We start from the raw sequence: 57,671 nt of genomic DNA on the forward strand, positions 1-57,671 counted from the left end.
AAGCGACGACTGAGAATATATCAACTCATTTTCTAATTTTGCGTAAGTCCTAAAATATTTTTTTTCATAAAAAATTGTAAAGAAACGCGATTTATGGTATACTGGCTATCGGTTAATGGTTCTCGGTTAATGGGCAAGCGACCTTGTGGAATTCAAGTACTACGCAACTGCCCCAACCAATAACCAACAACCAGTAATCAACAACCATTAGCAAAGGAAAAATATGACAGGAAACAATACAGACATACCCCGCCCAGAGTATCCCCGTCCTGACTTTCAACGTGGCACATCAGAAGGTATTGACTGGATATGCCTCAACGGCACGTGGGAGTTCGCTTTTGATCCAGATGATACGGGCGAGCAAAATAGATGGTTTACCCTCGAATGTACTGCCGATTCACCGTGGACATTACAAATACAGGTTCCGTATCCCTGGGAAAGCCTCGCAGCATGGGGAGAAGAAGCGCAAGCGGATAACGAAAATTACCTGAGCAAAAATGCCTATCTCACACCTGAAGAGGTCACCTGCGGCGGCATCGAGCGGAGCGGCAATTACCGCGAAGCACCTCGACACACCATTGGATGGTACCGCAAAACCGTATCTGTTCCAGAAACATGGAACGGAAAACGGACGATTCTGACTTTCGGCGCAGTAGACTGGCACGCAAAAGTTTGGGTAAACGGTGAATACATCGGCGAACATGAGAATGGATACCTTCCCTTTGAACTTGACATCACAGATGCACTCACACCCGGCGCATCTACAGTCATCGTCGTTCGTGCTTATGACGCGCAGGACCACAGTGAACAGCTCGCTGGAAAACAGATAGGTTGGTACGAACGCACGAGTGGCATCTGGCAGACGGTTTACCTTGAACCCAGAAATGCAACGCACATCAAGCAGTGCCATATCACCCCTGCTATCGACAACAGCACTGCCACGCTTGACATCACTATTGACGGAGAAGTCAGCACCGGAACCACGCTTAACTATCAGTGCGTTTCTCCTATGGGAGAAATAGCGGGCAGCGGGCAGCGGGCAGCAGTCGGTGGAACGGAAACCGACCAAGTTGTGAAAGGCACAAGGGCGGAAACTACACTTACAATTCCTATTAATATTCCCCGAGAACACCTGCATCTCTGGGATGTGGATACACCCCACCTCTATAACCTCACACTGACGTTGACCGCAGGGGAATCTGTGATTGACAGAGTTTTCACCTACTTTGGGATGCGGAAAGTCTCGATTGCAAAAGCCCCGGGTGGGGACTATCAGTATATCTACCTCAATAACCGTCCTATTTACCTGCTCGGTGCTCTCAATCAGTCTTTCAATCCAGAAGGCGTATACACCTTCCTCACAGACGAAGCGATCCGACGGGACATCGAACGCGCAAAGGAATTCGGGTTCAACTTCCTGCGTTTGCATATTAAAGTAGACGAGCCGCGCCTTTACTACTGGGCTGATAAATTAGGTATGCTCTTTATGTGTGATATTCCTAACTTCGGGAGTTACACGGAGGAAGCACAAGCCCGGTTTGTAGAAACGCTTCGTGGGAACATAGCGCGCGATTACAATCATCCGTCAATCATCTCATGGTGCAATTTCAACGAAACGTGGGGACTCGGTGGCAGAGAGTATAAAGAGATGCCTGAACGCCAGGAATGGGTGCGTGAGATGTATCACCTCGCTAAATCCTTAGATGAGACGCGTTTGATAGAGGACAACTCGCCATGTCTATATGACCACGTGGAAACCGACATCAATTCGTGGCACTTCTACATTAATGATTATGAACAAGCGAAGGAACACATCGCGAACGTTGTCCAAGAGACGTACCCGGGTTCAGCGTTTAACTACGTTGGTGGTAACGTACAGACAGATGCGCCGTTGATTAATAGTGAATACGGCGGTATCTCAGCGGGTGCAGGAGATAAGGATGTCTCTTGGTGTTTCAAATACCTTACCAACGAACTCCGCCTCCATCCGAAAATCTGCGGCTACATCTACACAGAGTTGCAGGACATCGAGTGGGAGCACAACGGTTTCATGAACTACGACCGATCGATAAAGGCATTCGGATATGACTATCTCGATATCAATACACTTGACTTTATCGCTATCGACTATCCGCCGGGTAAAACGGTTGCGCCGGGTGAACGGATAAAAGCCGACATCTACGCGAGCCACTTCTCACATAAAACCATTACAGAGACAACCCTTCACTGGCAACTGGACACAATGTCAGCAACTGGACACGTTACACGCGGATGTGTCTCAGGAAAAGTTGAGATTCCATTCCCACAATATCAGGTGGAGCAGGTGCATGAACTCGAACTTGTCGTACCAGACATCCATCCGGCAGTCGGCACATTGCATATCTGGGTAACAGATGGCACAGGTACTATTGTCGCTCGTAACTTCATCAACTTCGAGCACTTCGTAGAGGCGGTCGCCCCAATCGAATCAAGTGGTTCAAAACAAATTACGCTCAACTACGTCCCTGACAACATATCCGCATCCTCTTGGGAGGAATCAACAAAGCGTGAACAACTTTTCTCTGGAGTTGGGAGCGGTTATGTCGAATATGAGATCTCATTGCCAGAGGGACTTAATCCAGCAGAGGTTGCAGAAATGGAACTCATTTTTGAAGCCTCCAGCGCGTATAGTGGTGCCCGTCAAACGGAGCCAGAGCAACATCCATCGGATGTAACGATCTCTGTCAATGGCGTTGAAATAGACACGATCCGCATTCCCGATTGTCCAGCCGATGCCCGCGGTGTCCTCTCTTACATCCACGGAGAACCAGGCATTTACGGCTATCTTTACAATATCAAGTTTGAGGCATCAGATGTCTTGAACGGTGCATCAGACACGCTAACAGTCCTTTATGAAGCGAAAGATGGATTCGCACTCTACGGTGCGCGCATGGGCAGATACCCCACTGGACCGCATCTGCGTATTGGCTATCAGCAGTCGGAAACCATTAGCGATCAGTAGAGCGTGTAGTTTTTGTAAATGTTTTGTCCACCACAAGCGAGTTACTGACCCCAAATGGTTGACGACCATTAAAAAAAGGAAAAATTTATGGCAAGCCCTGAATTTGTATTCACGCGTTATTCTAACTTAGAGATTTCTTGGCCCTTTGTACACGAACAGATGGTGCGCCGGTTAGAAGAACTCGGCGTAACACTTGTTCTCAACACCGACAGCCGAGATCCTATCCATGAACAGATCGATTTAAGTGAAACCATTGGAATATCTCATTTCGGTGGAAACCTGACTGAAGCCTGTATCGCAGCAGCCCCAAAACTCAAAGTGCTTGGCGCGATGACAGATAATTCTGGACACGGTATCCCGTATCAGGCACTTCAGGCACGCGGGATCCCAGTTATTGAATCGACGCGAGCATGGTCGCAATCCGTGGCAGAATGTGCTTTCGGTCTCGCTTTGTCTTCGCTGCGCCGCACAGCACAGTGGCACCTGCGGATGGCAAATCGTGAAAAATTGTGGGATTGGGAAAACCCGATGTGGGGTTCACTCAACGCACGGGAAAGCGGGGGCCCACTCGATAAACTCCCTGCTGCACACCAGTTCTGTGACGATCCTGATTTTGTTAACGGCGACCTCGGCACGAAAAACATCGGGGTTATTGGACTCGGGCAAATTGGTGGAAAAATCGCGAAATGGTGTCGGGTTTTCGGGGCAACGGTGAGGGGTTTTGATCCGTACGTCCCGGACGAACTCCTTCAAGAGTGGGATGTGCAACGTACGGATATGGACACGCTTGCGGATACCTCAGATATCGTGTTTGTGGCGGTCCCACCGACCCCGTCAGCGCGACATCTGTTGAATCGAGAACGTATCAATCATCTGCGGAAAGGCAGTCTGGTTGTTGTGATTACGCGGGCACACGCTGTGGACATGGAAGCGTTGCGGGAACGGATTGTAAAAGACGAACTCGCTGGTGCCTTCGACGTTTACGACATCGAACCCGTCCCTATCGATGACGAATTGCGCAATAGGGATAACGTCGTCCACACACCGCATATCGCTGGTAGAACGGAAGATTCCAACCTACGCGTGGCAGATATGACGGTAGACGATTTTGTGCGCGTGCTAAACGGTGAAACGCCACTCGGCGCGTTGACACCGAAAGCCGTTGAGGTCCGAACCTCACCCAACCCGAATCAATAGCAAGTAGTTGTCGGTTGTCAGTCGTTAGTTAAGAGGCAACATGTAACAATCCACCTTAACTTGGGCGTTTCAACAAGGGTAGATTGTTACCAAAGTCTTCTTAACCAACAACCGATAATCAACAACCATTAACACAAAAATGCTCTCCAAAATCGTATATAAAAACCTCATTCGCACAGACATTGCAGACATGGCACCCTATACGCCGATTGTTCCGTTTGATGTCCTGAGTAAACGCCTCGGTATTACTCCTGAAAACATCATTAAACTTGATGCGAACGAAAACCCTTATGGACCCTCACGGCGTGTACATCAAGCGTTGGCAAGCGAAACGTATTATCACATATACCCAGACCCGGACAGCACATCGCTCCGTCAGGCACTCGGTCAATACACAGGTATTGATGAAAGCCATATCGTTGTTGGGCATGGCGCGGACGAACTCATTGATCTCATCATTAGGTTATTCATCGCTCCTGGGGATGCAGTCATTAACTGCCCACCAACGTTCGGAATGTATCGCTTTGACACAGAACTTAACGGTGGCAGCACAATCGATGTTGCGCGAAAAGCGGATTTTTCGTTAGACCTTGAATCAATAGTCACGCTGGCTAACAACGACAGTACCCTCAAAATCATCTTTATTACCAGTCCAAACAATCCTGACGGCGGGACGCTTGACGATGCGTGTTTTCGGCGGCTCTTGGAGCTGCCATTAATCGTTGTCCTAGATGAAGCCTATATTGAATTCGCTGGCGGGAGTCGCGCGGATTGGGTTTTAGCATACGAAAACCTGATTGTGCTTCGGACATTCAGCAAGTGGGCAGGATTGGCAGGATTAAGGGTCGGATATGGGGTCTTTCCGCAATGGATCCTTTCACATTTGCTGAAGATTAAGCAGCCCTACAATGTAAACGTTGCTGGCGCGACAGCGGCACTGGTTTCCTTGTCGGATGTGGATTACTTGCGGGAGAATGTGAAAAAAATTGTAGAAGAACGCGGAAGGCTTTACCGAGCATTACAGGAATTCGACTTTTTGGAGCCGTATCCGAGCGAGGCGAATTTCATCTTATCGCGAGTCATCGGCAGAGATGCAGCGGAATTGAAAGCAGCGTTAGCCGAGCAGGGCATTCTCATCCGATATTTTAACACGCCACGCCTGCAAGACCACGTCCGAATCAGCGTCGGTACACCCTCACAAACATCAGTATTACTGAAAACGCTATCAGCACTATAGAGATTTGGAACTCTACCCTTAAAGCGTGCTATACGGTTCCAAAACCTCTTCAACAGGACGCGTGTTTGGAAACCACCCGACAACTTTCTGCAGCACCTCATCAAGTAGGACATCCGGACAAGAAGCACCGGCGGTCAGGACAACATCAATAGGCGTTTCTAACGCTGGTACCTCGACCGTCTCAAAAAGCCAACCTTTTGTAATCTGCACCGTTTTTGTTTCTAAGTCAAGATGGCGGATCTGTTTGGGACTGAGCAGTTCGTCTGCATTTCGGACAAAATAGGTAGGGAGATGCTGTTGGCAGAGCTCCACAAGATGGCTGGTATTAGAAGAGTTGTATCCACCGACAACAACTGCGACATCACCACCATCAGCAATGAGAGCGAGTGTAGCATCCTGATTTTCTTTTGTCGCATAACAGAGGGTGTCTTTCGTATCAGCAAAATGCGTAGATACTTCGGCATCGCTATACGTTTTTCCGACAGCCTCTCGTAGCAAATCCGCAATCGCTTCTGTTTCGGTGGCAAGCATAGTCGTTTGATTGACAACACCAATGCGTTTGAGATGAACGGTCGGATCGAATCCCGGAGAGAAACGATCGGCGAATTTCTCAAAGAAGAAGTCAGTGCCTTCTTCACCCGATATGACGCTTGCTAACGCCCGTGCTTCCTCAAGATCGCGAACCACGACAACAGGCGCGCTTGCTTGGGCATGGGAAAACGTTGCGCGCGTTTCCTCATGGTACCGTTTTCCGTGAATAACAACGGTATAATCCTGTTTGCCAATCTCTTCACTCCGCCGCCAAACCTTCTCAACAAACGGACAAGTCGTATTATAAGCCGTGAGGGTAACGCCTCGCTCTTTAAGAGACTGCTCGACTTCAAGCGTAGTTCCGAATGCGGGAACAATAACGACATCATCGGGCATCAAAATGTCGAAAGGGAGCAGCGACGCGCCAGCAGTATCCATCAGGAACCGGACCCCTCGCTCCCTTAAATTTTCGTTCACGTGGGGATTGTGAATAATTTCAGACAACAAGAAGATGCGTTTATCGGGGTTTTCTGCCAATGCTCGGTAGGCGATTTCAATGGCATTTTCGACCCCGTAACAGAAACCGAAGTGGCGCGCGATCTTAAAGCGGACAGGTCCAAAGTCCAATAACGTAGGGGAAAGGTCCCGCTTTCGGGCATCAATTTCTCGGCGGGCGTGTTTTACAACGGATATGATCGGACTGTGGTAGAAATGAGGTAGTTCAAATGTTCGGGGCATTTGCGTTTTCTTCCAGTCAGTTCAGCTAACTTAGGCACTCAGGACCTTCCGCCCCTTCGCGCGGCGGCGCGAGATCGTTTGTCTTCCATACCGCGTAGACATGCGCTTACGGAACCCAAATTTATTTTTCCGTTTACGACGATGCGGTTGATATGTGCGTTTCATGAGCAGCTCCTTTCCTCTGTCTTGATGCCAAGCGAATGCGGAATTACGTCCTTTTTTTCTGCGTCGTGCATTTAGTGTCAGTTCGCCAGAAAGCATTATATTTTGTTTTAAAATGATACGCCATTTTTGAGTGATTGTCAAATTTTTTCCTACTTTTTTTATAACAAACCGTCAAAAAAATAGATTGACAAAATTTCGATTTCGGTCCAAAATGTTTTATCAACGGTACTTATGCTACGGATTTGCCAGGATAAAATTTTTTGACATTTTTGCAAAAAAGTGGTATGATATTTTTTAGTATTAATTCTTATAATAGCAAGCCTGAGTGGACGTTAAATTTACATGTATTCCAAACAAAGCGTCCAAAAAAGAGACAACCTGAAAGCATTTGCTCACAAGTAAAGTAGGCAGTGTATGGCTTGCAAATAGTAATGGAAGGTACACGTAGAATTTAGGACTTACCTCATGCGGCAGACCCCAAACGAAATTTGGTTAGAAATACTCGAAAAACTCAGCGATGCGGCGCGACAGGATGTCTATCTTCATCAAGTAGTCCCTCTCTCAATTACAGCAGAAGCCCTGAATATAGCTGTTCCGTCTGCGTATACGCGTGCCAGGATTGAGGAGCGGTTTCGCGCCGATATCCAACGGGTGTTAGCCACATTAATCGGTGCCCAATGTGCCCTTATCCTCACAGTAGATGAATCAACTTCCGATGATGACGAAGATCTGAGTGAGATACAATCCGAAAGACCGACCAGCCGAAATAATACTTCACTTGATGACCCACCGGCACCACTCCGACAAGTTCAGACAGGACTTAATCCAAATTATAGATTTGACCGGTTCATTGTCGGTTCCAGCAATCGTGTATGCCACGCAACTGCTTTGGCTGTCTCGGAAAATCCTGGACGCGACTACAACCCGCTTTTTATATACGGTGAAGTGGGATTAGGCAAAACGCATTTGTTGCATGCCATTGGCAACCGGCTTTCAGTGAATCAGCGAGAAAAGAAAGTGTTGTACGTTACGTCAGAAACCTTCATGAACGAGTACGTAGAATCTATCGTCAATCGTACATCGGCACAGGGCTTCCGCACAAAATACCGAACTGCCGACATGCTCCTTATAGACGATATACAGTTCTTGCAGCGGAAAGAGGGAACACAAGAGGAATTTTTTAATACTTTTAACGACCTTCACATGAACTCAAACCAGATAGTCATGACCAGTGACCGTCCCCCCGGTAATCTCGAAAACTTAGAGGAACGCCTCCGCTCGCGCTTTGAATGGGGGATGGTCGCTGAGATCGACCGACCACAATATGAGATGCGCATCGCAATCCTTCAGCAAAAATGTCAAGACCAAGGCATGGAGCATCTCCCGAATGAAGTGTTGAGTTACATCGCCGAGGTGGTCACGACGAATATCCGAGAACTTGAAGGTACACTTGTGCGTCTTATGGCACAGGCATCTATACTTAAGGAGGAACTGAGTATAGACTTTGCGCGGCAGGTCCTCGGAGATGTCGGTTCCGTCTCTCCGTTGCGTCAACGGAAATCTGCAACGGCAAAAGGGATACAAACAGCCGTCGCCGACTACTTTGATATTGAAGCAGCTGACCTTGTGTCTCAAAAACGAACCAGAGGATTGGCATACCCCCGGCAAGTCGCGATGTATCTGTGCAGAGAATTAACGCAAATGTCATACGCAAATATCGCACAAGCGTTTAACAGAGAAAACCATACGACTGTTATTCACGCATGCAAACAGATAGAAAAAATAATGGACGATAGCGACGATGATCGGAAAGCAATTACTACGCTCATCAATCAATTCCGCTAACGAACACCAATTTCAGCGTTTCCTATCAATCTACTCTCTGTACCTCAATTTATATGGCACACTTTTTTGCAGAACTCAGGTGCTGTATTGCCTCTAATCCTGTTAACAACTTGTGCATAACTCTATTAAAATTGTGGATAACTTGTGCATAACTCTATTGAAATTGTGGATAACTTGTGCATAATCGAGTTTTAAAATTGTGGATAACTTGTGGATAACTTGTGCATAACTCTATTGAAATTGTGGATAACTTGTGCATAATTCAGACATTATTTCTTTTTGTGGATAACCTGTGGATAACTCGAAAAGTTATCCACAATCTATCAACAGGGTAGTTACCAGTGACAGCAAGGGTTTAAGGGAGTTATCCACTTATCAACAGCCCCTACTACTACTACTAATTTAAGATCTTGTATATATATCGTAATTAGTACTAATAGGAGGGGTTGTGGATAAGTTAACAAGGCAAAGAAAAAGAAAAAATTCTAAGGTAGTATTTCTTATCACACACAATCGTGTTTTACGCATGAATCCATAAGCAAATCAAAACATTTTTTATCTACCACAAACCAATGCTTTTAAATAACATCATTCTGCGTAATTTTCGTAACTATGTCGACTGCGAAGTGAGTTTTTCCAAGCCAGTTAACCTGATCATCGGCGGGAATGCCCAGGGAAAAACAAGTCTGCTTGAAGCAATCTACTTCCTTTGCACCGCTGAATCTCACCGCGCCACGCGAGATGCCGAACTCATCCGACACAACGAACCCGGTTTTTACCTGAAAGGCGTGTTGACAAATAGCAGCAATGATGTCATATCTCTTGAGGCATCGAAGCGTGCCCGTGGGCAATTCAAGCTGATAAAGAACGGCGTTCTTCATACGAAACGTTCTGAATGGATTGGACAGTTCACCGCCGTATTTTTCGCGCCGGAATCTCTAATATTAGTGAAAGGCGCGCCCGCAGAACGGCGACGCTTTCTGGATCTGCTGATTGCACAGATTGATAGCAGTTATCTACAGCATTTACAGAAATATCAGCTAGTTCTCAAACAACGGAACGAATTGCTAAAACAAATTCGTACAACTTTTGTGGACGCGGCTCAGTTAGACGCTTGGGATAAACTTTTGCTCACGCACGGCACTGCTATTACGCTAAAACGTTTACAAGTGTTCGACCAGTTGAAAGACTATGCTATGCACAACCATCAAAAACTTACCGGTGGTCAAGAAAACTTGGCGTTGACCTATCGTTCCGCATCAGTGCGGGACGATAGGACAGACAACAATTCGGAACCCGAATCTGCAGACCCAAATTTGTTGGCTGAATCTGAAGTTGAATCGGTTCCAATTACGAGCGAAAGCGAGATTACAGTGCAATTTCGTGAGACATTAAAGTCTTCACGCGCCGCAGATCTACAGAGAGGGACAACGTTAGTCGGACCGCACCGCGACGATTTCCTCATCGAATTGGAGAATCCATCATCTACGGTCCTAAGCGAGAACGAATCGCAAATTTCGGACAATGATGAAGAGAAAGTGATAAGCGAATACGACCTTCTAACAGAAAAAAATGGGACATGTCGCGAAGTCGCGCGCGCTTACGGGTCGCAAGGGCAACAGCGGACTATCGCGTTGGCACTCAAACTGGCGGAATTAGAATTAATTCATGCCACAACCGGGCGAAACCCGATAGTACTTCTGGATGATGTTACCTCGGAGTTGGACTATAAACGCATAGGCTACCTGTTAGGCGTTCTCCAAAATCTGAGTGCCCAGACTTTCATCACAGCAACGCACGCTGAACCGCTTGTACATTATCTCCATGAAGCCAATGTTCTCACCGTTAAAAACGCCCGAATTAGCCAATCAGCCCACTCTGAAAAGTAAGCGTGAAAAAACGAGGTCACAGATGCAAAAAACAGAAAATGTAGGTGATATCCTCACAGAAATTATCCGGCGAAATGATCTTGAACCTAAGATGGTTGAACAGAAAGTCTTCGACCTCTGGCGGAAGCGCCTCGGTGTCCCGTTCGGTACGAAAACACTACCCGTATCACTTTCAGATGGAGTCCTGAAAATCTATACTGAATATCCGCCTTATAGGAGAGAACTCTTACTTCACAAACCGAAAATCATAGCCGACTTGAATGCAGAATTGGGGCAACCCATTCTCACAGATATCCGGATAGAATTGCGTCCAGTTCGGACAGCACCGCCTCACGACACAAATGCAAACCAGTCCAAATCCCCCCGCGAACCATCACAGCCAGCCAGCACCGACACTCCTCGTCGGACAACCCCCGAAGAATTAGAACGAATTGAACAGACACTTGCCAATGTAACAGATACAAAATTAAAAAAATCGCTTCGACAATTATTCACTACACAGAGTGAAGATAACCCTTGACAAAGGCGGAAAAATAAGGTATTCTATTTATTAAGGCACCAAGCGGTGTCCAGCAGAACAAAGGATGTTCTACCCACAATACTGAAACCATTTCACTCTTTATTACGTCATACTTAATATATATTTTTTTAAGATCCGGTCGCTCTAATCCATAGGACATGTCCACCCAACCCAAACCGATGGTTAATTCCATTCGGTCAACCCATAGCGAGGTACCACACGAAATATGCCAAAACAAGAACGAACATATACAGCCAGTGACATACAAATTCTTGAAGGTCTTGAAGCCGTCAGGAAACGTCCAAGCATGTACATTGGTAGCACAGGTCCAGCGGGACTGCACCATCTCGTCACGGAATTAGTGGATAACTGTATAGACGAACTCGGTGCCGGCTATGGTACGCAAATTGAAGTTACAATCCACAGTGATGGTAGTGTCACCGTCGCTGACGATGGTCGCGGTATCCCCGTTGATACGCATTCGGCAACAGGTCTTTCCGCGCTTGAAGTTGTCATGACCACCTTACACGCTGGCGGTAAGTTCGATGGTCGTGAACAGGTAGGTTACCAAACTGCCGGGGGGTTACACGGTGTCGGTGCTTCCTGTGTCAACGCCCTTTCTGAATGGCTTCACGTCCAGGTCCAACAAAATGGAGGCATCTACGAACAACGATATGCACGCGGCATCCCAAAGACCAAGGTAAAAAAGACCGGTTCGAGTAAAAAAACCGGGACTCGGACGACATTCATGCCGGATGCCGAAATATTTGATACGCTCGATTTTTCTTATGAGATTCTCCGCGATAGATTAAGAGAACTCGCATTTCTCAACAAAGGGGTCCGCATCCAATTTTTGGATGAGCGTGCCGCAGAGACTTCGGAACCGGTTACTTTTCAATATGAGGGTGGCATCGCTTCTTTTGTCACCTACCAAAACCAGAATAAAGAGGTACTGCATCCGAAGCCTATTTACATAGAAGGTATTCAAGAAGAAACCAAAGTCGAAATCGCTTTTCAGTTCAATAACACGTACACGGAAAATATTAGTTCCTACGCCAATAACATCCGAACTTCGGAAGGCGGTTTTCACGAAAGCGGTTTTAAGAGTGCTATCACCCGTGCCTTCAAAACTTATGCGACTGACAACGACCTCCTCCGAAACGTTAAGATAAATCTCACCGGTGAAGACATCCGTGAGGGGATGACCGCGATCGTCAGTGTGAAAGTGCCGGAACCACAATTTGAAGGGCAAACGAAATCCAAACTTGGAAACACAGAGGTTGAAGGCATCGTCCAAAGTTTTGTCAGAACCCAACTCAAAACGATTTTAGAAGAAAGTCCGCGCGTTTCCAAACTGATCGTCCAGAAAGCGATCCAAGCCGCACAAGCACGAGAAGCTGCACGCAGTGCACGCGAAGTTATCCGTCGTAAAAGTGTTCTCGACTCCGCATCAATGCCGGGTAAACTCGCTGATTGCTCTGAAAGCGATCCGACCCGAACCGAACTGTTCCTTGTAGAGGGAGATTCCGCCGGTGGAACTGCTAAACAGGGTCGTGACCGGCAAAATCAAGCGGTACTACCATTAAAAGGCAAAGGCATCAACGTTGACAAAGCAAGGCTTGATAAAATACTCAAGAACGCCCAAGTCATTGATATTGTAACTGCCTTGGGAACAGGAATTGGCACCGAAGAATTTACGCTTGAGAAACTTCGGTATTCCAAAGTTATTATCATGGCAGATGCCGATGTTGACGGTGCACACATCCGAACGCTACTTTTAACCTTTTTCTTTCGTCAAATGCCTGAAATCATCGCCTCTGGGCATCTGTACATCGCTCAACCGCCACTTTATCTGATAAAGAAGGGCAGGAGTGCCCAATATCTACAGGACGATGAAGCGATGGAAGACTATCTGTTGACTCTGGTTTTGGACACTGTCAAGATAACAAACGCCCGACGGGGGGTCCCTTACGCAGCGTCAGAATATAAAACAATCGCCGGTTCTATCCGCAAGGTTCAAACTATCCTTGAACAACTCGTCCAAAGCGGCATTGCGCCTGAAGAATTATCCATGTATCTGAAAACAGGTCAAGCCACCGAGACTACGGAGACAGGAGACCTTACAGATAATGTAGATCAACTCTTAACGATGCTTGAGTCTTCTCCGATGCGTAACGCCAGCATAGCGGATAACCTGCAAGTTTCTGACACAATACAATCAATCGGTGCACCGCCTGTAGATGATACGCAAATCACATTTCTGGATGCAGAGGGAGAGGCACAAAGCCAGCAAGATACTAAGGCAACAACCGAGCAACACGAAGCGCACACCACAAAGCCGATGGTTGCCCGTCGGACCTTGTATCACGAGCTACAGCGCGAATTAGAAAATCTCGCTGCGTTTGACATCAAAGACACGGATTTCCTGCCAGAAAAAGAGACGGATGAAGCCAAAAGCAAGAAACTGTTCAGCATTCAGTCTGAAGACAGCGACATTTATCATGCTGGGGATGTTTTTTCATTGATGCAATATCTTTTTGAGATAGAGCATCGCGGATTGACGATTACACGCTTCAAAGGATTGGCGGAAATGAACGCCGAGCAGTTGCGTGAAACCACTATGAGCCAAGATGAACGCGTGCTTTTAAGAGTCACACTTGACGATGCTGTTGAAGCTGACCGCGTCTTCACACTTCTGATGGGTGATACCGTTGAACCGAGGCGTGCATTCATAGAACGCTTCGGCACCCATGTGAGTCTCGATCTGTACGGTGCTTAGGTTTGCTAATAAAGGAGTAATTGACTGTAGAAAAACAATATGGAAAACATCCAAGAACGCAACATAGAGAATGAACTGACAACATCGTATCTCACCTATGCGATGAGTGTCAATACGAACCGTGCAATACCCGATGTCCGTGACGGTCTGAAACCGAGTACACGTCGCATTATCTATGCTATGGGTGAGATAAATCTCACCTCAAATCGTCCGTACGACAAATGTGCTGCTGTCGTCGGTGAGGTAATGAAAAATTTTCATCCACACGGTGATGGTCCCATTTATGGCACACTTGTCGGGTTAGCACAACCCTTTAGTATACGCTATCCGCTCATAGACGGACAAGGGAACTTCGGTAGTATTGATGACGATCCACCCGGAGCGATGCGGTATACGGAATGTCGACTCGCCCCTATTGCTTCGGAGATGCTTACTGACATCGAGAAGCAGGTGGTCGATTTCCAACCCAACTACAAGGAGTCCCTTGAAGAACCGACAGTCCTCCCAGGGCTTCTTCCGAACTTACTTGTTAATGGAACAACAGGTATTGGCGTGGGTTATTTAACGCGCATACCGCCGCATAACCTTGGTGAAGTTGTCGACGCGCTTCTCTGCAAACTTGCCGATCCAGACGCTGACGCTGAAACACTCATGGAGCATATCATCGGTCCCGACTTTCCAACTGCTGGAACCATTGTCGGCACAAGTGGGATCAAACAGATGTACACAACTGGCAGAGGCAGCGTCACTGTTCGGGCTAAAGCGTTCATAGAAAGAATTTCTACATCGGGTAAAGGGACCGGCCGAGAACAGATCGTCATAACCGAAATTCCGTATCAAGTAAAGAAAAATCAGCTGCTCGAGCGGATGTACAATTTAGTGGTCAGTAAAACAATTACTGGCATCTCTGATATTCGGGACGAATCGGACAAAGAAATCCGCATCGTTATCCCACTCAAGCGCGGGGAAATCGCACAGGTTATCCTTAATCAGTTGTATAAGCACACGCAGATGCAGACAAACTTCAGTGCTAACTTGCTCTGCCTTGTTGAGGGACTTCCGAAGGTCTTGACGCTCGAAGAGATTCTCAACTATTATCTTGAGCATCGGCGCGAGGTGGTTCGCCGCCGCACACAATTTGACCTTGCGCGTGCCGAGCGTAGAAGCCACATTCTTGAAGGGTACCTGCTTGCGCTACAAAATCTTGAAGATATTATAGAACTCGTTCAGACGGCAGCGTCGCCGCAAGCAGCCGAGCAGGAATTGCGGGATACCTATCAACTCAGTGAGCAGCAGGCACGAGAAATTCTCACCATGACGCTCCGACAGTTGACAGGACTTGAACGTCAGCGGATTCACGATGAATATACTGAATTGCTCGACCGCATCGCGGAACTTCGGGCGATCCTTGCCAGTGAAACACTCGTAACGGATATTATCCGAACGGAACTCGAAACCCTTAAAGAAAAATACGGCGATGAGCGACGCACTGAAATTACGGGTGAGGTTAAAGAATTTGAAGTTGAAGACCTCATTGCTGATGAAGAGATGGTCGTTACACTGTCGCATGCCGGTTACATGAAACGGCTGCCTATGGATACCTACCGGAAGCAACACCGGGGTGGCGTTGGGATTAAGGGGGCTACAACCAAAGATGGAGATTTTCTCGAGCATATTTTCGTTGCGACTGCGCACCAGAATATCCTCTTTTTCACAGATTTGGGTAAGTGTTATACGCTAAAAGTTCACCAAATTCCCGAAGCGCGCAGACAGTCAGCCGGTCGTGCAGTCGTTAACCTACTGCGCTTAGCACAAGGTGAAAACATCACCGCATACGTCCCAGTTCCACCTAAAGCTAAAGTTGCTGATACGAATGGAGACGGGACCACGGAGGACACTTTTGTCTTTATGGCGACGCACCGAGGTATCGTCAAAAAGACGGCACTCGCCAGTTTTGAGAACACTTTGTCAAGCGGCATCATCGCCGTTAAACTTGATGACGGGGACAAACTTATTGGTGCGCAAGTGACGGACGGTACGTCCGATATTGTCCTTGTTACGCATAAAGGTGTCGCTATTCGATTCAGTGAGGAAGACGTTAGACCGCTTGGACGCAACACACGCGGTGTCCGCGGCATAGAACTCGGGGACGATGATTTCACCGCGCAAATGGTTATTGTTAAGAGTGAGCCTCCTGAAGAGGCGCGACCGAAACGAAGCCGTGCTCTCAAAGAGGACTTGCTGATTGTTACTGAAAATGGATACGGCAAACGCACGGCTGTTGCTGCTTACCGTGTCCAAAAACGGGGTGGTAAAGGCATCATTGCCATTGGAAAATCAACCCGAAATGGAGCGGTTGTTGCTGCAATGCGCGTCGCTAAGACCGATGAGCTCGTCCTCATTAGTTCAAACGGGTACGTGACCCGAACGGCAGTTTCAGATATTCGACGCATCGGGCGGAATACGCAAGGGGTCCGTATTATGGCACTACAAAACGAGGAAACACTTGTTGATGCCGCCAAAATTGAACTCTCCTCCTCTCTACTTAACGGAGGATCTAATTCGGAGGAATAGTTATCAGTTTTTCAGTTACCAGACACTGGAAACTGAAAAACCGACAACCCTAAAAAAATGAGATACCTCAACATGCTCATAATCCTTGTTCTGATGACGTGTTTCATCTTCGGACACAACTTACAAGCCCAGAACAAGGAAGTTTCACCATCATCAATAGATAGCATCGTGTTGAATTCTGAGATGGTAGGTGTGTTTGAAACACCTGAGTTAGTGGCACCCACCGATGCCAATACAGAATTAAATACTGAAATGAGGGACGCTGCTAACTTCTACGCCACTGTGATGTGGGCAATCTACAATGGAACCAGTGAACGAAACGTTCGTGAAAGCAAAGCCGCTTATGATGTCCTCATAGAAGAGTTTGGGCTTGACGGTGAATCTCCGGCTGCTTCAGTTGAATTTGTGTCTTCGCACGACCTGAGCTTTATTTACACAGAACGTGCTACACTCCAATTTAATATACTGCAAAACATCCCAGGAGCAGAGGACGATGTCAGAAAAGCTATTGCGCTTAACCCCGAGAGTGTGCCAGCAACATGGCTCCTCGCCCAAATACTAACACGTAGAGTCTTTGCATCTATCCAAGAAAATCGGCGCGACACCCGGACCCAAGCGTTACAAGAGGAGATGCTCGCGGTTTTAAAACAGGTCATTGAACTGGACCCAGACCACCACAGGGCACATTACTATCTCGGCACCATGGCACGTGATCTCGGTGAAATCGAAACCGCAATCACATCCTTCAAGGCACTGACCCGAATTATGCCGTTCGACGATCAATTTCACACCGAACTCGGTGAACTCTATGAGATGCAAAACCGGCTTGAAGAGGCACTGCTCTCCTATGAAAGGGTCGTAACTATCCTTCCAGAACAGTTGAGTGCGCGGAACCGCCTTGGTCAGCTCTACCTTCAGACCGGTGACTATCCTGCGGCGATAAAAACGTTCCTCGCTATCCTGACCCGACTTGAAGCACAAACGGCTGAACCGCGAACCGCGAACCGCGAACCGCGAACCGCGAATACATCTGAGACTGAAATTGAGGCACACTACGGTATTGGCCTCGCCTATCAAGAACAGAACGACCTTGAGAAATCCGAATTCCATATTATGCACGCAATCAGTCTATTAGAAGCACGAGCGGCTTCGATGAGAGGCGGAACACGTCGTGTTAGAAGTGCTGACCGGGTTACGCTGACGATGCGGCTTCAAGAGATGCGTCACGCCCTTGGGCAGATCTATCTTAGATTCAACGTGCCGCGGAAGGCTATAAACATTTTCGCAAAGATTCTGGAAACCGATGCGAACTACGTGCCAGCCCTTTCCGGGATCGGAATGGCTTATCAGATGTTAGATGATCTGAAACGCGCAGAAGATTACCTTCGCAAGGCTATTGAATTGTCCTCGAAAAGCGAACTGCCAGATGCCTACAACGCGTTGGGCTACCTCTATGCTGAGCAAGGTATCAAATTAGACGAGGCTGCGGCACTCGTCCGTCGAGCACTCAAAAGCTCACCAACGTCTGGTGCGTATCTTGATAGTTTAGGGTTTATATACTTCAAACAGGGAAAATTGGACGCTGCGATAGAAAATCTGGAACTCGCAATTCGTTATCTTCCTGATACACCCGAAATTCTTTTGCATCTTGCTGATGCCTATCTGCAGAAGGGTTTAAAGGAAAAGGCATTGCAAACTTTGGAACAAGCCGTACGACTCGAACCAGACAATGCAGAACTCCGCCAAAAACTCGACGCTGTCAAAGCCAGCAGATAGCAGATTAGCAATTAGCAGTTAGGGCGTTCCGCTGCGCAAATTAAAAAAAATGAAAAATATAACCCTGCTTTTCATTGCTATGCTATTGCCTTTAGGCTTGCCGCTCGGAAGTTCGGCGTACGTTTGCGGTACACCGGAGTTAACTGCTGGATGGAAGACTGGAAGCGAAGAAGGATGGAACGAAGTTCCTTCCGCTCCTGAGCTGCCCGCTGCTCCGGCACTACCTGTCGGGACAGAACGGACCTTCTTCGCACCTGATTTCAGAAGTATGCAGCAATACAGGGTTTCTACGGTACTGCGCGGTGTAGGCAATTTCTGTTATGTTTTCGTTGAGGATACTGAATGGAATACACGCGTTACCGCCGCTACTGTTCAGGCGATAATTCGCGCTTTTGACGCAGCTGTACCGATGAATCCACAACGCGGAATTTACCTGACACTCACGGAAATCTTCGGTGCTCCGCCCGATATTGATAGAAATGGAAGGATTATCTTACTTCTGCTCAATATCCGAGATAAAGACAATGGCAATCAATATACAGCAGGTTTTTTCAATCCAGCAGATCAGAGCCGAGGTGTTCTTAGACACCCTGGATTTCGTGGCTTTCCGATTCGCAGTAACGAAGGTGAAATACTGTATATCGATACACACCCGCTGAATCCGAATAGCGAAACCGCTCATAATGTTGTCGCACATGAATTTCAGCATATTATCAATTGGACACACGATGCTAAAGAAGCGACTTGGGTTGATGAAGGTTGTGCAGAGTACGCCTCATTTCTCTGTGGATACTCGCTCCAAGAACATATAACTGCCTTCGAGAAAGCACCGACTATTTCGCTCGTCACATGGCCCGACGCAGGCGGTAATTTGCTGCCCCACTACGGTGCTGCTTTCTTGTGGATGCTCTATCTACATGAACAGTATGGCGGTATAGCAACGGTGACTGAAATCGTTCAGAATCGTGGAACATCCTTCACCGGTATCGCTGATGTCCTCGCATCGCAGGGTGTCCATCAAACGGTCTCCGACATCTTTATTTCATGGAAACTTGCTAATTACTTGTCTGATTATCGGGCAGTAAATCTCTCTTTATCACCCCGTCGCTGGCACCGTTCCTACCCGAGTGGCACACAAGATGGAGAATTGGGCAATTTTTCAGCGGATTACATTGGGTTTGAAAATGCTGGTGGATTAACAATAGGATTTTCCAGCGGTTCCGTGTCGAATACTGCTGTCCACGCTATTGAGTTCCACACCACCGGGGCTGTTGAGGTTCGGGAGATGGCATTATCTACGAGTAACACGGGTTCTCTCGTCCTACCAACCACCGTTACGGAGGCAGTCCTCGTTCCGAGCCTACAGAGGGATACGCCCAGCTTCCATTCAGAGAACAAAAAGTACCAATATAGTGGGACACGCGGTGCCCATATTGCATTTACCACGACGGCTCTCCCTAACGCCGTACATCCGCGCTACTGGGACATTATCGCTAAACCGAGTGAACCACTTGTTGGGTTAACGCCTATGGTGACCTTAATGCTCCACAACAATAAAGCGGAGCAGCTGTACCGTGAAGCACAAGCGATGTACCAAGTAACGCGAGACGCTCAGGACAACCACCTGTATCGATTCTCGTTTCTGCTTGAACCGGAAATAGAACCCGAATCTATCAGATACCAAATCTCGCTTGATTCAAGAATTGTTGACACAGGTACGCTAACGGAGTAATATTATAGCAGATAGCCGATAGCGAACCGCGAACTGCTAACAGCAATTCGTTAATGGTTCTTGGTTGATAGTCATTAGTTAAGAGTCTGTCCGTTAAAGGAAACCTTCTTAACCAACAACCAATAACCCGGGGAATGCCATACGGCATTCATACCGTTGATTACGACTAACAACTATATGCGAATAGCGAACCGCTATAAAAAAGGGGTAAAACATGCAATCTACACTTTATGCAGGAACTATTGGACAAAGTGTCTGGCGCAGCACCGACAACGGTGATACTTGGGGTCGAGTGAGTAACGGACTCTTTCCGGAAGCCGATATTCGTGCTTTAGCCGTTAGTCCCAGTAACCCAGACACGCTCTACGCCGGTACCGAAAACGGCATTTTCCAGACCAACAACGCTGCGGAGTCGTGGCACCATCTTCCAAGCCCCATGGATGGACGGGAAGTCTGGGCGATTGCCATTGATCTGAACGCACCTGACACGGTCTATGCTGGAACGTGCCCTTCTGCACTTTTCAAATCTACGGATGGAGGTGCTAACTGGAAGCAGCTCAACGTCGATTTGGCAGAAGAGTGCGAAGGTGTCCCGATTATTCCGCGTGTCACAACTTTCGTGATTGATCCCAACGATTCGCAAACACTCTACGCTGGGATCGAAATTGATGGAATGCGTCTCAGCACCGATGGCGGGGAAACATGGACTGAGCGCAGTGAGGGTCTCAGTAGCTTGGATATTCATGGGCTTTGTGTAGTCCCGGGTTCCCCGAAGACTATCGTCGCTGCAACGAATAACGATGTCTGTGTGACAACAGATATGGGACAGCAGTGGACACCACTGAATGTTAAAGCGCACTATCCATGGCCATACTGCCGTGCAGCTTTCTTTTTGAACGGTGATGCAGGTCGTGTATTTATCGGAGCAGGGAACGGACCTCCGGGCGATCAAGGCGGTATTTTTTCAACACGTGACGCTGGCAAATCGTGGACCCGAGCGGACATCGGTCGAACTGCCAACAGCACGATTTGGTGCTTCGCCCACAACCCGAATGCTAACGACCTTCTTATCGCTTGTAGCGTAAGCGGGCAGCTTTATCGGAGCACAGATGCGGGTGATTCTTGGACAAAACTCTCACATGAATTCGGAGAGGTCCGGGCATTAGCGATCGCCGCTTCCGGGTAGTCCATTTCCAGTAATGAATGATAACCTTGAATGGAATGTCGGATAAAAGTTGACGTATTTCTGTAATTTTGGTATGCTTTTAGCAAAATGTGAGGCAAAGACACGTTGTGCTTCAAGAGCACAATGGGGTTTCCAACGAATATCGGCGCGATTTAGCAATCGCGCCAACAAGTTGGACAGGGTCTATAGGCTCGCTCGTTGGGAACCCTAAATTTGTCTTAGCCCAAGACATCGGACGCTCCATCACGGGAGTAAAGGAAAGACTTTTAGAGCACACATTGTAAAGTTAAGTCAAGTTTTTGGCTCTGATTGGTAGAAAATTTGGCTTGAAAATTACACCGAAAATTATAGGAGGCACACTTCAGTGACACGTTTCTTTACAATTCTACTTATACCGCTTCTCTGCCTGGCAATGATGGGCTGTGGGCCAGACGAACCAAAGATCACAACGCCACCGCCAATCACCGATGCGAAGCGGATTGCTGTCACGCCGTTCTTCACTGAGGCGGAGGCGGAAGATATAAGCAAATTAGGGACGCGTATCAGCGTCAACCTTGCGACCCGTCTCGAACTCATCTTCAAGGAAGCAGAGTGGGTTTATGACCTCTCAAACAAAGTTAAACCGGTCGATGATAAACTCGGAGAATTGGGGTTGACCCTGAATCAGATTTACGCTGACCCAGCGTTGGCGGCGAAGCTTGGACAGTCACTTGATACTGATATGATTATCATTGGCATGGTTGAGTCACCGAAATTAACTCGGCAGGATTACGATCAGCACCTGATGAAGCAGGGGAGTCAGGGCGGAATTTCAGGGACATCCACTTATATCCGCACCCGTCTTACGGCTCTTGGGCGTGTTTGGGTCAAGGTTGTTGATTCTGGCTCTGGCGAACTTATCTTTAGCAATGGCATTCGTTCCTATCTCAAGTATTGGTACGCCTATCAGACTCAGCAGAGCGAACAGATAATCTTTAAGAGCGATGTAGATAGACTCGCCGATTTGGGAAAATATCTCCCACTCAGAATTGCTTATATGCTCCATCCAACTGGGTTAAAGTTGGAACAAGAACAGCAGATTCTGCTTAAACCGGATATTATCCTCAAGGGAACGGGCGGTATCGTTGAATTTAATTAGATAGTCCATCAATTCGTGGCGTGGTTTGCAACCTTTTGCTTCAAAAGTGGAGGGGACTCCGCAGTAAAGAGGGGAACCCCAGTTTGCAACCGCGCCTACTCTATGGATTGCAAATATATAAGCACAAACTAAGCACGCGAAGTTTTTAAAAAGAAACGCTCAATCTGGTTGGTATAGGCTTCCCCATACTTCAACAATTCCCAAGAGGCATCGTACAATTCAGATGGTGGGAGTTCTTGATACGGGTTGGCGATGCTTTCGTAGTAGTCCAAAGCCTTCATGAAAAAGTCCAGCGTTTCTCTATCAATGGTGCTGTTTTGATGTAAGGCGCGAAAACTGTGATGCTTTTGCAGTGGCGGCGTTTGTCCGCTAAATTCGATGATAACGTTGTTGATATCCACAGCACGTTGGATAATCATGAGGAAGCAACTTTTAACGTAGGAGTGTGTAATCCGGTCTCCCTCAACGTATTCTTCTCGGTTCGCAGGCAGCCCATGCCGTAATTGGTCGAAACATTCGCTTATGGATTCCAGTTTCGCTTTCACTGGGTTGAATCGACGCGACGCTAACTTTTTAGACCCTTTTTTTGTATTTCTTTTTTTCATCGTGTTTTCCTCCTTTCAGATGCATTCTAATTTTTTATCCTTTTTGTTTTTTAGACGTTGGTACGCCCAAAAGGTTGTAATCTTCTTTTTCCTACGCTTCCGTTTCTATACAAGTCCCGCCGCGCACCTACCAACCAGAGCCGCGACATATCCGTGCGCCGGTCCTACCTACACTTCGGAAACAGTTTTTTTTTGAAGAAAACCGATATGAAATAAGACAAATATGATGAATTGGAGAAAAAAGATGAAAGCAATTATCAGAACCGGCGATGGTGGACCAGAAGTCTTACAATTGGCTGAAGCACCATCACCCACACCAACAGCAACGCAACTTTTGGTGGATGTGCATGCGACTGCTTTGAATCGTGCCGACCTGATTCAACGTCGAGGCGGCTATCCCCCACCGCCTGGTGAATCCGAAATACTCGGTCTGGAGATTGCGGGTACCGTTTCAGAAGCAGGTGCTGCCGTAGAGAACGGGATTTCCAAAGGCGATCGAGTCTTCGGGCTTGTCGGAGGCGGTGGCTATGCAGAACAGGCTGTTATTGATTACCGCATGGCGATGCCTATACCTGATGAGTGGAGTTTTGAACAAGCCGCTGCAGTTCCCGAAGTCTTTTTTACGGCAAACGAAAATATCTTCACGTTGGGCAAATTATCAGCAGGTGAGACAATCCTAATTCATGCCGGTGGAAGCGGGGTCGGTAGTGCCGGAATTCAGATTTCACGGCATGCGGGTGCCACGGTCTTTGTCACTGCCGGAACATCGGAAAAAATCGATAAATGCCAGGCACTTGGCGCAACAGAGGGGATCAACTACAAAACAACTGACTTCGTTGCCGAAATCCAACGTTTAACCGATGGACAGGGCGTTGATGTCGTTTTAGACTTTATTGGTGCTCCGTACCTTGAGCGGAACCTCTCTATCCTCAAAACAAAGGGGAGACTCCTGCAAGTCGGATTGATCGCTGGGGCGACCGCGGAAATTAATCTTGGCGCGGTGATGTGCAACCGACTCCAGATTACCGGATCGGTTATGAGACCGCAATCCATTGACGAAAAGATTGCTATTACACAGCGTTTCGTTGAACGATGGTTGCCAGAATTGAAACATGGCGCGCTACAGCCGATTATTGATACCGTCTTTCCGCTCGCCGAGGCACGGCAGGCGCACGAGTATATGGAAGCGAATCGCAATTTTGGTAAAATTCTTTTGAAAGTAGGATAGCGGAATAGTTATCGGTTATCGGTTGTCAGTTATCAGTTAAAGAGGTTTTTAAATCAAGCAGATAATCTCTTAACCGACGACCGAAAGGAACTCTGTACAATAGATTTCCGTATCGATTCCTGACAGCCCACGGAAACGAACAAAATAAATGACGCAATTACTCTCACAACAAACAGAAGCGGCACACAAACCTATACGTACACAATTTCGGCTTGCGATCATACTGTCCCTTCTTTTTTTTCTATGTATAGGTAGCGCGACCGCACGGCTTACTCAAGTCACATCAGAGAGCGGAATTACCGTTCAATTCACCTTGCCGGAACTAACTATCTCTGAGGTAGTTCGAGACAGGGTCCGCTATCAAGAGGTCCATTACGACGACAGCCGCTTTACCAATGAACCCGGTAATCCCAAAGTTCCAGTCACACGGTTGATGTTAGGTATACCGGCGTCAGTTGAAATCGAAGCAATTGATATTTCTGCGGCTCCAGCTGAGACACGTACCGGTATTCGTCTCGTGCCGGTCTCTATTTTCGATGTGCAGGAACGCAACTCACAACACGCAGCGACACAACACTGGGTAGAAAGCGGTAGTGCCTATCAATCGACTGGAAACGCTTCCTATCCGGGATTCCCACTTGCCCGCGTCGTCCGGGAAGGTTACATTCGCAGCCAACGCGTCATTGCGGTGGCATTGTATCCTGTGCAGTATCTGCCGAGAACCCGTCAATTGCGCCTGTACTCACACCTTACGGTGAACATCCGGTTTTCCAGTAGCGGTCAGCAGTCAGCGGTCAGCAGTCGGTCAAGAGGAATTAGTGGCAGTGAAGTGGGACACAATCGCCCCACATTGATAGCCGAATCAGAAGCCTTTGAACGTGCCTTGTCCCATCAACTTCTCAATGCTGAGCAGGCGCGTAATTTCAGAGTGCCCCGTCCCGTGATGCCTGCAGCACCGGCACTCATTCCTGATGAGACTTCCGATAGTGTCCGCTTTAAATTATTCGTCGAAGAAACCGGGGTCTATACTGTAACAGCAGAAGCCCTACAGCAGGATTGGGGGATAGAGCTCGTTGGCGCAGATCCAAGGCAACTTCGACTCACGCACGAGAGTAGAAATATTCCTATCTACATTAGCGGCGCAGGCGACGGCCGTTTTGATCCAGAAGATGCCATCTTTTTCCTTGGACATAAACCGAAAAACCGCTATAGTCGTTGGAATATCTATTGGCTCACGCTTGACAATAGGCGGCGCACCTCTGCGCGGGTCCCACAGGTTACTGTCAGCCCCACAGATCCAACAGCGACACAAGTCCCTACCTTCCGCTCTAAACTAACCTTTGAAGAGAATTATCTCACGAATAACCTTGAATTTGTATACACAAACACCGTTTCTCCCGGTAATAAACATGGGTGGTTTGAAGCATTGGATTTCTGGTACTGGGATGGTATCAAAAATGGAAGCGATGTTGGCGAAATGCGCCTTGAGTTTCCGCTCTATGATGTTGCAAAAAGTTTCGACCCGCTGCACATTTCCGTCGATTTGCAAGGTGGCACACCGGTATCCCATGAAATCTTAGTCGCTATCAACGGGGTCCGAATAGAGTTTGCGAAATGGAAACAGCAGGACACGCTCACTGTCCAACGGACTTTACGGGCATGGGATACACTCAAAGATAATAGGAACGGCGAACAAAATGTCTTGTCCCTTGCCCGTGTTGATGATAACGTTGACGAAGACACAACCCGCTATCCGTATCATGTCTATCTCAACCGTTTTTCTGTTGAGTATACCCGCCTCTTCCGCGCAGTTTCTGATGAACTGTGGTTCACATCACCTACCCCAGATGAAACTTCACAGACGAAACCTACGGGTGGGCGCAAACTTCAGTATGAAATTAAGGCGTTTGGCGACCCGGGTGTACATATTTTTGAGACAGATGGCAATGTGCTCACTGCTCGGATGCAAGGGGTTACGGTGGAGACGGACATAGAAAACCCTAATTCCTATAACGCGCTTTTCCAGATGCTCGACACCCGAAACGCCGAGTTTGTTGCGGTTTCTGATACTGCGTTGCGTCAGCCAGAGCGTATTGAAATCATCGGACCTACGGATTTAGCCACTGCGAATCACGGTGCCGATTATTTGGTCGTGACACATTCAAAATTCCTATCTGCAGCGGAAAGATTAGCAGCGTGGCGCGCAACGCCTGGCGGTGGCGGATATCGTACGAGGGTCGTTACAACGGATGAGATCTACAATACATTTGGCGGTGGCGCGGTCAGCCCTAAGGCAATCAAGGCGTTTCTGACCCACGCTTATCAATCTTGGGCACCACCCGCGCTGTCTTACGTTGTCTTTTTTGGCGATGGAACGTTTGATTTTCGCGGTGTTGACACAGAAATTCACCTCGAACCCCCCGAACTCGATGGTTACATTCCAACACACTATATCCGAACGGATTCATTTGGTCGAACTGCCGCCGATCACTGGTACGCGACGGTTTCAGGACACGATGAATTCACCGATTTCTACATCGGGAGGCTCAGCGTTGAAACTGTCAGCCAATCGGAGACTGTTGTTGATAAAATATTGGCTTATGAACAGAGTCCACCCAGTGGAGATTGGCGTAGGAAGATTATCTCTGTCGCTGACGATGAAGTTAGTAACTCTGGGGATTTTATCTTCAAGAAGAGTCTCAACGAAATTGCGAAAGACCACACCCGTTTAGGCTATGAGACCATTGAAGTCTTTCTCGAAGATGTCATCGACGAAGTTGAGGCGCGTCCAGCCGATTATGCAAACATCTTGCCCCGCTATGTCGCGAGGGAGAGGATTATCAAGGCACTCGGAGAAGGAGCGGTCTTGGCGCAATACGCTGGCCATGGCGGTAGGACTGTCTGGACGCACGAGTCAATATTTGACAACGCAGACGTTGAGGAGGTTGAGGAGACGGCAAAGATCCCTTTCATGTTGGTGCTCAGCTGCTATAATGGCTATTTTGATAAACCGGGTGAACCCAGCATGGCGGAGAAGTTATTGCGAAAAGAGAGAGGCGGTATCATCGGTATGCTGAGTGCCACACGTCTCACTTATGGCAGTGGAAATGATGCCCTCAATCGGATTATCTTTGACATGCTTTTTAAACGGAACATCCGACAACTCGGTCCCTTGAGTTTTGATTCAAAAGTCGAACTTCTGATGACAGAGGGGACAGGGCAGATTGATGTCATGATGGAGTATACACTTTTCGGAGACCCCGCTTTACAAATTGCTATCGCTGATGGTGAGATTCTGCCTAATATTGAGACGAAAACAGTTGCGCCGGGTGACACACTCAGAGTCGCTCCCGGATACGTTCAGACTGCCACCTACGACGCATTGGGGCGGGTCAAACGCTTTGCAAGAAATACCACTTTTAATGGCACACTTACCGTAAAGGCATTATTCCCTGGAAAAACAGTCATCGCACAAGGCATCTCAGGTCCCGTTAATTACTATACCGGCGATGTAATTGTGACGAAAACCCTGAGCGTTAGCAACGGTGCCTATCCTGCGGTAACTTTCACTGTTCCACAAAACATTGCCAGCGGTGATGCGCACGTTGAGTACTACGCACAGAGTCCCACAACAATCGCTGTCGGTGGTGATGGATTTACTGTTAATATTCCAAAAATTCTTGATGTTCAGACGGAATTAGTCGGTGAGGACAAATTCCGTATCTCTGTTCAGGTTTCTGATGAAAAGGAAGCACTGACTTCAGTACTCTTGAGTTGGCGGAACCCCATAAGCCGACAGTGGGAGTATGTGACGCTTACGCCAGCACCAACACCTTTGTCAGCAGAGGGATGGTGGACAGTTCCCGAACCCCTTGATGCCCCAATAGATGGTTCCGTTATCCGATACGATATTCAAGTCACAGACGCAGATGGTAATACGGTTGAAAGTCAGGCGTTACGATATTATCCCTATGTCCATCCGAATCTTGCTGTTGTAGAGGTCGCCAGAACCGCTGTTATTCGGTACGGCTACAACACTGAAGCGCAGCAGTGGTCCCTCTCAGCAGACGTTCAGGTAGAGGGGGATGAGATACAAACGCCTGTTGAAGTCGCCTTCTTTTACGGCAATCCCGATGTTGACGACGATACGATTATTGATGATAGTGCCAATCTCCTTGGAACTGCTCGAATTCAACCCGGGGATTGGATACAACGTTCGCCGTTAGCGAATTCCGAAAATCCGCGTGGGGAAAAAGACGTTTATGAACCCGATCCGTTGAATACACTGCCAATCGCAACCGCCGCCCTTCCACTAACGGCGAACTTTCCATTTGCCGGTGGACAACACGAAAACGTTGATAGGCGCGGGCTACCTCTCGGTACACACGATATATTTGTTTATGTGGACCCAAACTTTGGTGAAACAGATCAATCCGGTAAGGTTCTCGAAAACGAGGAGGACGACAATATTGCCTACCGACAAATCTCTGTTGACATGGGTGTGATAGGCGGAACCTCTTCAAATCAGATTGCCAGTTTGGATCGGAACTGCGTTGTTACTGCGCCACCGGGTGTACTTCAAAATCCAACTGTGCTTAGGGTTGCTACGCTACCAGCAGGCAGTGGTCAGCAGTCAGCAAGACAACAGACTTCGCTGACCGATGATCGCTATTCTGTCAAGCCTGTCCCACTACCTGGGAACGCTTACGGTTATGAATTGGCTATCGGAAGTCAGCAGTCAGTCGTAAACGTTTTTAATTCCGCAGGTGAGTTACCAACAGCTGACAGCCAACAGCCGACAGCCATTTCTCTGACTTCTCCAATAGCGATTGACTTCAGTTTTGATCTTGGCGCACTCGGGACGCAGCTCGCTAAAGAATTGTTAGGAAGTGCGGAGGAGGTTACTGACGTATCGGATACAGCCGCCACAATTGGCACTGCAGTTGAGTCCCGGGCACGCGAGATAGGTATTTATCAGTGGAGTTCGACGCTCAGCAACTGGATCCGGCTTCCCTCTCAATTATTGACTGGCACTGCGGGAACGTTGCAGCGGCGGATACAGACTACCGACATAAGTGCAAAAAATATTGGCGAAGGTGAACTCCGGGACATTCGCATCCATCCAGACGGCGCGCCAACTGGAAAATACGTCCTGCTTTTCACAGGTCCGCAAACCTATCGACTCCTCCGCGCACCCTTCACAGAAGAAGCGCAGACGCTTGAAGAATTAGAAGTTGTTGCACCGAGAGAACAACTTGCAGGCTTTAGTACAGACTTCCCCAATTTTAGACATGGATTTGATGTTAATGTTGAAATTGATCCCGAAGAACCTTTCAGGTTCGGCGATGTTTGGACATTTAACATCACTGCTCTTGAACAACCCTTTGATACTGACCCGGACACCTCTCCACAACAAGAGCTGCGTTGGTATGCATCGGGATTCGGAGATGTCAACCGAGGCACCGGAATTGTTAGTTCCATTGAACTCCCACCGGATACCGCTATGCCAGAAGATCGGTGGATTATCCTTTTCCTCACTGACACAGAATTTCAAATTGAGGGAGAGAAAACGGGTATCCTACGGTCTCAATCCGGTGAAAATGCCCCACGCCGCGGGACAGTCGGGCAGCCGTTTTTCTACGCGCCTTACGGTTTACATTTCCAGATTACACAAAGCACGCGTTCTTTCAAACCGGGGGACAGGTTTCGGTTTGAAACCCGACCTGTAGGGACCATTAGAGCCACGACGGATCGGCTCGGAAGTGTCACACTTTTATACACTGACGATGCTGTACCACCGGACATACAGTTGACTATTGGGAATCAGCAACATTTTGTGCCAGGAGATGCGACGGACGCTGAACCGCTCATCGGAGCGACCCTAACGGATCCAAGTGGCATCGACTATCTCACCCGTTCATTTTTGTTGGAGCTTGGCAGCGGGCTCTCGTATGAACCGATCAATCCCGAAGCCTATCAGTTAACCTACCATCCCGGCTCGAATCAGCTTGTTTTAACATATCTGTCTCCTGAACTCGAACCGCGGGAGTATGAGATTCGACTCACAGCCAGCGATGTACACGGAAACACTGACACAGAGAGCATTACATTCCGAGTTCACGATACTTTGCAGTTGCTATCGTTTCTGAACTATCCGAATCCGTTCCCGCGTAAAACGACGCTTACCTGCGAACTAACAGCACCTGCTGACTCGTTTGTTGTGAAAATCTACACACTGAGCGGACGACTTATCCGTGAACTTTCGATACCGGCGACCCCTGGGTTCCTTATGGTGGAGTGGGATGGTAGGGATGCTGATGGTATTGAGGTAGCGAACGGCGTTTACTACGCAAAACTCCAAATTAAGCGAGAGGGTGAAAAAGACATCACCGAAATACTTAAAATGATGAAACTTCGTTGAGAATAGTTGTCAGTTAAGAGTCTATATGAAACATTGTAAGAAAAGTATCTTCTACTATATTACGTCTGTAATTATGTTCTGCATCGGACTTGCATCCGCAGACGCGAAATACACGGCTGACTTCTTGACGCTGGGTGTCGGTGCCCGAGTTCTTGGAATGGGGGGTGCAGGCACTGCACTGAGTGCTGACGCTTACGCCCCGTACTGGAATTCTGCTGGACTTGGACAACTTACCCGATACGAGGTCAGTTTCATGCATTCCACACTCAACGGGGAAGATGCCTACGATTTCGTCAGTTACATACACCCTCTTAAAAACCGAGGCGCAATCGGTGTGAGCTGGCTGCGCGTCGGTGTTGACGACATTCTGATCACTGGTTTGCCAGTTGCCAGCCGTCCTATCGGAGCGACGAACCGACCTGAAGTTATAGGCACTTTCAACAATACGGATAACGCTTTCCTTTTTGCCTCGGGATGGCGACTTCCGTCTCTCTACGGTATGAATCTTCGGGTCGGCGGCACGCTCAAACTGCTCTACATGAGCGGCTATCGGAGCACGAACGCCATTGGTGGTGGTGCGGACATCGGTTTCATTGCGACGACAAACCCAGAAAAGCCGCATCAACTGACGCTTGGTCTACAAGCGAGCGATGCCTTTCAGACGAAGCTTTATTGGAACACACCGCCGCCGTCAGCAGATCAGACCTCCCATACTGAAACGATACCGCCCCATCTCAAAATTGGCATTGCAACAACACATAGGCTTAGCGTTTTCCGAAGTGTGCTGATTCTTGCCTTAGATACCTACATCAAAGACGGTGTTGAACTGCACGCAGGTGCGGAATGGACGCTATTTGACCTGCTCGCCTTACGGATTGGGCTTGCGGAACGAAGTGGCAGCCTTGAGAGTGTCCGCCAATTGACAGCAGGTGCAGGATTGAACCTCCGATTCGTCACAGGTGCAGGGGCAGGATTGGACTATGCGTTTGCGAACCATCCCGCATTAGGCGGTAGCCATCGTATGTCTCTTCGGATACGGTTTTAGGTGAGGCGAAGGAAAAAGTTATGTTTAAGTATTTTCTATCTACTTTCGTTTTGAGTGTTGTAATGATCTGTAATGTTTATGCACATGGCGGTGGACTTGACGCCGAGGGTTGACATAACGACAACATTAATGGCGGTCGCCATTGCCATAAAAACGTCAATCCTGATCTGGTTGAAGATAATCTGGTTGACGATAATCCGGTTGAAGATAATCCCGTTGAAAATAATCCCGCTGAAGATAATCCCGTTGAAGATAATCCCGTTGAAAATAATCCCGTTGAAAATAATCCCGCTGAAGATAATCCCGTTGAAGATAATCCCGTTGAAAATAATCCCGCTGAAGATAATTCACAACCTGTAGTTCCTCAATTAGATCTACGCTCATATTTATGTCACAAGGTTAAAGTTATTGATGTTTATGATGGAGATACAATCACCATAGATATAAACAAAAGACATGTTAGAATTAGACTGGCAGGAATAGATGCTCCCGAATTAAACGCCAAAATGGAAAGAGAAAGAAACGCGGCGATAGAAGGCCGGGATCATTTAGAAAGGCTTATATTGGACAAAGAGGTTATCGTGTTGTTTGAAGAAAGTGATACGACACTTGATGGTATACATCGCGGTAATTTTGGGCGGCCAATCGCTTACATATTTATATTGGACAATGAAGCACTGCCAAAGGTGAAAACTTTTGTTAATCGAAATATGATAGATAACGGCAAAGCGATAAGGTCTAAATACAAGATAGATTTTCCTGTGCTATTTACCAAAGATTTTGATTTGTCCGATATACCCGTAAGTGTTTGGCTGAGTGTAAATGCAACAAAGCGAGCAACGACAACTTGGGCAGAATTAAAAAGGTGATAGACCTCGCCTTACAGGATATTGTGAAATCCAATTTAAATGTGAGTTTGAAAATAAACTTGTAGGTCGGGTAGAGCGGTAAATACACACGAAAAACCTTATCATTTGGACAAATATGTTGTTTTTCAAGGCGTTTTCTACCTAAATAGTGGTAGCGAAACCCGACATCCTACCTTTATCAAACTCGCGTAATTTAACCAATCCCAAAACTACTTATTTCGTAAAAAAAATGACTTTTTCTGCAAGGTTTGCTATACTTTCACATTAAGTTGTCAAAAGACGCATTTCGCAATTGCTGCGAATGTATCAATTACCCCACACTTTAGTTTGAATTTTTTTGAACGGATTCCTAAATCGGAAAGGGAGAATGAATGTATAAGAGACTTTTTTGTTTGATATGTGCTTTTGTAGTGTTAACCCTCACATCAACGCAGTACGCAATAGCTGATTATCGTATTACAAACGGCAGCGCGACAGAACCGGCATTTGTGGTATACTCCAGATGGTTACCTGCCAATGGAAATTGGCCAGAAGGCTGGCGGACAAATGGGTATTATCGGATTGAACCCGGTGGCACTCGAAACTTGTCTATCCCACAAGGGAATGCATGGGTGTATATCTATGTGCAGCGTGGTGGCAGCGAGATTAAACCAACTGACCACGCGACAAGAGACAGCGCACCGTTTTGGATACATCCCTCTGAAGCATTTACAGTCGTGGAAACGACCGAGGGGGATTTCCTGAAAAGCAATCGCGGTAGATGGAGTTTAGAGACAGCGACTTTGTATGAATACCGGAACGGCGGCTCACACACCATTCCTGATGAACCGCGTCTCCCAGACCTGACTGCACGACAAATCTACAATCAGGCAATGAATTCTGTAGTGTGGATTTATAATGTGTATGAAGAAGCAGAAGGTAGTGGTGTATTAATTGATCGAGAACGGAAACTCGTCGTTACCAACCAACATGTTACAAACCTATCTAATTGGGTCTTTGTCTATTCCCCAGTGCCAGATCCGAATAGCGAGAATGGAGAATTGATTGGTGATAGAGACTACTATGTAGAGAATTATGAAGCACTTGAGAGGACTGGTTATGCCACATGGGGAAGAGTGATTGCTGAAAATGCAAACAGAGATTTGGCGATACTTCAACTTCATTCACTCCCCGGGATAGCGCGCCAAATTAATCACAATTTGGGCGCGGATCTCTCTCGGAAAGTGAGAAGGAAAGATCCCGTTCATATCCTCGGAAACCCAGGGAAACTTGATCTATGGCGTTGGACGTTAGGACTTTTCCAATCAGACACTGGAGACTGGTTGCACATCGATGCGGATATATTTGGTGGCAACAGCGGGGGGCCTGTGCTAAACGAGCAGGGTAAGTTAATCGGGATTGTCGCAAGATCGGACGAGCGTACCACAGCCTCTGCAGTTCCAGTAAGATATGTCAAAGTTTTGTTGGATACAGTGGGTCCAAAACATACATTCAGGATTATAAACGACGCAGGGCTTACTGTCCCTTACCAAATCAAGTGGTCGAGTAACCACAATTGGGAGCAACAATCTCTTAATCAAGGAGCGAGTTTGTATTATTGGTGGAATGGTGAAACCGTAGCTTCGGGTTATCCTAAAATCCGTTTTGATGAGATCGTTAATGATGGCCGGTTTACTGAGCGTATCTATAGGTTGGATACCTTCCTACGGTACTTTGGGAATAACTACAAGAATCACGTTTCTGTTGATGATGCCTATACCTACACATTTTCTTACAACCAATGGACGAGAAAAATCAATCTTTCTCGTGATACACTCGCAGCCCCATCCTTAGTCAAAGCGATTCCAAAGGAAACAGTCTTGCTAACCAACTATCCCAACCCGTTCAATCCCGAAACTTGGATACCCTATCAACTTGCCAAACCTGCCGAGGTGACGGTCACCATCTATGCAGCAGATGGGAAGTTAGTTCGGAGGCTGGCGTTAGGACATCAACCTGCAGGCGTGTATCAGAGCAAAAGCCGTGCGGCGTATTGGGATGGCAAAAATGATGTCGGGGAGTCTGTGGCGAGTGGTTTGTATTTCTATACTCTGAAAGCAGGTGAATTTACTGCCACGCGGAAGATGCTGATAAGGAAATAGTGGTCAGCGGTCAGCAGTCAGGGCGCTACGCTTTCAGCATTGCTCCGCAAGCCCACGCGCGACTTGCGTAAAAGTCAGGGATATAGGAAATCAGTGGCATTTCCGCACAAAAACGTGTATAATACCCGTATATGGCAGACTTCAATGAAATCCTTGCTTTTTTCATGGACTCCCTCGGACAGTTCGCAGATAGAAGTGCGAAATGGCTGTTATCAAACCGAGAGAACCTTCGTGGGCTCCTGCAAATTATCGGTAAAGACCTTGTTGAGTCGCTTGACTTCAGCAGAATGCGGCGCGTCAATACGACCTTTATCGCCGATAACCTGCGCGAACAAGAGTCGGATCTGGTCTTTCTCTTACCCTTCCGAGATACTGATGAAACAGAGGTGATGATCTATATCCTCATTGAACATCAGTCCACGGTAGACCCGGTGATGGGTTTTCGGATGTTATCGTATATGTACCACATCTGGGATGACCAACGGCAGCAGTGGGTCGCTGAGGGTGTCCCGAAGAGCCAATGGCGGTTTCGTCCGATCATCCCTGTTGTATTTTATACAGGCAAAGCAGAATGGCACTCCGTGATTTCAATGGAGGCGTTGATGGATGTGCCGGAGCCCTTGCGTCGATTTGTTCCGAGGTTTGAGACGTTGTTTCTGGGTATCCAAGGTGAACCTGATGCGAACTTACTGCAGGCTGAGGGACCGTTTGGGTGGCTGCTGACGGTTCTCAAACGTGCGGACACGCCGGATCGTTCTGTGTTTGTATCGGTGTTAGAGACGTTAGGGGATCATCTGGGGGGTCTGACGGAGTCGGAGCGTGCTGCGTGGGTGCAAGCGGTCTACTATCTTCACTTACTGGTTTTCTACAAGCGTTCTGTTGGGGAGCGTGCGGATTTAGATCGGGTCGTTGCTGAACACCAAAGGACGTTGACCCTTTCTCAAGCGGAGGTAACTCTCATGCAAACGATGGCTGAACACTATTTGCAACAAGGCATAGAACAAGGTATAGAACAAGGTATAGAACAAGGTATTGAAGAAGGTATTGAACAAGGGGCGCGTCGGACGAGTATCGAAAGCACACTTGCTATCCTCAACACTCGCTTCCCAGATGCTGACGTTCAGACCCTCACGCCTGCACTCGAAGCCATTGCGGACCTCAACCGACTTAAGCAACTCAATATCGAGGCATCTGTCGTAGGCTCCTTTCACGCTTTCCAAGAACAGATAGATGCATAAGCCGAAAGAAAAGCGAACTATCAGTTTTGCGGTTCATGAGGTCAATTGTGCCCACGGATAAAGATGGCTCCAATCTTGGCTGAAGATGACGCGAACAGGTTGATACACTGCTGTCTGTAGCCGTAGAGAAACAGCATACACCAATGCCCTGTGATTTCCATCTTCAAGGTAAAACTTGATTTTCGGAGCATGCGCCGGTTTCTCATAAGCAGCCAAGGGTCTAATCAACAATTCGCCCATCAAGCGCGGGTCAAATCTCGCGCTGATAATAAAGCAGCCGTCGAACCACGGTTCATCATGAGAAAGACGCTTAAAGACTTGGAGCGGATGCTGATACGGATATGCCTTCAAAATCCTGTCTACGACATCTTTAAGCGTGCGGGACTCTCCTTTAGGCGTTAGCGTGTCTACTAAGTTCTTATTACCCGCCCATACATTATCGTTCGCTTCCATGAAAACGAGGTCGTTGAAGTCTGTTTCACTCAGCGTGAAGGTCTGATACACCGCGGTGTCGATCTGCTGACGGGTTGCTTCATATTCAGAGGGTGATGCGGATAACCGATTCGCATCCTCTAACAGCAATTCTTTCACGTTTATCTCCGATTATTATAAATCACGGACACACAAATTTCCCAAGAATTTTCCGAACAGATGCCCCAGTCGCAGAAGGCAAATTTCCAACTTGCCCGTGGAGTGTCTCATTTGCCAGAATTGCAAACGCAATCGCTTCCTTGGCATCCGACGAGATACCTGAGTTATCTACGGGTTCAACTGCTGTCCCGGCTAAGAGTTCACGGAGTCTCCGCATAATCGTTCGATTGTGGACACCGCCACCGCTTACGTAAAGCACGTCTATCGGGTGCTGTTCCACTACAAACTGCTGAATGTAGTTTGTAATCGTCCGAACCGTCAATTCGGTGAGGGTCGCAATCGTGTCGTTGTCAGCAAGCCGGTGCGAACGACACGCTTCCAGACATTCCATTGCAAAGGTATTCCCAAACAGCTCGCGTCCCGTCGTCTTTGGGGGTTGCAGTTGAAAAAAGGGATGCTTTAACCATTCATTCACAAGCCATTGATAAGGTGTGCCTTGTGCAGCGCGCATACCTGATGTATCATAGCGTTCTCTTCCTTCCGTCATCTCTCTCACGACTGCATCGATACACATATTCCCAGGACCCGTATCCGAAGCCGATACACCGTCGGCCGAACAGTCCGCTGGGAGCACTGTGAGATTCGCAATCCCTCCGATGTTCAAAAGCCCCACCGTTTTAACGGAATCACGGAACAATAAGTAGTCTGGATAGGAGACCAACGGTGCCCCTTGTCCACCTGCTGCCATATCTGCTACCCGAAAATCAGCAATCGTCGGGATGCCGGTTTCGTGCGCGATGACCGCAGGTTCGCCAATTTGCAACGTTGATGGATAATGAGAAGCATTTGGATCTCTGGGGAGATGGTGAATCGTTTGACCGTGTGAGCCGATAAGGGCAATGTCGTTAGCGGACATGCCGCTTTTTTGTAGGATGTGTTTCGCAGCCTCCGCGAAGAGATGCCCGATATAGAAATTCATCTCACAGATGTCGTCAACGCGCCCAGTATCGGGATGGCAGAGGGCAAGGATGCGTTGCGGCACCCCGACTGGAAAGGGAAAAGTCTCAAACGCGATTAGATTGACTGTGGTTTCCAATCCGTGTCCACTAATTTCGACGATGGCTGCATCAATGCCGTCAACTGAAGTCCCGGACATCAAGCCGATAATGTACTTTTTATCTATTTCAAGGAGTTTGAAAAATTCTTTCATGGTGAGATGGTATGTTATCAGAGTTCTAATCCTTTTTCAAGTATAAAAACTTTGACCCAGATCCATTCAATTGTCGGTTTTTCGATCCGTTTTTGAAACCTCCAGGCCCGGTAGGCACGGTTTCCTAACCGTGCCGGTTTTAAGCTTGCGTTTCTGAGGCGGATAGTGTATACTCATAGGTGGCAACTCTAAAACCCAAACGTGTTTTTTCAAACAATAACTACAAGGAGGAGACAGATGGCAAGGTATGAAGAAAATCGTGGGGATCTGGGTTCTGCCCCGACTCAAGACAGCCAACTGTATCCCGAAACGGATGGCAAACCTATGGCAGCAAGTGATGAGCATAGACGTGTACTGATGAATCTGCTGCGTCTGCTTGAAGCGTTTTTTGCTCAGACCCCAGATACTTACGTCTCTGGAGATATATTGATGTATTATCTTGAGGGGGACCCTCGGAAAGTCGTGTCCCCTGATGTTCTGGTTACTTTCGGCGTTGGGCAGAAGCTCCGCAAGACATATCGCGTCTGGCAAGAGGGGAAATGCCCGGATTTCGTGCTGGAATTGTCGAGTGAAACGACTTACAGGAACGACTTGCGGGAAAAGATGGAACTTTACGCGATATTAGGGATCCCCGAATATTTCTTGGCGGATATAGAGGGGTTATACTTACCAACGCCACTTATGGGGTTTAGATTAGTAGATGGGGTTTATGAGCCGGTGTCGCCTGGCAGAGACGGTGCGGTGCATGCCTCGGTTCTCGGTTTAGATTTCCACCTGCGTTTTAGGGATATACAACTTTATGATCCCACCCGGGAGCAGTGGCTTCAGTTACCTGAAGAAGCCGCAGAAACTCGCGCTGAACAAGCAGAAACTCGCGCTGAACAAGCAGAAACTCGCGCTGAACAAGCAGAAACTGAAGCTGCAGCATTGCGCGCTGAACTCGCCCGCTTGCGGGGGAACCCCTGATCCTTCCGCTCTCAAGCCTCCGATAGGTTGTGGGTGCCTTGATTAATTGTAGGTGTAATATTGTTTTGCGTTATCAACCCATGTCTGTAGTGCTGGAATCCACTTTTTTTCTATTTCGTCAACAGACTTCCCATTCATAAGATCGTTTCGGAGCCAGTTATTTCCTGCTAACCTGTCAAAGTGCGAGGTTCGGAACGCAAAATGATCGCTGTATTCAGATGTAAGGGTAACTAACATGTAAATGGCTGTTTCTATTGGATGGAAATGTTCCCTATCCGTAACGTGAATTGCGACCCCACCACAAGTCTGTTTTGCGTGTTTTGTGCTCTCAGTGGCGGGAGCGGGTGTAAAAACAATAGGTCGGAATCGGACACCCGGAAGCCCCAATCCATTCAGTGTTTCTGCCCATTTTTCACTATCACACCAAGGCGCGCCGATGTATTCAAACGGCTTCGTCGTTCCGCGCCCTTCGCTCATATTTGTCCCTTCAAATAGACATAAACCCGGATAGAGCGTCGCCGTTGTGAGGGTCGGCATATTCGGTGATGGCGGCACCCATTGCAAACCTGTGTCGTCGTACCACATCCGACGTTCGTATTCCTGCATCGGCGCGACTTTTAACCGACACGACGGTACACGTTCTGCTTTCAGTAACATCGCCAGCTCACCGATTGTCAGACCGTAGCGCATCGGTATCGCGTGTATTCCGACAAAAGATTCAAACCCACTTGCTAATACAGCTCCTTCTACAGTCGTGCAGCCAATCGGATTTGGTCGGTCAGCGACGATAAATTCTACACCGTGGTCGCTTGCGGCTTCCATTGCATAGAGCAATGTCGAAATGTAGGTATAGTAGCGCGCCCCTACATCCTGCATATCGTAGACAAGCACATCTATCCCTTCAAGTTGTTCCGATGTCGGACGCATAGATTGTCCGTATAGACTGAAAACTTTTTTAACGATTAAATCTGGGCTGCTGCGGACGTTGTCCTTGCAGGTTTTCGGCGAGGTTAACGCGCTGTTGACGGCAACACCATCTTGTACGGAACCCCAGAATCCATGCTCTGGCGAGAAAATTGCAGAGAGTTGACAATCAGACGCTTCCGCGAGAAGTCGATAGTTGCTCCGTAAGGTAGCATCAACACCTGTGTGATTCGTAATCAATCCTATGGATTTCCCTTGAATCCAGTCGCGTTTTTCTGTGAGTAAGACGGTCAATCCTAATTTAACTTTATGGGATCGCTTTATGAAAGACATCTGTTTTCTCACGGTATATGGGGGGAGCCTTGTCCCTACACTATGGTAGGCAATCGTGACGGTTACAAATCGACTGACAACTATTAAAATATGAGACTGTGGAACATTTTCCGAAATTCGATAATGCCGCGCCGGTCAGCGTCAGGGTGCACTCGATTTGTCAACAGAATCGCTGCGAGTTTTCTCTTTAGGCAGATCCGTATTGACGTGCCTGTGAAGCCTGTGTGATAGAGACACCCATCGTCCGTTACAGCCCATCCGGTGCATCGACATTCCCCTTCTGCTGAAGCGACCTGTTGCAGGGTCTGAAGGCTCTCTGGACGTAGCAAGGCACCACCGTTATCCATCAGTGCCCTGCAAAATTTTCCGAGATCCGTTGATGTAGAAAAGAGTCCAGCATTGCCTGAAACACCCCCTAAAAAGTGGGCGTTCTCGTCGTGGACTTGCCCAATAATCACGCCTTCTCGCCAGTCGTAGCGTTCATAATTTACCATTCTGCGTTCAAAACTATTAGAATCTTCCGTTGCCGCACAATCTTCACGACAAGCCTGTGGTGGATTGAACTGTGTTGATTCCATGCCGAGTGGCGCGAAGATACGCTCCTGCGCCAATTTATCTAAGGATTCTCCGGTTACCCTTTCCAAGAGTTTCCCCAACACAATGTATCCCAAACAGCTATATACCGCCTTCTCACCCGGCTGAGATTCCAATGCGACTTCGGCGAGGTAGGGAATTACGTTCCCACGTGAAGGTGCTCGCAAATAGAGCGGTAACCAAGCAGGGAGTCCTGAGGTATGTGTCAGTAGGTGGACAAGCGTTACGTTTGTGTGTTTAAACGCTGGCAGGTATTTCGCCACCGGTGTGTTGAGGGAGAGTACACCCCTTTCAACTAACTGCATGCAAAGCGTTCCAACAACAATAGGTTTCGTCAGCGATGCTAAATCAAACAACGTTGTCTGAAGCATCGGTAAACGTTTCGGCTTCACGCATCGGAAGCCGAATGCCTTGTGGTAAAGCACTTTTTTATCCGTGAGAATGTAGGCGACAGCTCCAGGAAAAACCTTTTCTGCAATACTGTTTTCGATAAGCCTCGGAATTGATTCTTTTATCAATGGTTAATCTTTCTCCACAATAGCGAGATCTCCAATCTCATGTCAGCAATCAGGATCATTCAGTTTTCCAATAATTTACGTCCGGAAGCCCGAACTTGTTCGGGAAAAGTGTGCCTCCCCGAATAAATTCGGGCATCCAGAAACGGGAAGGCTTCAGATATGTAAACTTAACCCTTAAAACTAAATAGCCCTGTGTCAGCAATCGTTTTTAGTTGACGGATAGACTACATATATGATACACTACTTGTTATATTTTTTTAAGTATTTTTTCACTTAAGAGTTAGGTCGCAACTTGTATTGCCTTACATTGTCCAGTGCGTGTGTCTGGCAGCTCGGAGTGTGGATCATGAGTTTACCGCCAAAAGAAATTCAGGATATAGTGACAACTGAAAAGCCTTGGGGTGGTTTCATACAATATGTGCTCAATCAGCAAGTTACCGTCAAAATCTTAGAAATTCGGGCGGGTGAACAGGTGAGTTATCAGTATCATCACCATCGGAGCGAGTTGTGGATTCCACTTGATGAGGGTGCTTGCGTGAAGTTGAACGGCACGATTCAGCGTCCTGAACCTATGGAACCCGTCTTCATTCCGCAAGGTGCGAGACACCAACTCATCGGTGAATCTAAGGATTACCGGATCCTCGAAATTGCGTTCGGCGACTTTGACGAAGAAGACATCGTTCGCCTTTCGGACAAGTATGGAAGGGCTTAATTCAGAGGAGATTTTGTTGGATAGAAGAATTTATCTTTCGCTTGGGGAGTCCCCATCGGTTAAGGGCAAACAATCGACGGAGCAAAAGGTTGATATTGCCTTAGAAAAAATTCATGCCTTATTTCAGGAAGAGATGTCAGCACCGCTTTCGGCGTTGGAAGCCGATCTTCGTGCTTGGACCCGGAGCCATCTCCAGACCGAAAATATTGCCGAGGTCGCTACGTTAGCGGCGCGGGCGCGTGAAGAATTTTCGGTGCTTGTCATCATCGGTATAGGCGGTTCTGACCTAAGTGCGCGAGTCTTTCACGATTCTTTCAACCACCCGTATCATAATTTACTGTCGCCTGAAGAACGCGGCAGTGCCCCTGAAGTGTATTTTACCGGTGATACATTTGACCCTCGTAAACTCGCTGGCTTGCTTGAGATGCTTAAAGCGAGAAATCTTCTCCACAAAACCCTTTTCAACGTCATCAGCAAGTCCGGCACAACAACTGAGACGATGGCTACGCTGATGATTATCCGCGAGGCACTTGACACTGTAGACTGGCAACAGCAGGTGCTTGCTACTACGGGATTGACCTCTGACAGTGTCCTATTCCGAATGCACGAGCAATCGCCTTTCTACGGTGAGACGCTGCTTCCTGTTCCTAATGGCGTTGGCGGACGGTTTTCTGCTTTTTCTCCGGTCGGTCTGTTCTTCCTTGCCGCGACAGCTGGAAAAGGAGAGACCCCGGAGACCCGAACCCGTTCGGCATTAGAAGGGGTCGGACAAGCACATGACGACTTCAAACTGCCTCATCGACATCAAGACAACATCGCCTATCAACTCGCACGTTGGATTCATCTTGCTGAGGAAGTGGAGGGGAAAGGCACTATTATTTTTTACAATTATGCCGATAATACCTGCCTTGGTGAGTGGTTCGTCCAACTTTATACGGAATCTATTCAGGAACGCGGCTCCGGTGCTAACGTCATACCGGCGAAGGGACCTACAAGCAACCACTCAAGTCTCAACGGTATCATCGCCGGTCCGAGAGATAAAGTCGTTCTTTTTATTCATTGGGAGGAATTGGGAACGGATTTAGTCCTTCCAACAAACACCGGAGTGGACAGCAAATTGATTGCGTTTGAAGGGATGTCCATGACGCACATGCAGACGGCTTCCTATCGCGGGACTGCCTTGGATTTTAGCAACAAGGGTGTATCCAATGCAACGCTAACCCTTCCCAAACGAGACATCCAGTCTGTTTGTCAACTCATGCGTGTTTTAATGGATACTATTGCTGTGAAAGGTAAACTTCAAGGCTTACACCTTGACAATACGGGTGGCAACGAACTAACATATCTTCAAGATGGGGTTGAGGGTTATAAGCAGAATTTCCGATCCTTTTTATAGGGACTGTTAGTACACTGACAACTGACAACGAAAGAAAATGAGGAATAAATTCTCCGCCTTACGGCTTCAGGATAAAATATTTATCGCCTACGGCTTCGTCTTCCTCGTGATGTTTGGCGTTATTTTTGGTAGCACCAATTTCCTGATTCGACTTGCCTTTAAAAGGGAAATTGATAGTTATGTTAAAACCCTTCAGGCACAAGTTTCAAACAAGTACCGTGCTTTCGTTGAAACCGTTGAAAAGAAAGTCCACGCCGCAGCCACCGATGTGAGACTACATCGGGCTATAGAGCGGCAATCCGACTATGTTTACTTACCAGCAACGGAATTTGATCTCTTAGCGTACGGGACCCCGGATGGAAAACTTTTGTATCCCGATTTCGGAGGACGGAGGGACGCACGTAGATATGACCCGTTGGAAAGCCGAGGGGGGCATATACAACTCAGAAGTATTCCGCAGCAAGGCGATATAGGTCTACAGTTTGTGGTACAGGCAACCGAAGCGGGAGAGTGGGGTTTTGTTACGGGTGGGGACCGATTACAAACGTGGTTAGAGGCTCAAACGAATATCCAGTCCGACGAGCATCCCATCTTTCTTGTCGAGAAGCCGCAAATACCAGATTCGGCATCCTTTGGTTCCGAACCGAAAATGGATGTAGATAATTGGCTCCCGTTAAATAATGCGTCCCGGGAGACACACAGAGATGGGTGGTCTGAAGCATTTTCCAATGCACAATCAGCGCGAGAGGTGTTTTTACAAGAAACGGAAGAAAACGGGGGAAGTGCATATACCGCTTTTCGGATAACGCCTTTTAACTCACCGTTTGCCATAGCGCGTGAAGCAACCCCTGTTGATCTGATTGTCGCGTATTCCCATAAGCGTCAGATGGCATGGCAGCAGCGACTGACGCTCACACTGCTTTTGAGTGGACTTGGTGGGCTTGTACTGGTTTATCTCATTAGTTATATTATCAGCCGCCTCGTTACCCGTCCTGTTGAGATGCTCCGAGAAGGGGTCAGTCATATTGCTGCTGGTGATCTGGATCATCGCGTTAAAATCCAGTCTCTTAATGAGATAGGACAGCTTGCTGAAGGTTTTAACCACATGGCGCAAGAGTTAAAACGGAGTTTAGAGGAGCGGATGGCCGCAGAACGCGCAGCGACGTGGCGAGATGTCGCGAGACAGGTGGCGCACGAAATCAAAAATCCGCTGTTTCCGATCCGACTCTCCGTTGAAAATCTGCAGCAAGCAAAATCAAACCCAGAGGTCTTTGAGCAAATATTTGGTGAATGTACCGACACTGTCATTGAAGAGGTTGATCGGATTGGAAAATTAATAGATGAATTCCATCAATTCGCTCGGATGCCGAAACTGCAAAAGAAACCGAGCCAACTCAACAACATTGTCCGATCCGTCTTGAACTTATACATGGGTAGACAGATACCCAACCTTGAGCAGAACTCCGAAGCCTCAGCGACTGATATAATGCCCGAAGATACTGTCCTACAGAATTCTATAGACAAGTTTTGGCTTGAAAATGTTTCCAAGATTAAGGTTGAAACCGAGTTAGCACGACTACCGCAGCTGTCGCTTGATCCTGAACAGATCGCCCAAGCCCTCGGCAACCTCTTCAAAAACGCAATTGAAGCAATGCCGGATGGTGGGACGCTGAAGGTAAAAACCTATTTCACACCAAATGGAAGTCAGGGGAATAGCGAACCGCGAACCGCGAATAGCGGACAGCCGAAAACCATCAAAGGGACAGTTTCGCTTGAAATCCAAGATACCGGTCGCGGTATGTCTGAGGAAACGATGGCAAATCTTTTCGTCCCGTATTACACGACGAAGGTGGAGACAGATGGTACAGGTTTGGGGATGCCGATTGTCAAGCGGATTGTCACGGAGCACAGTGCCGAGATGGACTGTCAAAGTGCTGAGAACGTCGGGACGACGGTCCGTATCCGTTTCCCGTATGACCCAAACGCGCCTTCTGAAGACTTAGCTGCAGAATCGGTCTCCGCGCCCGTTGCTGGGAAGCCGGAAGAATTAACAATACCCGAAACCAAAGAACAGACGATAGACCCTCAGACCTAAATGAATCCGCTCTTTGGATGTTTTGATTAGGATAAGGAACATGGAAACTATTCTGATTGTAGACGATGAAAAAAATACGCTTAAGATGTTATCCCAGGGTCTCAAGATGCGTGGGTATCAAGCCCTGACGGCTGCCAGTGGTGAGCAGGCATTACAACAGTGCGCTAAGTCCGAGGTCAATCTTGTGCTCTTAGATATCCGCATGGAAAACGGTATGGATGGCATTGAGACGCTTGTAAAACTCCGGGAACTCTATCCAACGTTGAATGTCGTTATGATGTCGGCGCAACAGGATATCGAGATCGCTGTTAAGACGATGGAGCTCGGTGCAAAGCGGTACATCACGAAACCCATCAGTATTGATAAAATTTTATCCAATGTCCAACCGTTTTTGGAAATATCGCGCTTATCACAAGAAAACGAGATTCTGAAGTCACAAATCACGATAACCGATGAGATGGTGGGTGAGAGTGCCGCTGTTTCGTATCTCCGTTCACAAATTAAGCGAGTCGCTGGCAGCAAACTTGGGGTTCTGATTTCTGGGGAGAATGGCACAGGTAAACAACTGGTTGCGAACGCCATTCATCAACAGAGCAGACGCGCTGGGAAAACCTTTATCCCACTCAACTGTGCCGCCCTTCCCGATGAACTCATTGAGAGTGAACTTTTTGGACATGAGCGAGGCGCATTTACTGGTGCCGATTCGCAACGGAAGGGACGTTTTGAACTCGCACACGGCGGCACCCTCTTTCTTGATGAAATCGGCGATATGAGCCTAAAAGCGCAAGCCAAGGTACTCCGCGTCATCGAGACCGGCGAAGTTGAACGCCTCGGTGGTAACCAGATTCGGACGGTCGATGTCCGAATTATTACAGCGACTAACAAGCGACTTCCAGAAGAAATTGAGAACGGACGGTTCCGGCGCGACCTCTTCTATCGACTTAACGTTGTGCCTATTCAGGTCCCGCCGCTTCGCGAACGGATGGAGGATATCCCGGTGTTAGTCAAATATTTTGCTGAGCGTTTGCAGCTGGATATGGGGTCCACGCCAAAGGTCATTGATCCAGCAGCTTACGTCGTATTTCAGAGTTACCATTGGCCCGGGAACATCCGAGAGTTGAAGAATATTGTTGAACGTCTCCTCATTATGGTGAATCGCGATGTCGTGATGGCACCGGATGTCGCTGAAGCGTTGTCTTTGACCCCTCAGCCCTCTCCACTTTACCCGGCGACTGCACCCTCCTTGGAGTCTCCTATGGGAATACCCCTCTACAAGCCGGGAATGGCACTAAGTCAGATGGTGGATGATGCCGAAGCGCAATGTATTCTTGCGGCTTTGGAAGAAAATAAGTGGAACATCCGGCGAACTTCAGAAGTATTAGAGGTTGAGCGGAGTAACTTGTACAAAAAGATGAACAAATACGGCATTTCCCGTCCAGACTCAGGGAATTAGGTTGGGGGATTTGTACTGACAATGCCACGGAAACATATCAGCGAAAACAGCGGGATAACTCGCCTCCAACTCCTTATCCTTATTATCATAGTTGTTTTGATTGGCGTACTCTCTTTTCCACCATGGTTAGAATATCGTAGAGTGAGCACGGCGGATATAGATGTCGAGACTATTGCTACTGCTATTAAAAAGTACTTCAGACACACGGGACATTATCCGACGAGTTTGAATGCATTGATGACGGATCCTGGTCTTGAAGGATGGCGTGGAAATTACTTGGAGTCTATCCCTGAAACACCTTGGGGCGGCAGCTACGCGCTCCTGCAGGACACCTATAAGGTCGGGATAGCGAAAGATCACCCCCGCGTGCCAGAAAAGTATCGCGTCGGCGGTGTCGCGGAGATCAGTCGCGTCTATCATGCCGACGCCCGTCTCGGTGAGCAGTATTGGTGGTGATTGGTTAGCAATTAGCAGTTAGTTATCAGCAGTTAGCGGTTTATCGTTGGGCGAAATCAACGGCATGAAGGTTTCCGTATGGCATTCCCCGCCTGCCGAGTTACTGACCGCTGAAAGTGGAGCGTAGCGGAACGCCCTGACTGCTGACCGCTATATAAAAATATGTGGATTTTTATTTTCGTGTTGGGTGCAGCAATCGGAAGTTTTCTCAATGTCTATATCTATCGCATTCCGCGCGATGGCATGTCGGTTCATTCGCCGCGCCGCTCTTTCTGTCCAGTATGCCAAGAGACAATAAGAACGTTTGACACTATCCCACTTTTAAGTTACCTGTTCTTACGCGGACAGTGCCGACACTGCAAAACAGGAATTTCGGTGTTGTATCCGTGTGTTGAACTCGCAACCGCACTCCTATTTCTTGTAATGTATTATCGCTTCGGGTTAACCCTTGAAGGTCTGCTTGCGCTCGTTTTTGTTTCGCTGCTCGTCCCGATTGCTGTCATCGATACGCAGCACTATATTATCCCAAACGTCCTTATAGTGGTCGGGTTGATTCTCGGTTTTGTTATTGTCTCTGGAATTGCGTATCAGCGCGGTGATGTCTGGTATCTGCTCATACGACTTATTGGTGCTGTTGTCGGTGGGACAGCGTTGTGGTTAATTGCCGTGATTGGGAGCGCGATTTTACGTAAAAAAGCGATGGGTGGCGGAGACATCAAGTTGATGGCACTCAACGGATTGTTCCTCGGCGCGTGGCCCGAACTGGCGATGGTCATCGCCTTCTCTGCTTTTAGTGGTGCGATTGTTGGAACGACGCTTATCATTTCTGGCATAAAAGACCGTCAAAGCCCTATTCCGTATGGTCCTTTTCTCGCCGGTGCCGCTGTGCTTGTGCTTTTATGGGGAGATAGCCTCTGGCAGACGTACTTGCAGTTTATGGGGTGGTATTAATGGGTTCTCAGTAGTCGGTTGTCGGTTTTCAGTTAAGAGAGATTTGGATTCATTTGTTGGAGGAAATATGAAGACCTTCCATACAATCATTTGTTTGCTAATGTTCTTTTTTACCTATCAGATTGTCTATGCGCAACAAGCACCTACTGCGGGTTTTGTTGATTTGGAAATGCCTCTGGAGGAAGCACTTACTAAAATTACTTTTATTGTTACGCGGTTAAGTGGTGAAGGCAGCAATGAAGTTGTTAGCAGTGAAGTTGTTTTTGAAGGTGAAGGCGTAATCCGGGAAAAAGACTACATAGAACTACGTATACCGCACGACTTTGGGGAGCGTGTCGCCTACAGTATCTATACGCTCCTATCTAAATATGCTGTTGAAAGCAATCGGTATATTTTTGTGCCTTTTTCTAAGTGGAATGGTAGTTCACGTTCAACGGTGTTTTGGTATTTCTATGTAGTAGATAAAAAAACGCTCAGAATTGTTGATGGAATTCGCCTGGGGGGGTTCTTGCGCATTGAGGATGTCGTTTTAGCCGATGCGTTCACCAATACTGTGTCCATTACTTATATTAGGGGAGGGAGCTCGAGGGGTGAAGTTGTATATGACCCCGATAAAGCAATCAAAAGACATCTTCGGATGATAGAAGGTAAATTTCGAGATGTGGAAGATCCTTTAAGTCCGTCCGATCCTGATATGATGTTCGTTCGGGCAGGCACGTCTTGGATGGGAAGCCACGATGACGATGCGGCGGACGATGAAAAGCACCTGCACATCGTCTACCTTGATGCATTTCATATTGACAAATACGAAGTGACGAATGCACAATATAAGAAATTTGTTGATGCGAACCCACGGTGGCAAAAGGATCGTATTCCTGAAAAGTATCATGATGGAGATTATCTGAAACATTGGAATGGGAACAATTACCCATCAGGCAAAGGTAACCATCCCGTTGTTTATGTGAGTTGGTACGCAGCAATGGCATACGCCGAGTGGCGTGGGAGACGCCTTCCGACAGAAGCAGAATGGGAGAAGGCTGCGCGCGGAGGTCGTCATCCTATTAAATACCCGTGGGGTTCTTCTCCTGATTTGAACAAGGCAAACTACGGTGGGAAAATTGGCGATACTACCCCCGTTGGGACCTACGAGGCGAATGGATATGGTTTATACGATATGGCAGGCAATGTTTGGGAATGGTGTCTTGATGAATACGATGCAGGTTTCTATTATATTTCTCCGTATCGTAATCCTGTTGCAGGTGGGACTGTAGATAGTATTTTATCTGATTGGACGAATGTTAAAAACGTCCGTGTGCTACGCGGCGGTTCTTGGGTCAGTGATGTCCAATTTATGGTAGTTTCTGATCGGACGCGGTTCACACCTCGGATCACGAACAATGCCCGTGGATTCCGTTGTGTGAAACCTGTAACACCTGATCTTGCTACAGAGAACGGCAAGCCGATCAGTAAACAAGTTGCCATAACATCGCAGAGTTCTGGAGTTTTTTTTCAATTGGTTGAGCCCATAAAGTTTGCCAATGACACCGTGGTGACATCTATCTCTAAAACTGGTATTGACACCCTCCGGGATTTACCAGTTCGCCTTGGGGAGAATGAGCATATTAATGGGATAACGATAAAGAACGAAAAAGGCGAAAAGATCCATGTGCGAACGTGTAGAGAGTATGATGCCGCGCTTAAGCATGGCTATCAGCCCGACTCGACCTTTAAAATAAAAATGTCTGTTTGGTTTGAGCATCAATGTGGTTTGCTAAAGGCTTTGGAGATGGCAACTGCTCCCCAGCGAAGTTACATATCAAATCCTAATGTGGGGATAGCGAACTTAGATTTACTCCCCTTTGCTATCTTCCCAGCAGGAAGAGAGTTGGACGCGACCTATCAGGAAAAAATTGAAAACGAAGCACTCGTGGTTAGAGCAAGGAATCGAAATCATTTGGTCACTGAAGGGAAAGGAATCAGACAATCGTTAAAGGAAATAGTCCGTGCTGACTTTAACAACGACGGTATTGAAGACATTTTGCTCTTTGAATATCACCATTACATAAAAGGGACCCTGGGAAATGGAGAGATTATTATCTTAACCCGTAAATCAATGGATGAAAAATTTGAGGCAGTGCGACCCCTAAATCCGATGCCAGATTGAGAGTTTAAATTGTAGCAGATTGTAGAATTACTTAGGTACTTTGCAATTAACTATCCAATAGAGTATAATTCAATTCCATAAGGAGGATCTAACGTATGGATGTTAAAGACGCGATTCTTTCAAGACGCACGATTTTTAAGTTTGAACAGAAACCGGTGCCAGATGATGTCATTGAACAGGTTTTCAGTTTTGGGATATGGGCACCGAATCACCATGTCACCGAACCGTGGCGTTTTATCGTGATTGGCGAGAAAACGAAACTAACCCTTGCAGATCGCTATCGCGAGATCAAGATGGAAGATACGCCTGACCACGTTGATGCCGAAAATCTTAAGAAAATCGGTGAACTGGCTTACGAGAAATTCATGTCGAAGCCGACGATTATCGCTGTTTCTTGCGTACAAGAAGGGGACGAGCAACGTAAACGCGAAGATTATGCCGCTGCCTGCTGTGCGATGCAAAACGTCCAACTCGCCGCATGGGATGCCGGAGTCGGAATGCAGTGGAGTACGGGCAGGATCACGATGGAAGAGAATACCTATCAATTGCTCGGCATTGATTCTTCACAAGAGTATATTATCGGCTTCTTCTACACGGGTTACCCCGCCGACATCGGCGCACCGAAGCGACAACCCGCAGGCGATTTCATCCGTTGGGTGGCATAGACCGAGACTATGAGGAATCTCCATGGAAGAGCAAAACAGGGATAGACGATCATCAATGTTCACAGTCCGGAATGCCGAGAACGCGATGATCGCATTCACAATTTTTGCGCTGTTCTGTCTGTTGATGGTGCTCTTCCATGAGATGTTGGTCGCAAGTCAAAATTTTGTTGGTGCACTTTACAGTGTTGCAAGGAATATCTCAAAGATTATGTCAGGGGCAACATTACTGACGATATTTGAGGAGGCAATTGACATCATGTTTCAACGTATTAGGGATACTCTGAAAAAGGAGAGAGAACTTAAAGCGCAAGCTATAGCCGAAGGTAAAGCCGAAGGTAAAGCCGAAGGTAAAGCCGAAGGTAAAGCCGAAGGTAAAGCCGAAGCCTACCAAGAGGTGGCTGAGTGGAATCGCCGCAGAATGGCAGCGGAAGCCCGCGGTGAAAAATTCACAGAACCACCTCCTGGATTACCGCTAAATCGTTAACTGATACGCTGCTTTGGCGTTCTGCCAGAAGAACTTCGCTTTGACTGCATCGCCTTTCGCGCTGAAGTAGTCGTTCACAATCTTTTGGACGACTTCGTAAGATGCGAAGCGTTCAGAGACGGGCCAATTGCTTCCGTAGATGAGCCGGTCTTCACCAAACGCGTCCCACAAGACATCTATCGTTGGGGTGTAATAGGCGACATCGGTTGGCGCGGGAATTTGCCCGGTGTGTTCCGCTAACCCCGATACCTTACAGTAGATGTTCGGATAGCGAGCCACCTCACGGATTGCTGAGACCCATGCTGCATCAGGCGGTTGTTCGGATATGCGTGCCCCGGCAATATGATTGATGACAATCCGCATTTCCGGTGTATGCTCGACCAGCGTCGGTAAGATGGATAAGGCTTCGGGGTTAATTAGCAGATCCAAGGTGAGTTCCTTCGCTGCTAACTTTTCAATACTCGCCAAGAACGTTGGGTCACCGATTGTCCGTAGGTGTCCGCTGCCGAGACGTATCCCGCGAAAAAGTGGATTCGCGGAAAACCGGTTCAGATTATCCTCAAAATCAGCTGTCGGTTCCAAATGTCCCACGAACCCGACAATGAAAGGTTCTTCTGCGGCGAGGTCAAGAATCCACCGGTTATCCTCAAGCCATTTGCTTGCCTCAACAACAACGGTGCCTGTTACGCCTTCAGGGACTGCGAGGATTTTGTAGTCTTCGGGCATAACGCGTCGGTAGAGGACTTCATCGTTCGGATTGGGCCACGGCACGCCTTCAGGACGTGTCGGATCGTAGAAATGCGTATGTGTATCAATAATCATATTTTTAACTATTGCTCCTGGGCATCGTTCCACTACGTTTCACGATGATTTTCGGTTAATTTAGAAACATTTTGAAATCCAAAATAGGTTCATAATTTAACGTGCGTTTGAAAAAAGATTAATTGGTAAGTTTCTGTGCATAATGCTGTTTTTTTCTTTTGTATTAATGTTAGGCTTTTCATCGTAGTTGGACTCTTAACCTATTTGCTATCGGGATGTAATCCGTCCGATCAGGCACAGCAACAGCGGCGCGAACTTCAACGTGATGCTTTGCGGCTTGAAATGGGACAGGCACTCAACCCGACAGATGCGGAGGGGTACATCCAACTCGGAAAAATCTATCGCGAATTGGGTGAGTACGAGAAAGCACTGGACGCGTTTCAGGGTGCTATCGCACTTGATGACGAGCACGCACACGCCTACAACAATCTCGGTCTGGTTTATATTGATCTCGGTCTGTATGTCCTCGCTATTGATATGTTCCAGGCCGCGCTTGAGTTCGATCCCGGAAATCCTGCCTTCTATAACAACCTCGGCTATGCGTACGATAAAACCGACCAATTTGCTGAAGCTCTCGCCGCCTTTCGTACCGCAATTGAAGAAGATCCAACCTTCGTTGATGCCTATAACAACCTCGCGGATGCGTATCTCTACCGCGAAATGTATCAGGAGGCTATCCAGCAGTATGAAGCAGCCCTTGAAATAGAAGCCGGGGACGCTGATGTCTATTTCAATCTCGGTTTCGCTTACGAGGAGACTGGGGAATTCCTCCGCGCCATCCAGTCCTATGAAAGAGGTATATCCCTCGATAGCAGCGACGCAGAGGCATATTATCGCCTTGCACAGGTGTATGAGAAAAATGGTGACACACTCATGATGCGTCGTTATCTGGAGGCGTTCTTAATGCGCGCGAGGGATATTCCATACCTCCAAGAGCAGGTTCGCACCGCTGAGGAACTGCTGGATAGGTAGTGTCCTTCCGCAGAATTAGCAGGAATTCCGATTTCATACCATCCGGGTTCTTGTTTTTCCGCGCCCCGAAAAGTTTTCGTGTCTGAATCCGATCCTCGTAAACCTTTTCAAACGTAAACCCGCGTTCCGTAAAATACTCCGCTAATATCCGCCACAATTCGACCGTTATACCGTCAATTCGTGGATTGCCGACGAAGATACAGGCAGCAGCATTCGGTTTCAACTGATTCATTGCGTTTTCAAGGGCATTGACTGTGTGACAGAAATAGGAGTCCAACCGTTTTCGGAGATCCTCCCGCGTGAGCATCTCTCTGATTTTATTTAGCGTTTCTGTTTGAACAATCCGATCTGCCTTCCGATACGGGATTTCAAGCCGTGATAACTCTCTAACCTCTTCCTCAGTGTGTCCCAACCAAAACAGTTCCATCTTCGTCGAGCGGATATATTCTTGCGCTTGAAGATACGGGGGCGACGTTATCAAAGCATCACACGTCCACGGCACCGTAACGTAAGACGAATCCACCCCACCCTTAAACGCAACCTTACTTTCGGATGTATACTGTTGTGTGGACATCACGAAGTCGTTGAGGCTTTTTAACGTCTTCAAGGAGAGACTGTGAACCATTTCATCTAATTGGTCTCTCCAATTTTCCTTTAGCAGCTCCTCTACAGCTTTCAACTTACGCTTGGATCTCGCAAGTTTAGGAGTTCTGTCTTCTGTATAGGAGAACCGTTTGCCCGCCTTCAACAACGCTGATTTGATAATGTCGCAATAGATACTGTTGTCCGTGTTATTGATAAATCCCCAATAATAGGTCAATACCTCTAAAATTTCAGGCGGGTACCAGTAATCAACACTCGACCAATGCGGTATAAACTGGTGTTTGCTTTCTCTCATATCCTCTAATAGTTTGAACAAATCCGCTTCGCGCAGCCGCTCTTTTCCACGATAGACCTTCAATGGCATGATGTGGTTTAGAAGTAGATTCAAATCAAGGAGAAAGGTATTACGTTTGCACAGATACGCCTCAACCCCCACCGTTCCTGAGCCTGCAAACGGATCCACGATCCAATCGCCTTCCTTTGTGTAGGTCGTAATCGCATACCGAACAATCTGTGGAATGAATTTCGCAGGATAAGCAAAGATGGCATGTGTCAAATAGCCGGTGTCTTTGATTTCAGGGACGAGCTCTCGGAACGAAACCAACTCTATTTCGCCAGATGTAGAGTCGTTTCTTGGGAGCTGAGGTTCGGTGTCTGTCGGGAAAAGTGTGAACTGTTCTGGCGAATTATGGTTTGTCATTACTATTCCAATTCTTCTTCGGTGAGTTGAAAGTCGAAGACCGCTTCCCCATCTTCCGTTCCACCAACTTCCTCTTCCGTCAACTGAAAATCAAAAACCACCTCCGCCTCTTCAACTGATTCCGTCTCTGTGTCCGGCGTTACAGTGCCTTGGACTTGTTCTGTAGATTGTGAGGTCTCTTGTGTTTCGAGTTTCGGAGAACTTGCGCCGAGGATAGTCAGACCGACAATTCCTATGACACAGACGCTTGTGACCGTCAACGCGACTGGACGTTTCCAGAGAACAACCCGCTCGCTTTTGTCTAAAAACGGAAGGAGGAGCAATAGCACCATGCCGACTGTCGGGATGACAAACGTCCCAATGATCTCAAAGGGACCCTGGAAGTATTTCAGGAGTTGAAACAGAAATAGAAAATACCACTCGGGTCGCGGGTCATAATCCGCATTCGTCGGATCAGCGACATCTTCAAGCGGAACGGGAACAAATAGGGCGACAGATGCAAGGACTGCAAAGAGGATCAACATGCCGACAACATCTTCAAATACCTGATCGGGATAGAACGGTTTCCCAGTCTTCATCTCTTCTGGCGTGTTTTCCGGTTTACCTGAAGAACCGTAATATCGGACGAAGAAGAGATGCACACCGACCAAGCCGAAAGCTAACCACGGCAACCAGATGGTGTGAAGTGCGTAGAACCTCGACAGCGTCACGGCACCTATCTCTGCGCCACCGCGCATCACCTTCGCGACAAAATCACCTAACACGGGCGCAGTGCTGGCGATTTCCACACCGACAACCGTTGCCCAATACGCCTTCTCGTCCCACGGGAGCAGGTAGCCTGTAAATCCGAAACCGAGCACAATCAATAGTAGGAAAACGCCGAATATCCAGGTGAGTTCGCGCGGTGCTTTGTATGAACCGTAGAGAACAACACGGAGCAGATGCAGAAACACGATGATGACCATCGCGCTCGCGCCCCAATGGTGCAAGCCCCGCACGAAGGCACCGAACGGAACCTCTTCGCTGATATAGGTTACGGCGTTATGGGCGTGTTCGGGTGAGGGTGAATAGTATAACGCAAGGAAAGCACCTGTGACAGCTTGAAGGAGGAGCAGAAACATCGCCAAGCTACCGAGCGAGAATAGCAGATTAATATGTTTCGGCAGCGGTTTGCGGAGGTGTCTGTCCACCGACTCTAATGGAAGGCGTTCACGCATAAACGCCATCCACCCTTCCGACCTTCCATCCTTCCGACCTTCCATCCTGCTACGTCTCCTTCACGTATAAAATACCGGCTTCCACTTTGGTCTCGAGTCTCTGCAACGGCTCTGGCGGCGGACCCGCAACAACCGCGCCAGTCTTATCGAATATCGCACCGTGACACGGACAGAGGAAAGATTCCTTCTGCTCATCCCACCGGACGAGACAACCGAGGTGCGAACAGGTACGCGAGAAAACGCTCCACTCCCCATTGCCGGTGTCGGTTACATAGACGGAACGTTTTTTCGTCGCTTGAACCCAGCCGTCTTTCGCGGTGAAGGTGTAATCTACCTTTTTAAAGCGACTGTTTCTCAGCCGATCAGCGAGTCCCAAATCGACCCATTTCGATTCCGGCTTCTTAAAAGCAGGTGAGATCGCAAAACCGATGAGCGGAATTCCGGCGGCGAGGCTCAGAATTCCACCAATCAGTGCTGTTGCGAGTTCTAAAAATGAACGTCTGCTCTCTTTCTTCTCCATCGGTTTCTCCATGCACAACCTAACAGATCATGGGACAAAGATTAATTCTTCCGAGTTTGGCCTTCAAAGGGTGTACGGAGGTCGTAGCGTCCTTCTTCCAAGACGGGTAGTGTGCCGTCGTTAACCATAATTTCAAGCGGTAGTTCTTTCGTTTCCATCGGCATCGTGACGACGTTCTTAATTCGCAGCGACTCGTAGATAGCCAACATAATTTCAAGCGTATAGCGGGCTTGGACACCACTCCCGCGATGGTCAGAAATGTCACCCTCGATCCACTCAATGAGTTCCTGAAACTGGTTCTTAGGCTCTGGTGGCGGTGTGATCGTTTGCCATCCCTGTGCGTCTCCGTTTTGGAGGAGGATCGTGCCATCAGGACCGTTGCGAATCTGCCCTTCTGTGCCAGCAATTTGAGGCATTGAGACGGGTGGTTCCGGTAGGTCGCCTTCATAGATACCGCGTGCACCGCCTTCAAAGCAGACCAAACCCATACAGAGGTCTTCACAAATCGTCCGGCGTTCCCACCGGTCAGTGGTTCGGGATGTCTGTCCAATAACCCACAACGTTTCTGGGTCAGACAGCATGAATCGCCAGCCGTCGATAGCGTGTGTACCTGTATTGAGCAGTCCGGCGTGCTGTTTGGCGCGGTGATGGACGGTTGTCGGTTCGCCAATAGCTCCTGCAGCGACGAGTCGTCGTATTTCTATGTTTGCCGGTCTGTATCTACCTTGATGCCCGATGATGAGTTTGACGTTGTTTTCTTCGCAGGCGGCAATCATGGCATCGGCTTGTCCGAGCGAAGCTGCCATCGGTTTTTCTCCGATGATCCCTTTCACACCTGCCTTCGCTGCTGCGACAGTGGCTTCTGCTCGGGGGCCCTGCCACGTTGTGATGCTAACGATGTCCAAATCCTCTTTTGACAACATTTCGTCAACGTCGGTATAGGTAGCCGGAATGTCGTATTCATCAGCCGTCCGTTTCGCGGATTCCTCGAAGATGTCCATTGCTGCGACGACTTGGACATCGGGATTGTTTTTCCACGCTCTGGAATGGGACCTACCCATCCCCCCGCATCCGATGATTCCGATTCGGTATGTCTGGTTTGCCATCAGTTTCGCCTCCTTTTGTATTGATAAGGATTCTATCAATTTTTACCCTTTCGGTCAACAGAAAACTAAACGGCCCTAATCTTTCCTTCTGGGATGTGTAAAGTTTTCGACCCTAAATCCTCAAGAATATAAACCACCAACACATTTTAACTTGACAAAATTTAGCAAATATAATATAATATAGTATCCCTATCTTCAAAGGAGGACAGACGCCGTGAATCTCTCAACACTGAACATGTCAATAATACCATTAACCCGCTCCTGCAAAATGTTACACTTTTCGCCAAATTATTTTTTTTATAACAGAAAATTAAACATCAACAAACCCTTACGGCCACTATGTTCTCTAACGTTACACACTGGA

The 57,671-nt window shown here is 47.8% G+C and carries 42 protein-coding genes; 29 read left to right on the forward strand and 13 right to left on the reverse strand.

Features of this window, described 5'->3' with window-relative positions; genetic code table 11:
- The first annotated feature begins 223 nt into the window (after positions 1 to 223).
- From OXN25_01900 to hisC, 3 genes are all read left to right on the forward strand, one after another.
- Positions 224 to 3,001: a glycoside hydrolase family 2 gene (locus tag OXN25_01900; GenBank protein MDE0423602.1), complete on the forward strand. Its 2,778-nt coding sequence runs from the start codon at positions 224 to 226 to the stop codon at positions 2,999 to 3,001.
- 87 nt (positions 3,002 to 3,088) lie between these two features.
- A complete protein-coding gene (locus tag OXN25_01905) occupies positions 3,089 to 4,198 on the forward strand; it encodes an NAD(P)-binding domain-containing protein (protein MDE0423603.1) in 1,110 nt (369 codons plus the stop codon).
- A 139-nt stretch (positions 4,199 to 4,337) separates the two neighbouring features.
- Positions 4,338 to 5,435, forward strand: coding sequence for a histidinol-phosphate transaminase (hisC, locus tag OXN25_01910; protein MDE0423604.1), 1,098 nt, complete (start codon positions 4,338 to 4,340; stop codon positions 5,433 to 5,435).
- A gap of 18 nt (positions 5,436 to 5,453) precedes the next feature.
- Here the strand turns inward: hisC and OXN25_01915 are convergent, their stop codons facing one another.
- Both OXN25_01915 and rpmH read right to left on the reverse strand, forming a co-directional pair.
- Positions 5,454 to 6,704 carry a 4-hydroxy-3-methylbut-2-enyl diphosphate reductase gene (locus tag OXN25_01915; GenBank protein ID MDE0423605.1) on the reverse strand — a complete coding sequence of 417 codons (1,251 nt, stop codon included), beginning with the start codon at positions 6,702 to 6,704 and terminating at the stop codon, positions 5,454 to 5,456.
- A gap of 30 nt (positions 6,705 to 6,734) precedes the next feature.
- Positions 6,735 to 6,869 (reverse strand): 50S ribosomal protein L34, encoded by a 135-nt coding sequence (gene rpmH, locus OXN25_01920; GenBank protein MDE0423606.1) that lies wholly within the window; start codon positions 6,867 to 6,869, stop codon positions 6,735 to 6,737.
- 465 nt (positions 6,870 to 7,334) lie between these two features.
- Here rpmH and dnaA point away from each other — a divergent pair, with 465 nt between their 5' ends.
- The 9 genes from dnaA to OXN25_01965 all read left to right on the forward strand — a co-directional run bounded on the left by dnaA (position 7,335) and on the right by OXN25_01965 (position 22,308).
- Entirely contained in the window at positions 7,335 to 8,714 is a 1,380-nt protein-coding gene (dnaA, locus tag OXN25_01925) for a chromosomal replication initiator protein DnaA (protein ID MDE0423607.1), read from the forward strand.
- Positions 8,715 to 9,286: 572 nt separating this feature from the next.
- Positions 9,287 to 10,603 carry a DNA replication/repair protein RecF gene (locus tag OXN25_01930; protein ID MDE0423608.1) on the forward strand — a complete coding sequence of 439 codons (1,317 nt, stop codon included), beginning with the start codon at positions 9,287 to 9,289 and terminating at the stop codon, positions 10,601 to 10,603.
- Positions 10,604 to 10,625: 22 nt separating this feature from the next.
- Entirely contained in the window at positions 10,626 to 11,123 is a 498-nt protein-coding gene (locus OXN25_01935) for a DciA family protein (GenBank protein ID MDE0423609.1), read from the forward strand.
- Between the two features lie 226 nt (positions 11,124 to 11,349).
- Complete coding sequence (gyrB, locus tag OXN25_01940; protein MDE0423610.1) at positions 11,350 to 13,902, forward strand: DNA topoisomerase (ATP-hydrolyzing) subunit B; 2,553 nt, start codon at positions 11,350 to 11,352, stop codon at positions 13,900 to 13,902.
- Positions 13,903 to 13,941: 39 nt separating this feature from the next.
- Positions 13,942 to 16,476 carry a DNA gyrase subunit A gene (gyrA, locus tag OXN25_01945; protein MDE0423611.1) on the forward strand — a complete coding sequence of 845 codons (2,535 nt, stop codon included), beginning with the start codon at positions 13,942 to 13,944 and terminating at the stop codon, positions 16,474 to 16,476.
- Positions 16,477 to 16,548: 72 nt separating this feature from the next.
- Positions 16,549 to 18,252, forward strand: a complete 1,704-nt coding sequence (locus tag OXN25_01950) for a tetratricopeptide repeat protein (protein MDE0423612.1) — start codon at positions 16,549 to 16,551, stop codon at positions 18,250 to 18,252.
- 49 nt (positions 18,253 to 18,301) lie between these two features.
- A complete protein-coding gene (locus tag OXN25_01955) occupies positions 18,302 to 19,984 on the forward strand; it encodes a hypothetical protein (GenBank protein ID MDE0423613.1) in 1,683 nt (560 codons plus the stop codon).
- A gap of 214 nt (positions 19,985 to 20,198) precedes the next feature.
- A complete protein-coding gene (locus tag OXN25_01960; protein ID MDE0423614.1) occupies positions 20,199 to 21,170 on the forward strand; it encodes a hypothetical protein in 972 nt (323 codons plus the stop codon).
- 364 nt (positions 21,171 to 21,534) lie between these two features.
- On the forward strand, positions 21,535 to 22,308 hold the full coding sequence (locus OXN25_01965; protein ID MDE0423615.1) for a hypothetical protein: 774 nt from the start codon (positions 21,535 to 21,537) through the stop codon (positions 22,306 to 22,308).
- Positions 22,309 to 22,436: 128 nt separating this feature from the next.
- Here OXN25_01965 and OXN25_01970 read toward each other — a convergent pair whose 3' ends face one another.
- Positions 22,437 to 22,913 (reverse strand): hypothetical protein, encoded by a 477-nt coding sequence (locus OXN25_01970; protein MDE0423616.1) that lies wholly within the window; start codon positions 22,911 to 22,913, stop codon positions 22,437 to 22,439.
- Between the two features lie 244 nt (positions 22,914 to 23,157).
- On the opposite strand from OXN25_01970, the gene OXN25_01975 reads away from it, so the two are divergent.
- The 3 genes from OXN25_01975 (at position 23,158) to OXN25_01985 (ending at position 31,607) form a co-directional block, all read left to right on the forward strand.
- Entirely contained in the window at positions 23,158 to 24,141 is a 984-nt protein-coding gene (locus OXN25_01975; protein MDE0423617.1) for an NAD(P)H-quinone oxidoreductase, read from the forward strand.
- 148 nt (positions 24,142 to 24,289) lie between these two features.
- Positions 24,290 to 30,562 (forward strand): C25 family cysteine peptidase, encoded by a 6,273-nt coding sequence (locus OXN25_01980; GenBank protein ID MDE0423618.1) that lies wholly within the window; start codon positions 24,290 to 24,292, stop codon positions 30,560 to 30,562.
- 25 nt (positions 30,563 to 30,587) lie between these two features.
- Complete coding sequence (locus OXN25_01985) at positions 30,588 to 31,607, forward strand: PorV/PorQ family protein (GenBank protein ID MDE0423619.1); 1,020 nt, start codon at positions 30,588 to 30,590, stop codon at positions 31,605 to 31,607.
- A gap of 156 nt (positions 31,608 to 31,763) precedes the next feature.
- On the opposite strand, the gene OXN25_01990 is transcribed toward OXN25_01985, so the two are convergent.
- Positions 31,764 to 31,991, reverse strand: coding sequence for a hypothetical protein (locus tag OXN25_01990; GenBank protein MDE0423620.1), 228 nt, complete (start codon positions 31,989 to 31,991; stop codon positions 31,764 to 31,766).
- An 86-nt stretch (positions 31,992 to 32,077) separates the two neighbouring features.
- Between OXN25_01990 and OXN25_01995 the strand changes: the two genes are divergently transcribed.
- From OXN25_01995 to OXN25_02005, 3 genes are all read left to right on the forward strand, one after another.
- Entirely contained in the window at positions 32,078 to 32,476 is a 399-nt protein-coding gene (locus OXN25_01995; GenBank protein MDE0423621.1) for a thermonuclease family protein, read from the forward strand.
- A 371-nt stretch (positions 32,477 to 32,847) separates the two neighbouring features.
- On the forward strand, positions 32,848 to 34,617 hold the full coding sequence (locus OXN25_02000; protein MDE0423622.1) for a trypsin-like peptidase domain-containing protein: 1,770 nt from the start codon (positions 32,848 to 32,850) through the stop codon (positions 34,615 to 34,617).
- A 131-nt stretch (positions 34,618 to 34,748) separates the two neighbouring features.
- Entirely contained in the window at positions 34,749 to 35,855 is a 1,107-nt protein-coding gene (locus tag OXN25_02005) for an Rpn family recombination-promoting nuclease/putative transposase (protein MDE0423623.1), read from the forward strand.
- Positions 35,856 to 35,888: 33 nt separating this feature from the next.
- Here OXN25_02005 and OXN25_02010 read toward each other — a convergent pair whose 3' ends face one another.
- Complete coding sequence (locus OXN25_02010; protein ID MDE0423624.1) at positions 35,889 to 36,446, reverse strand: hypothetical protein; 558 nt, start codon at positions 36,444 to 36,446, stop codon at positions 35,889 to 35,891.
- A gap of 22 nt (positions 36,447 to 36,468) precedes the next feature.
- Positions 36,469 to 37,656 (reverse strand): anhydro-N-acetylmuramic acid kinase, encoded by a 1,188-nt coding sequence (locus tag OXN25_02015; protein MDE0423625.1) that lies wholly within the window; start codon positions 37,654 to 37,656, stop codon positions 36,469 to 36,471.
- A 237-nt stretch (positions 37,657 to 37,893) separates the two neighbouring features.
- On the opposite strand from OXN25_02015, the gene OXN25_02020 reads away from it, so the two are divergent.
- Complete coding sequence (locus tag OXN25_02020; protein MDE0423626.1) at positions 37,894 to 38,622, forward strand: Uma2 family endonuclease; 729 nt, start codon at positions 37,894 to 37,896, stop codon at positions 38,620 to 38,622.
- Between the two features lie 42 nt (positions 38,623 to 38,664).
- On the opposite strand, the gene OXN25_02025 is transcribed toward OXN25_02020, so the two are convergent.
- Positions 38,665 to 39,879 (reverse strand): DUF1343 domain-containing protein, encoded by a 1,215-nt coding sequence (locus OXN25_02025; protein ID MDE0423627.1) that lies wholly within the window; start codon positions 39,877 to 39,879, stop codon positions 38,665 to 38,667.
- 83 nt (positions 39,880 to 39,962) lie between these two features.
- Complete coding sequence (locus OXN25_02030; protein MDE0423628.1) at positions 39,963 to 40,991, reverse strand: serine hydrolase; 1,029 nt, start codon at positions 40,989 to 40,991, stop codon at positions 39,963 to 39,965.
- Positions 40,992 to 41,337: 346 nt separating this feature from the next.
- Between OXN25_02030 and OXN25_02035 the strand changes: the two genes are divergently transcribed.
- From OXN25_02035 to OXN25_02075, 9 genes are all read left to right on the forward strand, one after another.
- Complete coding sequence (locus OXN25_02035; protein ID MDE0423629.1) at positions 41,338 to 41,703, forward strand: phosphomannose isomerase type II C-terminal cupin domain; 366 nt, start codon at positions 41,338 to 41,340, stop codon at positions 41,701 to 41,703.
- Positions 41,704 to 41,719: 16 nt separating this feature from the next.
- Positions 41,720 to 43,099 (forward strand): hypothetical protein, encoded by a 1,380-nt coding sequence (locus tag OXN25_02040; protein ID MDE0423630.1) that lies wholly within the window; start codon positions 41,720 to 41,722, stop codon positions 43,097 to 43,099.
- A gap of 37 nt (positions 43,100 to 43,136) precedes the next feature.
- Positions 43,137 to 45,194, forward strand: a complete 2,058-nt coding sequence (locus tag OXN25_02045) for an ATP-binding protein (protein MDE0423631.1) — start codon at positions 43,137 to 43,139, stop codon at positions 45,192 to 45,194.
- Between the two features lie 40 nt (positions 45,195 to 45,234).
- The gene (locus OXN25_02050) at positions 45,235 to 46,647 is read left to right on the forward strand and encodes a sigma-54 dependent transcriptional regulator (GenBank protein MDE0423632.1); all 1,413 of its coding nucleotides are present in this window, start codon (positions 45,235 to 45,237) and stop codon (positions 46,645 to 46,647) included.
- Between the two features lie 21 nt (positions 46,648 to 46,668).
- A complete protein-coding gene (locus tag OXN25_02055) occupies positions 46,669 to 47,103 on the forward strand; it encodes a type II secretion system protein GspG (GenBank protein ID MDE0423633.1) in 435 nt (144 codons plus the stop codon).
- Between the two features lie 162 nt (positions 47,104 to 47,265).
- Positions 47,266 to 48,054 carry a prepilin peptidase gene (locus OXN25_02060; protein ID MDE0423634.1) on the forward strand — a complete coding sequence of 263 codons (789 nt, stop codon included), beginning with the start codon at positions 47,266 to 47,268 and terminating at the stop codon, positions 48,052 to 48,054.
- Between the two features lie 67 nt (positions 48,055 to 48,121).
- The gene (locus OXN25_02065) at positions 48,122 to 50,218 is read left to right on the forward strand and encodes a formylglycine-generating enzyme family protein (protein ID MDE0423635.1); all 2,097 of its coding nucleotides are present in this window, start codon (positions 48,122 to 48,124) and stop codon (positions 50,216 to 50,218) included.
- Between the two features lie 95 nt (positions 50,219 to 50,313).
- Positions 50,314 to 50,883 carry a nitroreductase gene (locus OXN25_02070; protein ID MDE0423636.1) on the forward strand — a complete coding sequence of 190 codons (570 nt, stop codon included), beginning with the start codon at positions 50,314 to 50,316 and terminating at the stop codon, positions 50,881 to 50,883.
- A gap of 22 nt (positions 50,884 to 50,905) precedes the next feature.
- Positions 50,906 to 51,367 (forward strand): hypothetical protein, encoded by a 462-nt coding sequence (locus OXN25_02075; protein MDE0423637.1) that lies wholly within the window; start codon positions 50,906 to 50,908, stop codon positions 51,365 to 51,367.
- On the opposite strand, the gene OXN25_02080 is transcribed toward OXN25_02075, so the two are convergent.
- A complete protein-coding gene (locus tag OXN25_02080; GenBank protein MDE0423638.1) occupies positions 51,356 to 52,189 on the reverse strand; it encodes an amidohydrolase family protein in 834 nt (277 codons plus the stop codon). The two genes, OXN25_02075 and OXN25_02080, sit on opposite strands and share 12 nt — an antisense overlap.
- A 135-nt stretch (positions 52,190 to 52,324) precedes the next feature.
- On the opposite strand from OXN25_02080, the gene OXN25_02085 reads away from it, so the two are divergent.
- Entirely contained in the window at positions 52,325 to 53,161 is an 837-nt protein-coding gene (locus tag OXN25_02085; GenBank protein MDE0423639.1) for a tetratricopeptide repeat protein, read from the forward strand.
- On the opposite strand, the gene OXN25_02090 is transcribed toward OXN25_02085, so the two are convergent.
- From OXN25_02090 to OXN25_02105, 4 genes are read right to left on the reverse strand one after another with little or no spacing between them, the layout of a single operon-like run.
- Positions 53,061 to 54,464 carry a DNA methyltransferase gene (locus tag OXN25_02090; protein MDE0423640.1) on the reverse strand — a complete coding sequence of 468 codons (1,404 nt, stop codon included), beginning with the start codon at positions 54,462 to 54,464 and terminating at the stop codon, positions 53,061 to 53,063. The genes OXN25_02085 and OXN25_02090 overlap by 101 nt on opposite strands.
- 2 nt (positions 54,465 to 54,466) lie before the next feature.
- Entirely contained in the window at positions 54,467 to 55,726 is a 1,260-nt protein-coding gene (locus tag OXN25_02095) for a cytochrome bc complex cytochrome b subunit (protein MDE0423641.1), read from the reverse strand.
- A gap of 4 nt (positions 55,727 to 55,730) precedes the next feature.
- Entirely contained in the window at positions 55,731 to 56,201 is a 471-nt protein-coding gene (locus OXN25_02100) for a ubiquinol-cytochrome c reductase iron-sulfur subunit (protein ID MDE0423642.1), read from the reverse strand.
- 41 nt (positions 56,202 to 56,242) lie between these two features.
- Complete coding sequence (locus OXN25_02105; GenBank protein MDE0423643.1) at positions 56,243 to 57,307, reverse strand: Gfo/Idh/MocA family oxidoreductase; 1,065 nt, start codon at positions 57,305 to 57,307, stop codon at positions 56,243 to 56,245.
- Positions 57,308 to 57,671 lie beyond the last annotated feature (364 nt).

It is taken from the genome of Candidatus Poribacteria bacterium, assembly GCA_028820845.1.
In the GTDB taxonomy this organism is placed as follows: Bacteria; Poribacteria; WGA-4E; order WGA-4E; family WGA-3G; genus WGA-3G.

Coding starts and splice junctions, on each gene's coding strand:
- OXN25_01900 (MDE0423602.1), top strand. CDS start 224: ATGACAGGAAACAATACAGACATACCCCGCCCAGAGTATCCCCGTCCT.
- OXN25_01905 (MDE0423603.1), top strand. CDS start 3,089: ATGGCAAGCCCTGAATTTGTATTCACGCGTTATTCTAACTTAGAGATT.
- hisC (MDE0423604.1), top strand. CDS start 4,338: ATGCTCTCCAAAATCGTATATAAAAACCTCATTCGCACAGACATTGCA.
- OXN25_01915 (MDE0423605.1), bottom strand. CDS start 6,704: ATGCCCCGAACATTTGAACTACCTCATTTCTACCACAGTCCGATCATA.
- rpmH (MDE0423606.1), bottom strand. CDS start 6,869: ATGAAACGCACATATCAACCGCATCGTCGTAAACGGAAAAATAAATTT.
- dnaA (MDE0423607.1), top strand. CDS start 7,335: ATGCGGCAGACCCCAAACGAAATTTGGTTAGAAATACTCGAAAAACTC.
- OXN25_01930 (MDE0423608.1), top strand. CDS start 9,287: ATGCTTTTAAATAACATCATTCTGCGTAATTTTCGTAACTATGTCGAC.
- OXN25_01935 (MDE0423609.1), top strand. CDS start 10,626: ATGCAAAAAACAGAAAATGTAGGTGATATCCTCACAGAAATTATCCGG.
- gyrB (MDE0423610.1), top strand. CDS start 11,350: ATGCCAAAACAAGAACGAACATATACAGCCAGTGACATACAAATTCTT.
- gyrA (MDE0423611.1), top strand. CDS start 13,942: ATGGAAAACATCCAAGAACGCAACATAGAGAATGAACTGACAACATCG.
- OXN25_01950 (MDE0423612.1), top strand. CDS start 16,549: ATGCTCATAATCCTTGTTCTGATGACGTGTTTCATCTTCGGACACAAC.
- OXN25_01955 (MDE0423613.1), top strand. CDS start 18,302: ATGAAAAATATAACCCTGCTTTTCATTGCTATGCTATTGCCTTTAGGC.
- OXN25_01960 (MDE0423614.1), top strand. CDS start 20,199: ATGCAATCTACACTTTATGCAGGAACTATTGGACAAAGTGTCTGGCGC.
- OXN25_01970 (MDE0423616.1), bottom strand. CDS start 22,913: ATGAAAAAAAGAAATACAAAAAAAGGGTCTAAAAAGTTAGCGTCGCGT.
- OXN25_01975 (MDE0423617.1), top strand. CDS start 23,158: ATGAAAGCAATTATCAGAACCGGCGATGGTGGACCAGAAGTCTTACAA.
- OXN25_01980 (MDE0423618.1), top strand. CDS start 24,290: ATGACGCAATTACTCTCACAACAAACAGAAGCGGCACACAAACCTATA.
- OXN25_01985 (MDE0423619.1), top strand. CDS start 30,588: ATGAAACATTGTAAGAAAAGTATCTTCTACTATATTACGTCTGTAATT.
- OXN25_01990 (MDE0423620.1), bottom strand. CDS start 31,991: ATGAGCGTAGATCTAATTGAGGAACTACAGGTTGTGAATTATCTTCAG.
- OXN25_02000 (MDE0423622.1), top strand. CDS start 32,848: ATGTATAAGAGACTTTTTTGTTTGATATGTGCTTTTGTAGTGTTAACC.
- OXN25_02005 (MDE0423623.1), top strand. CDS start 34,749: ATGGCAGACTTCAATGAAATCCTTGCTTTTTTCATGGACTCCCTCGGA.
- OXN25_02015 (MDE0423625.1), bottom strand. CDS start 37,656: ATGAAAGAATTTTTCAAACTCCTTGAAATAGATAAAAAGTACATTATC.
- OXN25_02020 (MDE0423626.1), top strand. CDS start 37,894: ATGGCAAGGTATGAAGAAAATCGTGGGGATCTGGGTTCTGCCCCGACT.
- OXN25_02025 (MDE0423627.1), bottom strand. CDS start 39,879: ATGTCTTTCATAAAGCGATCCCATAAAGTTAAATTAGGATTGACCGTC.
- OXN25_02035 (MDE0423629.1), top strand. CDS start 41,338: ATGAGTTTACCGCCAAAAGAAATTCAGGATATAGTGACAACTGAAAAG.
- OXN25_02045 (MDE0423631.1), top strand. CDS start 43,137: ATGAGGAATAAATTCTCCGCCTTACGGCTTCAGGATAAAATATTTATC.
- OXN25_02050 (MDE0423632.1), top strand. CDS start 45,235: ATGGAAACTATTCTGATTGTAGACGATGAAAAAAATACGCTTAAGATG.
- OXN25_02055 (MDE0423633.1), top strand. CDS start 46,669: ATGCCACGGAAACATATCAGCGAAAACAGCGGGATAACTCGCCTCCAA.
- OXN25_02060 (MDE0423634.1), top strand. CDS start 47,266: ATGTGGATTTTTATTTTCGTGTTGGGTGCAGCAATCGGAAGTTTTCTC.
- OXN25_02065 (MDE0423635.1), top strand. CDS start 48,122: ATGAAGACCTTCCATACAATCATTTGTTTGCTAATGTTCTTTTTTACC.
- OXN25_02070 (MDE0423636.1), top strand. CDS start 50,314: ATGGATGTTAAAGACGCGATTCTTTCAAGACGCACGATTTTTAAGTTT.
- OXN25_02075 (MDE0423637.1), top strand. CDS start 50,906: ATGGAAGAGCAAAACAGGGATAGACGATCATCAATGTTCACAGTCCGG.
- OXN25_02080 (MDE0423638.1), bottom strand. CDS start 52,189: ATGATTATTGATACACATACGCATTTCTACGATCCGACACGTCCTGAA.
- OXN25_02090 (MDE0423640.1), bottom strand. CDS start 54,464: ATGACAAACCATAATTCGCCAGAACAGTTCACACTTTTCCCGACAGAC.
- OXN25_02095 (MDE0423641.1), bottom strand. CDS start 55,726: ATGGAAGGTCGGAAGGATGGAAGGTCGGAAGGGTGGATGGCGTTTATG.
- OXN25_02100 (MDE0423642.1), bottom strand. CDS start 56,201: ATGGAGAAGAAAGAGAGCAGACGTTCATTTTTAGAACTCGCAACAGCA.
- OXN25_02105 (MDE0423643.1), bottom strand. CDS start 57,307: ATGGCAAACCAGACATACCGAATCGGAATCATCGGATGCGGGGGGATG.